The sequence below is a fragment of the Martinezella paranaensis genome (assembly GCF_014200235.1).
GTDB lineage: Bacteria > Pseudomonadota > Alphaproteobacteria > Rhizobiales > Rhizobiaceae > Rhizobium > Rhizobium paranaense.
On the sequence record NZ_JACHBI010000004.1, the window covers coordinates 57,672 to 114,581 of the forward strand.

Sequence of the window (56,910 nt, forward strand, 5' to 3'; positions counted from 1 at the left end):
GTGACCAGCCGCATCCGGATGAGGCAAAGCCGAAGGCGCGGTTGCCGATGATCCCGCTGCCCTGGCTGCTTGGCATGATGGCGCTGTTCTGCATGATCCCGGAAGGGGCGGTGCTCGACTGGAGCGCGCTCTATCTCGGCCAGGAAAAGGGCGCATCGGTAACGCTGTCGGGCTTCGGCTTCGCCGCCTTCTCGCTCACCATGGCAACGATGCGTTTTGCCGGTGATTTCGTTCGCGACCGGCTGGGCGCCGTCAAGACGCTGCGTGTCTGCACGGTCTTTGCGATTGTCGGCATGTTGCTCGCGGCGCTGGCGCCGAATGCAGAGCTGGCCATTGTCGGTTTCGCGCTATGCGGCATCGGCATTTCCAACATGGTGCCGATCGCCTTTTCGGCTGCGGGCAATATTCCGGGGCTGCAGCCGGGCATCGGCATCTCCGTCGTCACCACCATGGGCTATTCCGGCATGCTGGTCGCCCCGTCTGCGATCGGCTTTGCTGCCGAACACGTCGGCTTCTCGCCGGTTTTGATGGCGTTGCCGGTCCTGCTGCTTGTCGTGCTGGCGCTGTCGTCCTTGGCGCGTTATGCCGATGGCATCGGCGGCGGCTCGCATTAATTTGGTCGCTTTCGCCTGCTATCGACCATGCTTTCGCCTGAGCAAAAGTGATGCCCGAAGCGGTTGACAACGACCGCTCCGTGATCCACCTGAAAGGCACCCATTTCCCGAGGCTAACGAGAGTTCTCCATGTCGTCCGCCAGTGATTTCGATCCGAAGCCGCGCCGTTCCTCCGTTGCCGTCGATGTCGGCGGCGTCATTGTCGGCGGCGGCGCGCCCGTGGTCGTGCAGTCCATGACCAACACCGATACCGCCGATGTCGATTCGACGGTGGCGCAGGTCGCGGCGCTCTATAGGTCCGGTTCGGAGCTGGTGCGGATTACCGTCGATCGCGACGAAAGTGCCGCCGCCGTGCCGAAGATCCGCGAGCGGCTGTTGCGCCTCGGCATGGACGTGCCGCTGATCGGCGATTTCCATTATATCGGTCATAAGCTGCTCGCCGACCACCCGGCTTGCGCCGAGGCGCTGGCGAAATACCGCATCAATCCCGGCAATGTCGGCTTCAAGGACAAGAAGGACAAGCAGTTCGCCGAAATCATCGAGATGGCGATCCGCTATGACAAACCGGTGCGCATCGGCGTCAACTGGGGCTCGCTCGACCAGGATCTCTTGACCGCGCTGATGGATAAGAATGCTGCCGAAGGTTCGCCTCTGTCGGCCCGCGAGGTGACGCGCGAGACGATCGTGCAGTCGGCGCTGATATCAGCCGATCTCGCCGAGGAAATCGGCCTGCCGCGCAATCGCATCATTCTCTCGGCTAAGGTCAGCCAAGTGCAGGACCTGATCGCCGTCTATTCCATGCTCGCCGCCCGCTCCGATCACGCGCTGCATCTCGGCCTGACCGAGGCCGGCATGGGCAGCAAGGGCATCGTCGCCTCGTCGGCGGCCATGGGTTATGTTCTGCAGCATGGCATCGGCGACACCATCCGCGTTTCGCTGACGCCGGAGCCGAATGGCGATCGTACCCGCGAAGTGCAGGTGGCGCAGGAGCTGCTGCAGGTCATGGGCTTCCGTCAGTTTATTCCTGTCGTCGCCGCTTGTCCCGGCTGCGGCCGCACGACTTCGACTGTGTTCCAGGAACTGGCCCAGAACATCCAGAACGACATCCGCAAGAACATGCCGGTCTGGCGCGAGAAATATCCGGGCGTCGAGGCACTGAACGTTGCCGTCATGGGCTGCATCGTCAACGGCCCCGGCGAAAGCAAGCATGCCGATATCGGCATCTCGCTGCCCGGCACCGGCGAAACGCCGGCGGCCCCCGTCTTCATCGATGGCCAGAAGGCGATGACGTTGCGCGGCCCCAATATCGCTTCGGACTTCGAAGCGTTGGTGACCGATTACATCGAGAAGCGTTTCGGCCAGAAGAGCGCAGCGGCGGAGTGATCCGCCGCTGGATCTGCCCTCAGATACTTGGCCTCAGATATTGCTGGTCAAAAGTTTGATTCCGGCGAAGCAATAGAAGCCAGCCATGGCGCCTTCGATCCACCGGCGTGCATTCCTGTAGATTTTCAAGGCATGCGGCGTGGAGAACAGCGCCGCGTAGCCCATGAACACGACAAAACCGGTCGTGCAGCAGACTGCGATGATCAGCACGGCGACGGAGGCCGGTGCGCCCTGCGGCATGCCCAGCGCGATGATGGCGAGCCAGGCGAAGATCGCTTTCGGATTGGTGACGTGAATGCCGTAGCCGCGCAGGATCAGCGACTTAAAGCTGGGGCTTCTTGTTTCTTCCTTGACGGCCGGCAAGTCGCCGCTTGCCCGCACCGCGCGAAATGCCTTGTAGGCGAGATAGAGCAAATAGAGCCCGCCAAAAATCTTCAGGATCTCGAGTGCCATCGCATAGGTCTGCAACAGCGTGGCAAGCCCGGCGGCGGCAGCGGTCGCCCAGGTCAGCGAACCACCGAAAATGCCAAGCGAAATTGTCATGCCCGCCTTACGGCCATGCGTCATCGACGTTGCGATGATGGCCATGATCGCCGGTCCGGGACTGACGACGGCAATGAGATAGGCAATATAGGCCGGCAGGATCTGCGGCAGATAGGCAAGTGCCTCATGCATGGGATGGCTCCGCAGGATTTCAGACGACGCGGCCTATTCCGCGTGCCTGAAACTGCAATTGGCGCCAGACTTGCCATGGAATCGTCGGAACGTCACTCTTGTCCCGAAGATTTCTTGTCATGGTGACATTTTGCGCCATGTCGCCATGGTGCGATCTTCTCGCATTCGCCTCCGGCGAAATAGAGTTGGCCGGCTCTCTAGCCCATTAAAGCTTGCTGCTGCTCGCAGATGTTCTGATTCATTCGAAACAGATTGCCCGGATCGTATTTTCTCTTGATCCGCAGAAGTCGCTCGAAGACATCAGGCCCAAAGGCGTCCCTTACAAGATTTTGGGCCTCCCCGAGGCCCGGGAAGTTCAGGTAACTCCTCCCGGTGCCATGAACCTGCATGTCGTTCCAAACCGACTTCACCCATGCGATGTTGGCTTCATCGTTCGACGGCGACGACCAAATGGCGTCGAGGCTAAGCATGAAGGGCATGGACCTGTCGCCGAAGGCGGTGGCGTCGGCGGCGACGCGGCCCAACTGTCCACCAAACTTCCAGATGGATGCGAATGTCATCTCCGATGGCCGTCTGTCCAGTCCAGCCGCAATCGCCTCGATCGTCTCCTGCCTTAGATGCGCGAGATAGGTGGACTTCCAGTAGCACCGGTCGCGCCCTTTTGGAAAAAGACCATCATAGAGCGTCTGCAGGGTGCGGTATGGCAGGCGGTCGCTGAAATCCATCAGGGGTTCACCGAACTGACGAAGCGGCATCGTGACCAGCTCGCCGGTCTCCGCCGGACCGTCGTAGACTGTCGCCAAGCTCAATACCCTGCGGCCCCAACAATTCTGCGGATAGGCCGGATCGTCGGGGACCGTGGAGAACTCGGCCAATCCTGTGACTTCGTCGGGCGCCCCCGCCATATAGTCGCGCCACAGGGCGAGTACCTCCACGGCTCTCTCCTCCGGATAGACTGGCGCGCAGAACATGAGCAGCGGCGGGATCTCATGGAGCATGAACTCGAAATTGACGACGACACCGAAATTGCCGCCTCCGCCTCTAAGCGCCCAGAAGAGATCTGGATTTTCCGCTGCGCTGGCGCGAACCAAGCGCCCGTCGGCGGTCACCAATTCCACCGAGATTATGTTGTCGCAACTCAATCCATGCTTTCCCCGCAGCCAGCCGATGCCGCCGACAAGGGCGAGGCCAGCGACGCCGGTCGCGGAAATGAGGCCGCCGGGAGTGGCCCTGCCGAACGGCGTCGTGGCCGCGTCGACGTCGCCCCAGGTCGCGCCTCCTTCCACGAACACGCGATCGAGTTCGGGAGGCACGCGCACGGAGTTCATCTGCGACAAGTCGATCATCATCCCGCGATCGCAGACAGCGTATCCCGCGACGTTGTGGCCGCCGCCTCGCACGGCGATCAGGAGATCGTGTTCCCGGGCATAGTTTACGGCGAGAACGACGTCGGCGGCGTTGCGACACCGCGCGATCACCGCCGGCCGCCTGTCGATCATGCCGTTCCAGACGATCCTGGCCTGCTCATATCCGGCGTCATCAGGCTCCAGCAGTTCTCCGCGAAAGCCATTGCGTAGCTGGTCAGTCGACATGTCGAACCTCCGCCTTCTGCCCGAAATGTCTCAAAGCTAGTTCAACGTCGGATGAGGTGCTAAAGCTATAAATGCCATGACCTGGTGATTTCCGCCATTTGATGGGGGTGATTTCGATGTCCGCAGGCGATCGACCACTGAACGTCGCGATACTCGCCGTCCCCGCGGCGACGGCCTCGACCCTCTACGGCATGCTCGATCTGTTCTCGTCGCCCGGTCGCGACTGGCCGTTCATAACCAGGGGCGAGATCTGCGAGGCACGGATGCGGCCTTATGTCGTCGCTAGAAGCGTCGAGAATTTTCGGGCGATAAACGAGGTGCGGATCCATCCAGACTTCGCCCTACATGACTGCCCGTCGCCAGACATCGTCTGCATTCCCGACTTCTTCGTGAACCCAGGCGAAAGCGTCTCCGGCCAATATGATCCCGAAGCGCAATGGCTGGCCGAAAACTACCAACGTGGATCATTCCTTGCGAGCGCGTGCTCCGGGGCAGTCCTGTTCGGCGAAGCGGGATTGCTCTCGGATTGCGAGGCGACCATACATTGGGGCTATGTCTCGACGTTGGCGGACAATTATCCTCGTGTGCACGTGAACATCAACCGTTCCCTCGTTCTCACGGGCGAAGGTGAGCGGATCGTCATGGCCGGAGGAGGTTCGAGCTGGCAGGATCTCGCACTCTATGTCATCGCGAGATTCGTGGGGCTGAAGGAGGCGATCGAGGTCGCCAAGGTCTATATGCTGCAGTGGCATGACCTTGGCCAGCAGCCATTCGCATCTCTTACCTGTCGCCGCTGCTCGGACGATCCTATGATCGGCAGTTGTCAGGAATGGCTGGCGCTCCACTACCGGACACGTGCGCCGATCGCATCGATCATCGCACGATCCGGATTGCCCGAACGATCCTTCCTTCGTCGTTTCACGAAGGCGACCGGGATGAAGCCGATCGATTATCTCCATGCGGTTCGGATTGAGGAAGCCAAGCAACTGCTTGAGACGAGTGAGATGAGTGTGGAAGCCATAGCCGACGAGGTCGGCTACGAGGACGTTAGCTTTCTGAACCGCCTGTTCCGACGCAAGACCGGCCTGACGCCCGCCCAGTACAGGCTTCGTTTCGGCCATTTGTCAAAGCTGGCCGCTAGCTGACACGACAACTTCGCTCGTCCACCCGTGCTCTCGGCACGAAAATTTCAGCTCCTGCGGCTCGCCACGAAGCGTGCCGTCTCGATCAGCAACGTCGCCTTCTCTCCATAAGGGGATAGCAGCTCCGCAGCTTCCGTCACCAGGCGGGCAAGCGTGGTTTCGGCCCAGGCCTGGCCGTGCAGCGCCACCAATGTTCCTTTGCCGCGGCCGGCATCCTTGCCGGTGGCCTTGCCCATGGTGGCGGCATCGGCGGTGAGGTCGAGGAGATCGTCGGCGAGTTGGAAGGCGAGGCCGATCTTTTCGCCGAAGGTTCGCAGCCGCTGACGGTTTTCAGCCGAGGCGCCGGCAATGATGGCGCCGGCTTCGCAGGCAAAGCGGATCAGCGCACCAGTCTTCATCGCTTGCAGCATGGTGATGCCGCGCTCATCGGGAGCCTCTTTTTCGGCAGCGAGATCAAGGGTCTGGCCGCCGGCCATGCCGCCAATGCCGGCGGCGCGCGACAGCGCCAGCACGAGTTCGATCTTTCGGTTCGATGGCAGGTCGGTTTCCGGTGCGGCGATGATATCGAAAGCGTAGGTCAGCAGGCTGTCGCCGGCGAGGATCGCTGTCGCATAGTCGAAGGCGATATGCACGGTCGGCTGGCCGCGGCGCAGGTCGTCGTCATCCATGGCCGGCAGGTCGTCATGCACCAGCGAATAACAGTGCACACATTCGAGCGCCGCGCCGATGCGGAGTGCTGCGTCGTCGTTACCACCGAGAAGTGCGGCAGTCTCCATCACGAGAAACGGTCTCAGCCGCTTGCCACCATTCAGCACACCATGGCGCATCGCTTCGAGCAGGCGGGTGGGGCGAGTGATTTCGCCGCTCAGGCAAGCATCGGCAAGTAGCTGGCTCAGGATAGCCTCGACCTTGCCGGCATTGTCCCTGAGGCGATGTTCGAAGGAGGAGTTGGTGCTGTCCATGGCCGCTGTTTGGCATGAGTGCGTGTTGCTGGCAACGAGAATTGTCAACAGCCAAGGTGGGAATCTCGTCGCACTCTGGTCATCGCTCTGTGTAGACGGTATGACAATTGGAACATTCCTGGCGTGTTCCTCGGACGTGCAAGGATGTTCGGGGGGTGGAGTGACTGAGGGCCTTCAGCAATTGGACATATCGACTGACAGCGATGAGGAAGCCGAGATGCGGCAAAGCCCAGGCCGGCTTGCGCGGTTCAAGGCCCGTCCGCTCTGGCAGCGCATTGTTCTCGTCGTCGTCGGTTTGATGCTGCTGCCCTATCTGCTCATCCTCCTTTATGTTCTGCCGTTCATTCACCCCATTTCGACCCTGATGCTGCGCGATGCCGTCACCTTTCAGGGATACGATCGCCGATGGGTTTCCTTCGATGAGATAGCGCCGGTGCTGGTGCAGTCGGTCATGGTCTCCGAGGACGGGCAGTTCTGTTTTCATGGCGGGGTCGACTGGGGCGAGATGCGCATGCTGGTGCAGGATACGCTGCGGGGCCAGGCCACGCGGGGCGGCAGCACCATCCCGATGCAGACCTCGAAGAATCTTTTCCTCTGGAACAGCCGCTCCTTCGTGCGCAAGGCGTTGGAACTGCCGCTGGCCGTTTCCTCATCCTTCGTCTGGTCGAAGCGACGAATGATGGAAATCTATCTGAATATCGCCGAATGGGGGCCGGGCATTTATGGCATAGAGGCGGCGGCTCGCTATCACTTCAAAGTGCCGGCCTCCAAGTTGAACGCTCGTCAGGCCGCCCTTCTCGCCGTTTCCCTGCCCAATCCGATCGACCGGGTGGCGAGCAAGCCGGGGCGCGGACTGCGCCAGCTCGCCTCGCTGATCCAGCGGCGGGCGAAGAATTCCGGCGAGTACATCAAATGCCTTTATAACTGATATCAGAACTTGTCGTTCGATCGGCTAACCGTCATCTGGCATTCTTGCTTCTGACGTAAGGGCGGGTGATCTGCCAACCAAATCGGACCTGCCCCATGAGCTCGATGTCTTTTCGCCCGAACTGCTGCAATATTCCAAGAGCCGTCATCCCGAACCGTCCATTCATCTCGGCACGCGCTTTGATCTCTCGGGCAATTTCCAATATGAGCCGGGCAATACGATCGTCTGCCATGTGGTGGAGGGCTCCGAAACGCAGCGCGCCCTCGTTGCTGCTCGCGAGCAATTTCTGGCCATGCCGGAAGCTTCGCAATTCACCTTCACGCCGATTTCCAGCCTGCATATGACGCTGTTTCAGGGTATTATCGAATACCGCCGCAACCAGCCCTATTGGCCGGCGGATATTGCCCAGGATACGCCGGTCGACGAGATGACCGAGATCATGGGCGAGCGCCTGAAGGCCTTTTCCATGCGCGATCCCTTCAAGGTGGCGGTGACGCATGCGCGGCCGAGCGGCCTTTTGATGGATGGTGCGACCGAGACGGATCGGAAGGTGATACGGGAGTGGCGCAACGCTCTTGCGGATCTTCTCGGCTATCGCCACCCCGATCATGACGTCTATCCGTTCCACATCACCTTCGCCTATGTCATCGAGCGGCTGGATGATGAGGCGCTGCCAGGCTGGCAGGCAATGCTGGACAAGGTTGCCGCCGAAGTCCGCGCCGAAGTGCCGGTTCTCGAACTGCGCCCGCCGGCCTTCTGCGCCTTCGACGACATGAAGCATTTCGAGGAACTTCTGGTGTTCGAGTTCCAAAAATAAGAAGGACAAACCATGGACAAGCTGACCCTCTATATCGGAAACAAGAACTATTCCTCCTGGTCGTTTCGGCCGTGGATCGCCTTGGAGGGTTGCGGCATCGCTTTCGAAGAGGTGCTGATCCCCTTCGATTTTCCGGCCGGCAACCCGCGCATCCGCGAGGTTTCGCCGACGGGCAGGGTGCCGTTGCTGGTTCATGACGGCTTGAAGGTCTGGGAATCACTCGCCATTATCGAATATGCGGCCGAGCTTTTCCCTGACGCCGGCCTCTGGCCCAGAGAGCGGCAGGCGCGTGCGATGGCGCGTTCGATCTCCATGGAAATGCTGGCGGGCTTCCGGGCGCTGCGCAATGCCTGCCCGATGAACATCCGTCGTCCCATCAGCCGGCTCGATCTGCCGGAAGGCGTCATGGAGGATGTGGCGCGGATCGAGACGATCTGGCGCGAGATGCGCGCCCGTTCCGGCGGCCCCTTCCTGTTCGGCGCTTTCTCCGGCGCAGACGCCATGTTCGCGCCGATCGTCAATCGGTTGGAGGTTTATGATCTCGTCAGTGCTGCCGATACGCTGGACTACATGGCTGCGATGAAAGCCCTGCCCGCCTGGCAGAAATGGGAAAAGGCGGCGCGTGAGGAGCCGTGGATCGTGCCGGAGGACGAAGCCTGATCGGTGATTCGGCTTCCATCCGGCTGAATCCGACGGTGCGGGCAAAAAATGCGGGAAGGGACTGGTCAAAGCCCCTTTAGCCATGTATAAGCCCGCCCAATTTCCGAAATTGATCCATGTCTGTTTCGGCCGCCTGGCTGGCCGCTGATATGTTTCGTCCGCAAAGTGGAGTAACGAGAATGGCTGTACCGAAGAGAAAAACGAGCCCGTCCAAGCGCGGTATGCGCCGCTCGGCTGATGCGCTGAAGGCTCCGACCTATGTCGAAGACAAGAACTCCGGCGAACTGCGTCGCCCGCATCATATCGACCTGAAGACCGGCATGTATCGCGGCCGTCAGGTTCTGACGCCGAAGGAAAGCGCATAATTTAAGCGCTCCCGTAAGGGCTGAGATTCAAAGGCTGGCGTTTCGCCGGCCTTTTTCTGTTTGCGCATTTCGTCCAGCAGGTTGCGTCCGAAAACCGCTTCGCACTTTTGGGCCTTTGCGCTAAAACTCGCGGCGACTTCAATTTCGAAGAGATTTTCCCGACTATGATTGTTGCCTTCCCGCTGATGATCGTTCCCCTCGTGCTCTACAATCTGGCGATGCTGGGTTTGATGGGCGCCGGCGGCATTGCTTCCCTTAACGATGTCATGCTTGCTCTCGCGATGCTTTCGAGCGCGACATGGACGCTGCAGCTCGGCGATCTCTTTATCGTCATCGCGCTGATCATGCTGTTCTTCGAAATCCTGAAGGCGACGCGCAATGGTTCGGGCTCACTGCTCAATCACATGCTGTCGATGCTGGTGTTCATCGCCTATCTCGTCGAATTCCTGCTGGTCAAGGATGCGGCGACGCAGACTTTCTTCGTCCTTATGACGATTGCCTTCATCGACGTCATCGGCGGATTCACGATTTCGATCCGCTCGGCGGGACGGGATGTTTCGATCGGCTTGTAAGGGCTTTTGACTTCTCCCCGGCGGGGAGAAGGTTATACGGAGCATGATTGAGCAGGCGTTGCGCCACCCTCGCCCCGCTGGGGCGAGGGGAGGAACTCACAAACTATCCAGCTTATTCTGCATCGCGCGGAGCTGCTCTTTCAGCTCGTCGATGTCTTTTGCCTCTGCCTTGCGGCTTTCTTTCGCCGGCGGCTTCATGAAGGGCGAGAACATCTGCATGGCCTGCTGGAACATTTCGGTATTGCGACGGACCTGTTCCTCGACCATCTGGATCGGCAATTGCAGATTCTTGCCAAGCGGCGTTTCGCCGAAGGCGCGGTTGATCTGCTCGCGCATCTGCGTCTGCTGCTCGGTGAAGGCGCGCATGGAATGTTCGAGGAAGCTCGGTACGACCATCTGCATCTGATCGCCGTAATAGGTGATCAGTTGCCTCAGGAATGAAATCGGCAACAGCGTATTTCCGGTCTTCGATTCCTGTTCGAAAATAATCTGCGTCAGCACCGAATGCGTGATTTCTTCGCCGCTTTTTGCATCCTGGACGATAAATTCTTCTCCCTTCTTCACCATCTCCGCCAGGTCATCCAGCGTCACGTATGTGCTGGTGCCAGTATTGTATAGGCGGCGATTGGCATATTTCTTGATTACGATCTGGCCCTCATTCTTTGCCATTATCAGTCTCCTGGACCCGTCTGATTGTATGGAAACTCCTCCACCGCTAAGTGTAGACGCAAAAGAAGCTTGGTGACAATCGCTTTGTGCAATGCGGCAAGCCCTTTCCATTAATTGGATTTTTTGCCGGCAATGACGGCTTCATGAAATCTGCAAGATCGAAATTCTTGGCGTTTGACTCGGGCGCAAAGCTTTGACAGTTTCGACTTATATATGTTCAACCTGTGAGGAGGCTTCCATGAGCAATCCATCTATCGTCGTCGCCAGTGCAGCTCGCACTGCTGTCGGTTCCTTCAACGGCGCCTTTGCGACCATTCCGGCTCATGAGCTCGGCGCAGCTGCGATCAAGGGCGCATTGGAGCGCGCTGGTGTCGAGGGCAGGGAAGTCGACGAGGTGATCCTCGGCCAGGTGCTGCAGGCTGGCGAAGGGCAGAATCCGGCCCGCCAGGCTGCGATGAAAGCCGGCATCCCGCAGGAAGCGACCGCCTGGAGCGTCAACCAGCTCTGCGGTTCGGGTTTGCGCGCCGTTGCGCTCGGCATGCAGCAAATCGCTTCCGGCGATGCCAAGATCATCGTCGCCGGCGGCCAGGAATCCATGTCGATGGCTCCCCATGCCGCGCATCTTCGCGGTGGCACCAAGATGGGCGACATGAAGATGATCGACACGATGATCAAGGATGGTCTGACGGACGCCTTCTACGGCTATCACATGGGCATCACGGCGGAAAACATCGCCCGCCAGTGGCAACTTTCGCGCGACGACCAGGATCAGTTCGCCGTTTCCTCGCAGAACAAGGCCGAGGCTGCCCAGCTTGCCGGCCGCTTCAAGGATGAGATCGTGCCTTTCATCGTGAAGGGCCGCAAGGGCGACGTCAGCGTCGACGCCGACGAGTATATCCGTCTCGGCGCGACGCTGGACGGCATGACCAAGCTGCGCCCGGCCTTCGACAAGGAAGGCACGGTGACGGCCGGCAATGCGTCGGGCCTCAACGACGGCGCGGCCGCTACCGTGCTCATGACCGAGGCGGAAGCCTCGCGCCGCGGCATCCAGCCGCTGGCCCGCATCGTCTCCTGGGCAACCGCCGGCGTCGACCCGCAGATCATGGGCAGCGGCCCGATCCCGGCCTCGCGCAAGGCCTTGGAAAAGGCGGGCTGGTCCGTCGGCGATCTTGATCTCGTCGAGGCCAATGAGGCATTTGCCGCGCAGGCCTGCGCCGTCAACAAGGATCTCGGCTGGGATACGTCGATTGTCAACGTCAATGGCGGCGCCATCGCCATCGGCCATCCGATCGGTGCCTCCGGCGCCCGCATCCTCAACACGCTGCTGTTCGAAATGAAGCGTCGCGGCGCCAAGAAGGGCCTCGCAACGCTCTGCATCGGCGGCGGCATGGGCGTCGCCATGTGTTTCGAGGCGCTCTAAGAGCATCCGCTGTCAGGTGGAATTTCCTGCAAACGGATAGGGATGCTCTTGATTCAAAAGACCGGAGCGGCATAGCGCTCTGGTCGCTTCGCTCGAATATCAAACGCGCGAGGGTTGTGAATAAGATCATTCTAAAATAAATGGCAAGCGACGGATGAACGATTCGAGATTGCTCATCCCGTTTTGGCGACAACAGAGGGGAGTGGACTATGAGCAGAGTAGCGTTGGTGACAGGCGGTACGCGCGGTATTGGAGCGGCCATTTCGATTGCGTTGCGCAATGCGGGCTACCGGGTTGCGGCAACCTATGCCGGCAATGACGAGAAGGCGCAGGCTTTCCGGGACGAGACCGGCATTTCCGTTCACAAGTGGGATGTGTCTGACTACGAAGCCTGCGGTGCGGGCATCGCCAAGGTCCAGGACGAGCTTGGTCCGATCGACATCCTCGTCAACAATGCCGGGATCACCCGCGACGCCATGTTCCACAAGATGACGCCGCAGCAGTGGCATGATGTCATCAATACGAACCTCACCGGCCTGTTCAACATGACCCATCATGTTTGGCAGGGCATGCGCGATCGCAGCTTCGGCCGTGTGATCAACATCTCCTCGATCAACGGTCAGAAAGGCCAGATGGGTCAGGCGAATTATTCCGCCGCCAAGGCTGGCGATCTCGGCTTTACCAAGGCGCTTGCACAGGAAGGTGCTGCCAAGAACATTACGGTCAACGCCATTTGCCCCGGCTATATCGGCACGGAGATGGTGCTTGCGGTGCCGGAAAAGGTGCTGAACGAGCGCATTATCCCGCAGATCCCGGTTGGTCGTCTCGGCGAGCCCCAGGAAATCGCCCGCATCGCGGTCTTCCTTGCCAGCGACGACGCCGGCTTCATTACGGGATCGACCATCAGCGCCAATGGCGGGCAGTTCTTCGTTTGAGCTGATGGAATGACGTGGCGGATGATTGCCGGGAATGCCCGGCAGTCATTGCCGGCTTGAATTCCTGGGCTGCTGCGGCCGGGGTTTGAATTCCAAAACGACGGCCTCGAGGGCCACGCGGCGCATTTCCTTCTCCCGCATTCGTACGGCATGACCCAGTACATAAAATGTGGTGCCGAGAAGTGTGAGCGCCGCGGCGCTCGCGATGAATTCGGCCATGGTGCCGTTCCTTTCAAAAAACGTTGACGCGATCCCCCGAAACCGGCGTGGATGTGAGTGTTCGTCTTAAGAAAATCGGCCCGAAATTTTCGAAAGATAAAGTTCATGCCCGATCGTCAACGAAGCGTTGATGATCGGGCTGAAGGAAATCGATCCTTGCGTGTAAGCGCTTAGCGGCAACGAGCCTCATAGCGGTGGCCGTTGCGGTCGCGATAGATGCAATAGCCTGGGCGCTCCTGGGACCGGCCGATCAGGTAGCCGACGGCACCACCGGCGACGGCGCCGATTGCGGCGCCGCCCCAGCTATTGCTGGCGACGCCGCCTATGATCGCGCCGGTTCCGGCGCCGATGGCTGTCCCCTTTTCCGTTGCCGTGCACGAAGCAAGTGCTCCGACAAGGGCGATCGCGACGATAATTTTCTTCATAGCATTGCTCCCTAGTGTGTGAGGTCTTCAACAATATCGGCCGGATTAGATCCGGCCCATCAATAGCAGAATGAGAATGATAACAAAAACCAGTCCGAGACCACCCGATGGACCGTAACCCCAACCTCGGCTGTAACCCCAGTTCGGGAGCGCTCCGATCAACAATAGAATCAAAATCACGAGCAGTACTGTACCAAGCATGGCGTATTCCTCCGCGTCCAGCGCCTAGAGCATCCCGCCAGAGCGACCGCACGCAGGCGGATAGATGCGCTAGATTACAAGTGCCGGTGCGTCCTTATCTACCGTTCCTGGCGAATAGGAGCGCACCAATGCCGCTGTCGATAGAAACTTATTTCACGAGAAATTGTTCCGGCTCAGAAATAACAAGACATGAAGATGAGCCGGCATGTCGAGTCAAAATGTTAACGTAGGCATCGGCGTCATGCGGAGAATACATAACAACGAGTTCCGCATATGGTTAAAAATTGCTTTAAATACAATATGTTGCGGTGAACGAAACGAGAAAGCGGACGTGTCCGTGTTTCGTCAGCGATTCGTTCTGCATTTGGGCTTTGGTTAACGGCGGCAGGGATTGCGTCCCGGAAGGACCTACCTCTTTAGGAGAGGGAATTTAGGCCTCATCGCCCAAAAGTGGTACTATCCCGGTCGAAATGGTTAATACCGCGCAATTTTTTTTCTACCTCCTTTGTTGCGTCATTCCCCATTTGGATGAGCTTCCTCATCCGAACGCTATATCTAGCCGTGAACAAATACAGTACATGAGTTGATCTGCGATTCGTCGCCGATTCGTTCCGGCTTTGATCGATAAGTTAACGGATTCAATCACCACGCGAAATTGTGAGCTTTTTATATTACGTTTCGCTCAAAGGTTAATTGCAATCCACGATTCGACGTGATTCGGCGCTTCAACCCTGCAGAGTCCTGTGTATTTCGTTGGCTAAGACACTAGATATTGTGGAGAACGGATGCGGAACTGATGGGAGTCAGCGATTCGTCGCCGATTCGTTCCGGCTTTGGCCCGAATCTTAATGCCGAAATCATTCGGGTCTTGTTCTGAGAAATTCGCCAAATTTACAAACGGTTAACCATGTTCTTGTGTGAGGGCATCGTTCCGCCGGACTCGTCGCTTGACTCATGATTCATGTGAAAAAGCGGTCCAAATGGCGATTCACGATCTGGTGGGCATTTGCGAATCAAAATCCATATATAGTAGTGAACAGAAGCGGAACTAAACGGAGTCAGCGATTCGTCGCCGATTCGTTCTCAAGCTGTTCCCCACTCGACAGGACTCGTGTGGGATGTAGGGAGAATGTAGCTCTTGGTTGAACCTGCCGAAGATAAAATCGCATATTGCGGCCGTTGTTTTTTGAATCAGGTCTTGCCTTTGTCACATATGGTCGTCATCTCTTCTTTTCTTCCTTGGGGACCTTGCTGATCGGAAGACAGTGGTTTCTCGCCCATGCATGGACCTATGACTCAGACTTCGCAGCCAATGATCCTGAGCGGACGCGGCGTGACCGCGGTGCTCGGACCCACCAACACCGGCAAAACCCATTATGCCATCGAGCGCATGGTGGCGCACGGCAACGGCGTGATCGGCCTGCCGCTGCGGCTGCTGGCGCGCGAGGTCTATACGCGTGTCGTCGAGAAGGTTGGGGCGCAGTATGTCGCGCTGGTCACCGGCGAAGAGAAGATTTCGCCGCCGAATGCGCGTTATTCCGTCTGCACCGTCGAAGCCATGCCGCGCGAGACGCGGGCCTCTTTCGTCGCCATCGATGAAGTGCAGCTCGCTGGTGATCTGGAGCGCGGCCATATCTTTACCGACCGCATCCTGCATTTGCGGGGGCGCGAGGAGACGCTGCTGCTCGGCGCCGGCACGATGCGGCCGATCCTTGAGCAGCTTTTGCCGGGGATCACCGTCGTCGAGCGGCCGCGGCTGTCGCATCTCTTTTATGCCGGGCAGAAGAAGATCACCCGCCTGCCGCAGCGCACGGCGATCGTCGCCTTCTCCGCCGATGAAGTCTATGCCATCGCCGAACTCATTCGTCGCCAGCGCGGCGGAGCGGCTGTCGTTCTCGGCGCGCTCAGCCCGCGGACGCGCAATGCGCAAGTGGCGCTCTATCAGGACGGCGATGTCGAATATCTGGTGGCGACCGACGCGATCGGCATGGGCCTCAATCTCGATGTCGACCACGTCGCCTTTGCCCAGGATCGCAAGTTCGACGGCTATCAGTTCCGCAATCTCAATCCGGCCGAACTCGGCCAGATCGCCGGCCGCGCCGGGCGCCATCTGAAGGACGGCACTTTTGGTGTCACGGGCCAGGTCGATCCCTTCGACGATGAATTGGTTCGGCGCATCGAAGGTCACGAGTTCGATACGGTTAAAGTGCTACAGTGGCGCACCAAGGAATTCGATTTCTCCTCGATCGCATCGCTGCGGGCGAGTCTTGAGAGCGCGCCGCGTGTGCAGGGCTTGACACGCGCGCTGCCATCGGTCGATCAGCAGGCGCTGGAATATTTGTCGCGCGATCTGGAAATTTCCGATCTTGCCAATAATCCGGCGCGAGTGGAAAAATTATGGGAAGCCTGTGCGCTTCCGGACTATCGGCGGATTACGCCCGCCCAGCATGCCGATCTTATCGCCACCCTCTTTTCCGACCTTGTACGCTATGGCACGGTAAAAGAGGACTTCCTGGCCGAGCAGGTGCACCGCGCCGATCGGACAGATGGTGAGATCGACACGCTTTCGGCGCGAATCGCGCAGATAAGGACTTGGACCTATGTGTCGAACCGGCCCGGTTGGCTTGCCGATCCGACACACTGGCAAGAAAAGACGCGGGAAATCGAAGATCGATTGTCCGATGCGTTACATGAAAGGTTGACGAAACGCTTTGTTGATCGCAGGACATCTGTGCTCATGAAGCGCCTGAGAGAGAATGCGATGCTGGAAGCTGAAATCAGTGTGAATGGGGATGTCTTCGTTGAGGGGCATCATGTGGGACAGTTGACCGGATTCCGGTTCACGCCAATCGCGGGAACCGAGGGGCCGGACGCGAAGGCCGTCCAGACCGCCTCGCAAAAGGCGCTGGCGCTGGAGTTCGAGGCGCGGGCCGCCCGTATCCATGCGGCCGGCAACAGCGATCTGGCGATCAGTGCGGACGGTCTCGTCCGTTGGCTTGGCGATCCTGTGGCGCGGCTGTCGGGCAGCGATCACGTCATGCGTCCGCGCGTCATCCTGCTCGCCGACGAGCAATTGACGGGCAATGCGCGCGATCATGTCGCTGCGCGTATTGAGCGCTTCGTGAACCATCATATCAGCACGGTGCTGAAGCCGCTCGACGATCTGTCGCGCGCCGAGGATTTGCAGGGTCTTGCCAAGGGGCTGGCCTTCCAGCTCGTCGAAAATCTTGGCGTGCTCTTCCGCCGCGACGTCACGGAAGAGGTGAAGTCGCTGGACCAGGATGCGCGCGCCTCGATGCGCCGCTATGGCGTCCGCTTCGGCGCCTACCACATTTTCGTCCCCGCCCTGCTGAAGCCGGCTCCGGCCGAACTCATCACCCTGCTTTGGGCGCTGAAGAACGACGGCCTCGACAAGCCGGGTTATGGCGACCTGATCCCGGTTTTGGCGGCGGGCCGCACGTCCGTGGTTACCGATCCGACTTTCGAACGTATGTTCTACAAGCTCGCCGGCTTCCGTTTCCTCGGCAAGCGCGCGGTGCGTATCGATATTCTCGAGCGGCTGGCGGATATCATCCGTCCGCTGTTGCAGTGGAAGCCCGGCCAGGCGTCGCGTCCGGAAGGCGCCTATGATGGTCGTCGCTTCACGACGACGACGGCAATGCTTTCCATTCTCGGCGCGACGCTGGAAGATATGGAAGAGATCCTGAAGGGTCTCGGCTACCGCGCTGACGCTGTGAAGGCCGAAGACGCGACAGCCTTCCTTTCGCAGCAGGATGCCTCCTCGGCGCCTGCGGCGGCGCAGGCTGCCGAAGCTGTCGCCGACAAAGCCGATCATGATGATGCCGACAGCCACAGCGATGAGCCGGCTACGGAAGGTGAAGCTGCCGCGCAGGACGCCGCTGCCGTAGAGCAAGCCCCTGCTGAGCCGGCTGCTGCCGCTGCAGAGTCGACGGAAGCTGCCGAGGCCGCAACCGAGCTGGCGGGTGCCGATATCGTCACCGCCGAGCCGGTAGAGCCGAAGCCGGTTCTGCTTTGGCGTCTTGGCGGACGCAGCGACAACCAGCAGCGTCAGGGCGGACGCGGCCATGGCGATCGTCGCGGCCATCAGGGCGAGGGACGCGGTCAGCAGGGCAATCGCCGCAATGGCGGTGGTGAGCAGCAAGCGAGCGGTGAAGGCAATCGCGAAGGGCGTGAAGCCCGTGGTGACAACAAGGGACCGCGCGGCAATCGCGACGGCGGCCGTCCGCAGCACCAGGGCAATCGTTCCGACCGCAACGACCGCCAGGATCGTGGCGACCGGAAAGAGCGTAACGATCGCAATGACCGGAACGACCGCAACAATCGCGGTGCATCGCAGCCGTTGCGCTTCGAGGCCAAGCCGCCGCGCAAGGAAAAGCCGATCGATCCGGATTCTCCTTTCGCCAAGCTCGCAGCCCTCAAGGAGCAGATGAAGAAATAGGCCATGACGGACGAAAAACAGCCATCTTCCGGTTCGCGTCAGCGCATCGACAAGTGGCTGTTCTTTGCCCGCATGGTAAAATCCCGCTCGCTGGCGCAGGTCTATGTCCAGAACGGCAGCGTGCGGGTGAACGGCGAGCGGGTCGCGCAGCCGAGCTATGGCGTCAAGGCCGGCGACCGGATCGAGCTGTCGTTGGAGCGGCGCGACGTCGTCCTGATCGTGCGTCAGACGGGCGAGCGGAGGGGGCCTTTCGAAGAAGCGAAGCTGCTTTACGAGGACCTGACGCCGCCGCCAGATGAGACAAAACGTCTCACTCCCTTCGAACAGGCGCTCCGCGCGCCCGGTAGCGGACGGCCGACGAAGCGCGACCGACGCGCTATCGACCGCCTGACCTCCGACGATGATTAGAAAACTCTGCCCGGCCTCTATGATTTTGGGATTGTTTATCCCTTGAAATTGGTTGGCAAAGTCGATACCTCACGGTCAACCCGCTGGTAACCAGCCGGTCGGCATGCCTGCGCCTAGCGCGTCCGCTTGCCCGCCGGCTTCCGAGGGAAAAGCGCGACGTTCCAGGTTGCGCATCCGCGGAAACGAGAGACATTCCTGGAGTGCTTCATGACATATGTCGTGACCGACAATTGCGTTCGCTGCAAATACACCGATTGCGTGGAAGTCTGCCCCGTGGACTGCTTCTACGAGGGTGAGAATTTTCTCGTCATCCATCCGGATGAATGCATCGATTGTGGCGTTTGCGAGCCGGAATGTCCCGCCGAGGCTATCAAGCCCGATACCGAGCCGGGTCTCGACAAGTGGCTGAAAATCAATGCGGATTACGCATCGATCTGGCCGAACATCACAGTCAAGCGCGATCCCCTTCCGGAAGCCAAGGAAATGGATGGCGAACAGGGCAAGTTTGAGAAATACTTCTCGGCCAACCCCGGTTCAGGTGACTGATTGAAGGTCGTGACAGGCCGCCGATAAAGGTGTAGTCGATAGCGCATAAAGACGAATCATTGCCGTTGGCCGCTGGAGCGGTCGACGTGGCCGCTTTGGTGTGCGTAAAGCAAATTATTGATTTAGTCAGATTTTTGTGATAGCTTCCTCATACTGATCCACTGCGGCATTTCGCGTGCCCCAAACCATCACGAAAGCAACTAACAAATCCGTACGCGGTTTCCTTGACATATCAACGTTTTGAGGTGTCGGGGTCTGGGATCGCGATGAACGGATTTCTTTTTGCACGCGTCTGGCTGGACCAGGATGAAGTCACCCCGACGGTGCTTCCGTCTCAACCGGGCCTGACTGACCCGGCCCCGGCTCACGCTGGGTGCGTAACAGGGAGTTTTTGAAAAGAATGACGATCCAGCAGAAAAAACCTTCAGCAGCACGCCATGGCTTCAAGACCGGTGAAGCGATCGTATACCCCGCCCACGGCGTTGGTACGATCACCGCGATTGAAGAGCAGGAAGTCGCAGGCATGAAGCTTGAGCTTTTTGTAATCGACTTCGAAAAAGACAAGATGCGTCTGAAGGTGCCTGTGGCAAAGGCCATGAGCATTGGAATGCGTAAGCTTTCCGAGACGGATTTTGTCGATCGGGCGCTTAAGGTTGTTCAGGGCAAGGCCCGCGTCAAGCGCACCATGTGGTCGCGCCGGGCCCAGGAATATGATGCCAAGATCAATTCGGGCGATCTTATCTCGATTGCCGAAGTTGTTCGCGATCTCTATCGCGCTGAGAACCAGCCTGAGCAGTCTTATTCCGAACGTCAGCTCTATGAAGCTGCACTCGATCGCATGGCGCGCGAAATCGCCGCCGTCAACAAGATGTCCGAGACCGAGGCCGTTCGCCTCGTCGAAGTCAACCTGAACAAGGGCCCGAAGCGCGGCAAGGTCGTCGAAGAAGACGATTCCCAGGACGAAGCCGCATAAGGCCAGAGGTCACATACCACGTCAAAAAACCCGGCCCTCGCGCCGGGTTTTTTCTTTGGAACCTTTTTTGGTCTGATGCGTTTATGCCTCGTATTCGCGACTGCTGCGCGCTTTCTCATGATGTGAGTTTCTCGGGCAGCCGTTTCCCTTAACATTCACGAGGACCGGACCCCATGTGTTTTGATTGGAAATTTCCCGGCGATCGGAAGTCATTTCGTTCGCTAGGTCATTTTGGTGAAGCCGAATTAGACCCGTAACCGATCGTCGGATATCCGGAGATCGGCCTCCAATTGAATTCCATTCATAGATTTTCACCCGCGCAGCAATGTCCGGAAACGATGTTTGCTGCCTTTTCCGTTGACCGTGGCACAGAGACGATTTTGGGGCAGGATTAGGGGATATGCATATGAAGAATATGTCTGCAGATCGGCGTATGATTAAGATCGCGATGGCCGCTCCCTATCTCGGCCGTGACGAAGAGCACGATCTCGCCATCCGCTGGAAGGATCACGACGACCGCGGCGCTCGCAACAAGATCGCCACAGCCCACATGCGCCTCGTTATTTCGATGGCGGGCAAATTCCGCAATTTCGGCTTGCCGATGAGCGATCTGGTACAGGAAGGCTATGTAGGTCTCCTGGAAGCGGCGGCAAGGTTCGAACCGGAACGGGAAGTACGATTCTCGACCTATGCTAGCTGGTGGATCCGCGCTTCGATCCAGGATTATATCCTGCGCAACTGGTCGATCGTGCGCGGAGGCACGAGTTCGGCGCAGAAGGCATTGTTTTTCAATCTCCGCCGCCTGCGCGCCAAGCTCGCCAGAGGCAATACCGGCGTCACCGTGCAGTCCATCCACGAGGAAATCGCCATCGCCCTCGGCGTCAGCCTTGCCGATGTGCAGACCATGGATGCGCGCCTTTCCAGCAACGATGCATCCTTGCAGGCGCCGTCTATTTCCGGCGACGCCGAAAGCGCCGAGCGCATGGATTTCCTGATCAGCGACGAGCCTCTGCCGGACGAACAGGTCTCCAATATGATCGACGGCGAACGCCGCCGCATCTGGCTGGCTTCCGCGTTGAAGCACCTCAACGAGCGTGAAATGAAGATCATCCGCGCACGCCGCCTGGTGGAGGATGGTGCGACGCTGGAGGAGCTGGGTGCCGATCTCGGCATTTCCAAGGAACGCGTGCGCCAGATCGAAAGCCGCGCCATGGAGAAACTCCGCAGCGCCCTGGTCGACGCCGATCCGCGCATGGCGAGTTATGCCTGATGAAAACCCTTCTCCCCATGGGGAGAAGGGTCGAGGCGCCAGCCAAAAAAGCAGCTTTCCCGATAACGCCCTTCAAGCCGCTTTGTGCGCGGCTTTTTCGCGTTGGGGCGAAGGTACGCGATTCAATTATTCGGAAATGATCTTGACCCTGTCGCCGGGCGCGACGTTTGCGCCTGATGGCAAGGCGTTGATCAGCTTGAAGAGATCGAGCTTGCGGTCGGTGCCCATCATGCGGGCGGCGAGGGTGGTGATGTTATCGCCCGCCTTGACGGTGACGACGCGCACGCGCAGCGGCTTCAGCGACGAGGCTTCCTCCGGCGTCATGTGCCGGAAGCTGGAGCGAAGCACATCGGCCGTTTGCTGCAGAGCGGCAGTGTTGCCTTTCGGCACGGCCGTCAGGAAGCGGAAGATCTGCGAGCGGTCGCGGATGACGGTGACGTCGAAATCCCAGCGATCGGCCGAGGCGCGCGCGGTGGCCGCCTCCATGCCGTTGACCGTGATGGGCCGGATGGTCGAGGGATCGAGACCGGTGACCCAGCCGCTCGAAATATAATTCGTCAGGTTCTGATTCTGGCTGTCCGCCACGCCATCGAAGCGGACGGCGATGTCGCCGGGGCCAGTCGCCATGACCGCCTCGACCTTGTTATCGATGTGGAAATCGGGCGGCACTTCGAAGCGAATGCCGAGACCGCCGTGCAGGAAGGTCTGGCCGCGCACATAGCCTTCTTCGGGGCTGTCGCCATAAAGCAGGCCGTCGATGCCATTGAGGTAATAGTCGCGGCCGGTATCGCCGACCTTGCCCTCCTCGCCGAATTCGCGGGCATGCGTCTTGGCAAGATCGATGCGCTGCGGCGTGCTCGGATGGCTCGATAGGAAGTCGAGGCTCTGGTCCGCGTCGGAATTGGCCGTCATGAAATGGCTGTAGTCTTCCATCGCATTGAGGAAGCGGGCCGCCGCGTAGGGGTCGTAGCCGGCCTGGCCAAGCGTGCGGATGCCGATCTCGTCCGCTTGCAGCTCCTGCTGGCGGGAGAAGGCGGCAAGGCGCAGCTTGCCGCGCGCGAGCGCCTGCTTACCGGCAAGATCGCTCGACAGAACTTCCGAGACGACGCGGCTAGCGATGACTTCGGCCTCTTCACGCTTCTGGCGCTCGATGCCGTGATTGGCGGTGACGTGCGCCATCTCATGCGACAGCACGGCAGCAACTTCCGAGGCATCGTTGGCAAGGGCCAGCAGACCGCGCGTGACGTAGAGGTAGCCGCCGGGCAGCGCGAAGGCATTGATCGACGGCGAATTCAAAATGGTGATGCGATAGGATTGCTGCGGATTTTCCGACACGCTGGTCAGTGCGCCGGCAATGCGGGCGACCAGGCGCTCGGTCCTGGCATCCTTGTACTCGCCGCCATAGCTAGCCAGGATGCGCGGATGCTCGCGGGCGCCCATCTGCGCGCGCGGATCGTTCTTCTGCACTTCGGAAACGATCTGCGGACTGGACGAGGGGGAAACATTCGGCTGGTAGGATTGATCCAGCACCGACTGACAGCCGTTGAGCACCGTTGCGGCAATGAGGACGGGGGCGAAGCGGCGCATAAGGGCCGCAACTGTCACGCTGATCCTTCGTCCTGCGTACTCGCTCTGCTTCAGTGCCTGTATCCCACTCATCTCGCTGCCATGCCGGCCGAACACCGAACTCGGTTGATCATGGCTAGGCCGATCATCGCCGGGTTTCGTCAAAGGTTGCATCCATCCCGATCAAACCTGAGTTCATCCGGATGGTCTCTGCCCTTTGCTGTAGCCGATTTCGGCAGCAGTTGCATAGCGAGACTCCGTTTAAAATGTGGCAGCGTTGTATTTTGGCAAGCATATGCCACGCTTTCAGCCGCTCGCCACGACGAAATTAAGGCAAAACCGGCAGCAAAATTGCTGCATCGCATTCAATGCTGCAAAAATGTGGTCAGTGCCGGAATGCCTTCCTGTGTCAGGAAACGTTCGATGGGAGCTGAAAGCCGAATGGTTCCGCCATCGATGAAGACGGCATGGTCGGCGAGACGGCGAACTTCGGCTGGGTCGTGCGAGACGATCAGCACCGTATTGCCGGTCTCGCGGTGAAGCGTGGACAAAAGCTCGGCCATGCCGGAGCGCAGGCCCGGATCGAGCGCGGCGAAGGGTTCATCGAGCAGCAGGATCGGCCTATCCCGCACCAGCGCCCGGGCGAAGGCGGCGCGTTGGCGCTCGCCGCCGGAGAGGGTGCCGGGCATGCGTCTGTCAAAGCCGGCAAGCCCGACGCGGGCCAGGGCCTCAGAAATCCTTTGCCGATCGTCTGCCGAGAGTCTTAGCGATGGGCTGATGCCAAGCCCGACATTGGTGAAGAGATCGAGATGGGCAAAGAGGTTGTTATCCTGGAAAACCAGGGAGACCGGCCGTGCTGAAGGATGCAGCTTGGTCACCTCCTGTCCGGCAAGCATGATGCGGCCACGGTCCGGCGTCTCGAAGCCGGCGAGCAGATTGAGGAAGGTGGATTTGCCCGATCCGGACGGGCCGGTGATGGCGATAATCCGCGCCTGTGGCAGTTCGCAATCAAAGCGGAAATCATGCGTGCCGAGCCGCAATTCGACGCCGGTCATCGCGAGGCCTCGTGCCGCCATGCCTTGATTATCGGTCATTCCGCCTGCCTTCGTCCTCATGCTTGCCTTGACCGGCCGTGCCGGCGATGGTCAGGAGAAGACATATCAGCCCCAGAATGAAAGCAAGTCCGTCTGCATCGTTGGTGCGATAGCTGCCGAGCTTGCTGTAGACCAGCCAGGGCAGGGTCATCAGGCTATCGGAGCCGAAAAGAGCGATGGCGCCGAGATCGCCGAGCGACAGTGCCATGGCGAAGGAGAGCGCCGTGAAAAGCGGTTTGCGCAGGCCCGGCCAGTCGACCAGCCGTAACCGCGCGAGGCCATGAAGGCCGAGGCTTGCGGCGAGCCGTTCGGTGCGGCGGCGATGGACGGCATGGGCCGGTTCGATGACGCGGATGACAAAGGGAAGCGCCATAAGGGCGTTGATGACGACGATCAGCAGCGCCGCGAAGCGGGCGGGATCGTCAACCAGCCTGAGCGCCAGGAACCATCCGGTCGCCAGGACGATCGGCGGCACCAGCAAGACGAGGGAGGATGTGCCGCTCAAGGCAACGGCCAAGCCGCGCAGGCTCGGCGCTTTCCGGCGTTCGGCCGATATGGCTGCGCGGGCGCGGATAATGGTGAAGGAGGCGAGGACCGCCAGAATGCCGGCAGCAAAAGCGATTGCGAGGCTGGTCAAGGTCGCCTGCAGGAAGATCGTCTGGCCGACAAGCCTGAGAAGATCTGCCTTCAGGCCGGTGACGACTACTGAACCGAGCGGCAGGCCGATGAACAGGGTGGTGAGCAGGAGCAGCAGGCTATCGACCAGTTTGGCGATGGGCAATGTTCCGTCGATGCGCCGTACGGCGCGGCCGGACGTCAGCCCGTGATCGTCGGGTGCCGGAAGCAGGGCCATTGCGCCGAGAATGGCGGCGGTCACCACGATCTGCAGCAGGGACAGAGCTACGGCGCGACCGGGGTCGAAATCGAAGCGAAGCGCCTGATAGATCGCCACTTCGAGCGTGGTCGCGGCTGGGCCGCCACCAAGGATCAGCACCAGCGTGAAACTGGTGGCACAGAGCATGAAGATCAGACCGGCGATACCGGGAATGAGGCCGCGCAGTATTGGCCATTCGATGAAACGAAAGACGGAGGCCGGACGCATGCCGAGCCCGCCGGCCATCAGCCAATATTCCGCCGGCACGCGCTCCAGCCCGGCAAGCATCAGGCGGGCGGCCAGCGGCAGATTAAAGAAGACGTGCGCGAGCAGGATGCCCATCAGCCCGTAGATGCTCACCGGCTGCGCCAGGCCGAGCCCCGTCAGCGCCTGGTTTAGAAGGCCCTGGCGGCCCCATATGCCGAGCAGCCCGAGCGCACCGATCAGCACCGGTAGGCCCATGGGGACAGCCATCAGGCGGATCAGCCAGAGTCGGCCGAGAAAACGCGGTTGCCGCGCCAACGCGCGAGCCACGGGAATTGCGAGAACAACGGAAAGAAGGGTGGATAGCGTCGCCTGCAGCAGGGTGAAGCGCAGCACGCGCAGAAGGTAGGGATCGGCGAGCGGATTGCCGCCGCCGGCGGTTTCGATGCCGGCGGTAAGCAGGGTGGCGATGGCAAGGCTGATGAAAAACACGATGCCGGCAAGACTGAACGCCCCGCCGGCAATGGCATGTCTTTTCTCGGGTGCCGTCAGCAACATCTCACCGTTAATTGGTGCTGGTGGCGGCCAGCCATTCGTCGACCCAGGCCTTGCGGTTCTTCTCGACCACGTCAGGGCTCATCAGGAAGGTCTTCGATGGGACGACCAGCTTGCTGAATGCATCCGGCAGCGGCTCGGATGTGGCCGCGGCCGGCATCATCCAGTTATTGGTCGGAATGGTGTCCTGGAAGCCAGGCGAGATCATGAACTTCAGGAAGTCGCGGGCAAGCTCCTTGTTCGGCGACGACTTGATTAGGCCGGCGACTTCGATCTGGATGTAATGACCCTCGGAGAAGGCGGCCGCCTGATAGCGGTCGGTCTTGTCCGTGATCATGTGATAGGCCGGCGATGTCGTATAGGAGAGCACCATCGGCGCTTCGCCCTTGGTGAACAGGTCGTAGGCTTCCGACCAGCCGGGCGTCACGGTCAGGATGCGGCCCTTGAGCTTCGTCCAGGCATCGGCTGCCTTGTCGCCATAGACCGACTTCACCCAGAGTAACAGGCCGAGGCCCGGCGTCGAGGTGCGGGGATCTTCGATGACGATCTTCTGCGACGGATCGCCTTCGACCAGATCCTTCAGGCTCTTCGGCGGGTTCTTGATCGCCTGCGTATCGTAGACGACGGCGAAATGGCCGTAATCATAGGGCACGAAGACGTCGTCCTTGAAATCGCCGGGAACCTTGAGGCCCGATGTGTCTATGCCGCTGGCATCGAACAGGCCGGTGTCCTTGGCTTCGTCGACGAGGTTGGTGTCGAGGCCGAGAACGACGTCGGCTTTGGTGCCGGTGCCTTCCAGCTTCAGCCGGGAAAGCAGTGCCACGCCGTCGGTGACGCTGACGTAATTGACTGTGCAACCGCAGGTCTTCTCGAAGGCGGCCTTGACCTTGGCGCCCGGACCCCAGTCGGCGGTGAAGCTTTCATAGGTGTAGATGGTGAGCGTCTTGTCTGCGGCTTCGGCGCCTTGGGCGGCAAAAAGCGTTGCGCCGGCGGCGAGAGCCAAGCCGGTAAACAGTGATAGCAGCGATCGGTTGGGCATGACAGCGCCTCCTCGTTGGTTTGTCTTGAACGGGAAAAGGGCGCTATGATTTTGTCACGCGTCTAATCCCTCCGCCGGTGTTAGCCGGATCAGGTTCCGCGGGTTGGCCGGTGAAAGCCTCTCAGCCAGATGTCTTCGAAGACATAAGGCACCCCGTTAGAGCGTTGGCAGGTTTAGTCCTGTGACGAAGGGATGACAAGGGGATAAAAAGAGGATGATTCCCTTGTCGATTGCAGGACCGCGTTTTTACTCGGCAGCGTGGGCGGCTGCCTGGCTGTCGAGCTTCTTGGCGGCACTGGGCAATTGCACGTTCTTCAATATGATCGCCGTCAGCAGGCCGAGGAAGCATATGGCGGCGGCCGTCATGAACAGCGGACTGAAGGCGCTTGCATAGGCATTGGCAACGCTTTCGCGCGTGGCCTCCGGCAGGGCCGCCATCATCTTCGGCGTCAGTTCCTCGATGTTGGCGACGCCCGGAATGGAGAGGCCGATATTGCTGAGCTTGGCGGCGATGATGGCGCCGTAGATGGAAATGGCGATCGAGGCGCCACCCATGCGCGAGAGCGTCACGGCGCCGGTGGCGGCACCGACGTCACCCCTTGCGGCGGCATTCTGCACGCCGATGACCGGGACCTGCTGTGCCAGGCCGATGCCGATGCCGTGCAGCAGCATCAGGGCGCCGATGAAGACGATCGGCGTGCCGGCATGGACCTGCGCCAGCGTGGCGAAGGCGATGGTGCTGCAGGCGGCGCTGGCGATGGCGAAGGGCTTGTAGCGGCCCCTGGCCGAGATCAGCCGGCCGGCCGAAAGCGAACCGCATACGATGCCTCCGGTCAACAGGATGAACAGAAGACCGGCCATGGAGGGTGACAAGCCGGTTGTCGTCTGCAGGAAGAGCGCGAAGTAGTTGACCATGCCGATCGCGACTGCACCGCTGGTGACCGAGATGATCAGCAGCAGGCCGAAGGTCGGGTTGCGGAACAGCGTCATGGGTACGATCGGCTCCGGCGCGCGGCGTTCGACGAAGACCCAGGCCAATGCGCAAAACGCGCCGAAGGCGATGATCCCAAGGCATTGCGGCGAAAGCAGCGATCCGAAAAGCTCGGTGCCGTCGGCGGCAAGCACGATGCTGGTGGTGGTTAGCGCAAGGAGGAGTGCGCCGGCGTAATCAATCTTCGGTTTGCGGGCCGGTTTGCGATACGGCAGCATGAGGGCGAGGCCGGTCAGAACGATAAAGCCGATCGGCACGTTGACGAGGAAGATCGAGCGCCAGCCGAAGAGGTCGCTCATCGTGCCGCCGAGAACCGGGCCGATGGCGCCGGAGGCCATCAGCACCAGGCTGGAATAGCTTTGATAACGGGCGCGTTCGCGCGGCTCGAAGAGATCGGCGTTGACGGCGAAGATCGACACCAGAATGCCGCCGCCGCCAAGGCCCTGCAGCACGCGGGCGGCGATCAGCGTGTTCATCGATACCGCAAGGCCGCAAACGGCCGAGCCGACGGTGAAGATCGCGATTGCGGTCATCATCACATATTTGCGGCCGAAGAGGTCGCCGAGCTTGCCGTAGACGGGCATCGAGGCGGAAAGGGCGAGCAGATAGGCCGAGCCGATCCAGCCGAAGCGTTCCAAATGCCCGAATTCGCCGACAATGGTCGGCAGCGCCGTCGAGACGATCTGGTTGTCGAGGGTTGCCATGAACATGGCGGTCATCAGGAAAAGGAAGAGAATCAGCCGGCGGCGATGATCCGCCACGAGTGGCGCGTGCGTGACTTGCATATCCATGGGACGAGAAATCCGAGCTTGCCGAAACGCTATGCATTCGATCGAACGCATGGGAACGCCCCGGTTCCTGAATGCGGAACGTGGCGTTTTCGGGCAGGTCTTCGAAAGCGGACGTTCCGGAGCAACATATGTGCTATCAGCATATAATTGTCAATGGCAAGTGAATGCTGTCTGCATATTTTAATTCCTGTCCGTCTCTGATATGTTGGAATGATGACAACAGCAACGAACACACGAGAAGTTGAAGCCTCGCCGCTGCCCGAAGACGAAAACCTGCTGCGCATCGGGCAGGTAATGACGCGCATGCGCCTGATGACCGGCCGCCGCATGATCGGCCGGCTTGCCATCCAGAACGTCGCGCCGGGTCTGGAGCTTTCGCATCTCGACGTCATCGATGCCGTGAGGCGCGCGGAAGAGGCCGGCGAAGTCACGGTCGGAACGATCGCCGACATCCTGCGCATCGATCCATCGCGGGCAAGCCGCATCGTCGCCGAGATGGTCACCCGCGGGGTGCTGCGCCGCAAGGCCTCGCAGGCCGATGCGCGGCGCATTGTCGTCGTACTGACCGCGCTTGGGCAAAGGTTGCTTGCCGAGATCCAGGCGCAGAAGTTTTCGGTCATCGAGAGCATTATCGCCGACTGGTCGACGGAGGATGTCGAGGCTTTCTCGCTGCTGTTCGATCGGTTCGTCGGCGGTTATGAGCGGGTTTTCCAGGCGCGCATCAAGGAAACGGACGGCTGAGCGGCCGACGCTGCCGTTCTTGCCAACAGCGCTCTTCCCTAGTGACGCGTCTTTGCGCTATGGGCTTGGCACATGAGCCAATCCACCACCTTCACCATCCTTCTCGGCGGCGAGCTTCGTCTGACGGACCGGCTGCGCGCCGCGGTCGCCGGTAGCCGGTTCATCGCGGCGGATGGCGGCATGCGCCATGCCGTGGCGCTCAATGCGACGCCCGAGCTCTGGGTCGGCGATTTTGACTCGACGCCGGCGGACCTGCGGGGCGCGTTCCCAAATGTGCCCAAGCAGCCCTATCCGGCGGCAAAGGCGGCGACCGACGGCGAGATCGCTATATCGGAAGCGATCGACCGTGGAGCGACGCGGCTGATCCTTGCTGGCGCGATGGGCGGGGAACGTTCGGACCATGCGATCCAGCATATGCTCTATGGCGTTCAGCTTGCCGAAAAAGGTTTCGACGTGCTGCTGACCTCAGGCGACGAAGAGGCCCTGCCGCTGCTGCCGGGTGAACTGGAACTGGCGCTGCCGGCCGGCTCGCTGTTTTCCGTCCTTGGCTTCAGCGATCTGACGGGTCTCTTCATTCACAACGCTCGCTATCCCCTGCGCGATTTCCATCTGCCTTTCGGCGCATCGCGTACTATTTCCAATGTGGCGGAAGGCCCTGTGCGCCTTTCGCTCGGCAGCGGCAGGGCGATCGTGCTTGCCCGCCCTTATGATCTCAGCGGAGTCTGATCTTGGCCCCTCCTATCCTGAAACTCGATGATATCTTCCTGAGCTTCGGCGGCGCGCCGCTCTTGGCCGGCGCCGGGCTGCAGGTGGAGCCGGGCGATAAGATCTGCCTTGTCGGCCGCAACGGTTCTGGCAAGTCGACCCTTCTCAAGATCGCTGCCGGCCTCGTCGAGGCCCAGTCCGGCGACGTGTTCCGCCATCCGTCGTCAACGGTGCGCTATCTCGAGCAGGCGCCGGATTTCGCCGATTACAAGACGGTGGCAGCCTATGCCGAAGCCGGGCTTGGCCCGGGCGACGATCCCTATCGCGTCATCTATCTGCTCTCCCATCTCGGCCTGACCGGCGAGGAGGACCCGAGGACTCTTTCAGGCGGCGAGGCGCGCCGCGCGGCTCTCGCCCGCGTTCTCGCGCCGGAACCGGATATCCTGCTGCTCGACGAACCGACCAACCATCTCGACCTGCCGACCATCGAATGGCTGGAAGGCGAGCTGCAGAAGAGCCGCAGCGCACTGGTGCTGATCTCGCACGACCGGCGCTTCCTGGAAAAAGTATCGACCGCGACCGTCTGGCTCGACCGCGGCACGTCGCGGCGGCTCGATCGTGGCTTCGCCTTCTTCGAAGCCTGGCGCGACCAGGTGCTGGAAGCCGAGGAGCTGGAACAGCACAAGCTCGGCAAGGCGATCGAGCGCGAGGAACATTGGCTGCGGTATGGCGTGACCGCGCGGCGCAAGCGCAACATGCGCCGCCTCGGTGAATTGCAGGACATGCGCGCGCGTCATCGCGGCCACAAGGGCGCTCTAGGCACCGTACAGGCGGCAGCCTCCGATGCGCAGGAGAGCGGCAAGCTGGTGATCGAGGCGGACAAGATCACAAAGGTCTATGACGAACGCGTCATCGTCGCGCCGTTTTCGATCCGCGTGCATCGCGGCGATTGCATCGGTCTCGTCGGCCCGAACGGCGCTGGCAAGACGACACTGCTGAAGATGCTGACCGGGCAATTGGCAGCGGATAGCGGCACGGTCAAACTCGGCACCAATCTGGAGATCGCTACCCTCGATCAGAAGCGCGAGGACCTCAATCCGGAGGACACGCTCGCCAACTATCTGACGGATGGCCGCGGCGAAAACCTGCTGGTCAATGGCGAGCAGCGGCATGTCACCGGCTATATGAAGGAATTTCTCTTCCAGCCGGAACAGGCGCGCACGCCGATCAAAAATCTTTCCGGTGGCGAGCGCGCCCGGCTGATCCTGGCGCGCATCCTGTCGCGGCCGACCAATCTCCTGATCCTCGACGAACCGACCAACGATCTCGACATCGAGACGCTGGACCTGCTGCAGGAGATCGTCGCCGGCTTCAACGGCACCGTTATCCTCGTCAGCCACGACCGTGATTTCCTCGATCGTACCGTGACTTCGACCATCGCGCCGGCCAATCCCGAAGAGCCGGACGGCCGCTGGATCGAATATGCCGGCGGCTATTCCGACATGCTCGCCCAGCGCAAGGGCGCGATCGACGAGCGCAAGCGGGCCGAAAAGGCAGCCGAGAAGCCGAAGGCAGCGGAGACGTCAGCAGCCACCGCCGAGGCTTCGAAGGGTAAGGGCAAGCTCTCCTACAAGCAGAAATTCGCCCTAGAAAACCTCCCGAAGGAGATGGCGAAGGCCGAAGCTGATATCGCCGCCCGCGAACAGAAAATGGCCGATCCCAACCTCTTCGCCAAGGACCCGGCAAGCTTCAACCGTCTTGCGGCCGAGATGGAAAAGCTGCGCGACAGCCTGACGAAAATGGAAGAGGAATGGCTGGAGCTGGAGATGCTGCGGGAGGAGCTGGAGGGCTGAGACGCGGCTCAAACCGTGTCATCAACCTTTCATAGCCATCGGTATATTAAAGAAAACAGATGGTTGCAGCCGATGCTATTCCCTGTTGTCGAATTCGATAAACTGTTTATACATTGTGTTGAAAGTACCAGACCAGAGCATCCTGCTTTCAGGTAAACATCCCCTCCAAGCGAACAGATGCTCCAGGTTCAAACGTCCAGAGCGCCCCTTCTGCGTTTAAACCAACGCACGGCGTTCCAGAGCTGGAGGACGCCGCGGATCGTCAGTCATCCGCGACGCATTGGGAAGTCCGAAGAGACCTGACGAAATTCCGCCGCTGGCGGTGACGGGTCCTTCGCGGAAGGCTGCAGGCAGACATCACGAACGCTTGACCCGGCAGTTTTGCCGTAGGTGATCTATTGTCCAGGGGGTCCTTCATGCCGATGACGCTGGCGCGTGTCGCTTTATTGAGCTGTGCAATTGCTGTTTTCCCGGGATCTCAGGTGCTGGCGCAGAGCGCGCCGCCCGCGGCACCCGTGACGGTCGCCAAGCCCGTCGTCCGCGATGTCATCGACAGTGATGAATTCATCGGGCGCTTCCAGGCGGTGGACGAAGTCTCCGTGCGCTCGCGCATCGGCGGCTATCTGCAGGAAGTCCATTTTCAGGACGGCACTATCGTCAAGCAAGGCGACCTGCTCTTCGTCATCGACCAGCGGCCTTATGTCAACGCGCTGAATGAAGCCACGGCTTCCCTGGAGGTCGCGAAATCGACGCTGACGAATGCCGATGCGCAATTTGCGCGCACGCAGGCACTGGCGGGCACCGGCAGTTTGTCCGCATCCAATCTTGACGATCGCCGTCGCGATCTGATCTCGGCGCAGGCAAATGTCCGCGGCGCGCAGGCGGCGGTCGATCGCGCCTCGCTCGACATGGAATATACCAGGATTACCGCACCGCTCAGCGGCCGCATCGACCGGCGTCTGATTTCGGTCGGCAACCTCGTTCAGGCCGACCAGACCGTTTTGACCACCATTGTTTCGCTCGATCCGATCGATTTCTATTTCGACGTCGACGAGCGCCGGCTGCTTTCCTATGCCGATGAAGCGCGCAAGAACGGCAGTGCCCTGCAGCAGGGCGGCGGCGGCCTCGATGTCACCGTGATGATCGCCGATTCGCGCCAGAAGCCGTTCAAGGGCAAGCTCGATTTCGCGGAAAACCGCGTCGACAACCAAACCGGTACGATCCGCGTGCGCGCCCGCTTCCCCAATCCGGATCTCATCTTGCAGCCCGGCCTGTTCGGCCGCATTCAGGTCGCGGGTTCCAACAGCTACAAGGCGGTCCTTGTTCCTGATGAGGCCATCGGCGCCGATCAAGATCAGCGCGTCGTCTATGTCGTCGGCGCCGATGGCAGCGTTACCCCGAAATCCGTGCGGCTTGGGCCGAAGCTTTACGGCTACCGCGTCATCCGCAGCGGCATGACCGGTGACGAAACCATCGTCGTCAACGGGCTGATGCGTATCCGGCCCGGCGTCAAGGTTGCGCCGCAATTGATCCAGCTTCCGCAGGAAGCAGCGAACGAAGAGGCGCCGGCTCAGGCATCGGTCCAGGGGTCGGACCAATGAGATTCTCCCATTTCTTCGTCGACCGGCCGATTTTCGCGTCGGTCCTTTCCATCGTGCTGCTAATCGTCGGCGGCATCGCCTATTTCCAGCTTCCGGTCGCGCAATATCCGGAGGTCGCGCCACCGACGATCGTGGTGCGCACTTCCTATCCGGGCGCTGACTCGCAGACCATCGCCGATACGGTGGCGACGCCGATCGAGCAGGAGGTCAACGGCGTCGAGGACATGCTCTACATGTCCTCCTATTCCAGCGCCGATGGTTCGATGTCGCTGACCATCACCTTCAAGCTCGGCACCGATCTCGATAAGGCGCAGGTTCTGGTCCAGAATCGCGTCTCTATCGCCGAACCGCGCTTGCCGGATGAAGTCCGCCGCATCGGCATCACAACGGTCAAAAGCTCGCCCGATCTGATGATGGTCGTGCATCTGCTCTCGCCGAGCAATCGCTACGATCAGCTCTATATTTCCAACTATGCTCGCACACGCATCCGCGACCTTCTCGTCAGGCTCGACGGCGTCGGCGACGTGCAGCTCTTTGGTGAGCGCCAATATTCCCTGCGCATTTGGCTCGACCCGGAAAAACTTGCCGCCTACGGCATGACCGCCGGCGATATCGTCCAGGCATTGAGGGATCAGAACGTGCAGGTATCGGGCGGCTCGATCGGTGGACCGCCGATTTCGGGCACCAACGCCTTCCAATATACGGTGACGACCCAAGGGCGTTTTTCCGATCCGCGGCAATTCCGCTATGTCATCGTCAAGGCGACGGATAGCGGCCGGCTCGTGCAGTTGCAGGATGTGGCGCGTATCGAACTCGGCGCGCAGGACTATGTTACCAACAGCTATTTGAACGGCGCCCCTGCCGTTGCGCTCGGCATTTTTGCCCGGCCGGGCACCAATGCGCTCGCCGCTGCTGCAGATATTCAGAAGACGATGAAGGATCTGGCGCAGGATTTCCCGCAGGGCCTCGAATATCGCATCGTCTACAATCCGACCGAGTTCATCTCGGAATCGATCAACGAGGTCTATAAGACGATCTTCGAGGCGGCGATCCTCGTCGCCATCGTCGTGCTGGTCTTTCTGCAATCCTGGCGAACGGCGATCATTCCGATCGTCGCCATCCCGGTATCGCTGATCGGCACCTTTGCCTTTCTGCTTGCCTTCGGCTTCTCGCTGAACATGCTGACGCTGTTCGGCCTGGTGCTTGCCATCGGCATCGTCGTCGACGATGCGATCGTCGTCGTCGAAAATGTCGAGCGCAATCTCGCGCTCGGGATGACGCCGAAAGAGGCGTCGCACGTCACCATGAACGAGGTCGGCACGGCGGTGCTGGCGATTTCGCTGGTCCTTATCGCCGTGTTCCTGCCGACGGCTTTCATTCCCGGCATATCGGGGCAGTTCTACCGGCAGTTCGCGGTGACGATTTCCGTTGCGACGGCGATTTCCTGCCTGAATTCGCTGACGCTGTCGCCGGCGCTTGCGTCGATCGTGCTGCGCCCGCACGACCATAAGAAATCGACGAACATCTTCTCCCGCTTCGGCCGCGCTCTTGGCAACGGTTTCAACCGCGGTTTCGACCGGATGAGCAGCGGCTATTCCTGGGTCATCAGTCATCTCGTCACGACCTGGGTGGCGCTCGCCTGCGCTCTCATCGTGTTTGCCGGGCTGCTTGGTGCGACGTGGTACATGGGCAAGATCGTGCCGCAAGGCTTCGTGCCGACCATGGACCAGGGCTATGCCATCGTCGTCGTGCAGCTTCCGGACGGCGCGTCGCTCGCGCGCACCAATTCGGTCATTCAGAAGGCGACGGAGATCATCAGGAAGACACCGGGCGTCGAAAATGCCGTTGCTTTCGCCGGCTTCAACGGTGCGACCTTCACGAATGCCTCGAATTCCGGCGTCATCTTCACGCCCTTCAAGCCATTCGAGGAAAGGTTGAAGAGCGGAGAATCGGCCAGCAAGATCATCGGCCAGCTCTATGGCAGCCTGCAAGGAATCCAGGAGGCCTTCATCATTGCCATTCCGCCGCCTTCGATTCGCGGCGTCGGCAATTCCGGCGGCTTCAAGATGCAGATCATGGACCGGGAAAATGCCGACATGCGCCGGATTCTCCCGCTTGCCTATCAGCTCATGGGTGCGGCCGCGCAGAACAAGGGTGTCAGCGGCGTCTTCACCACCTTCTCCGCCAACAGTCCGCAATATTTCCTGGCGGTCGATCGCGACAAGGCGCGGGCGTTGAACGTGCCGATCCCGAATATCTTCGAGACCTTGTCGATCAATCTCGGCACGTCCTATGTCAATGACTTCAACGCTTTCGGTCGCGTCTACCAGGTGCGCGCGCAGGCGGATCAGGAATACCGCATGGACCGCGACGATATCCTTGCTCTGAAGGTTCGTTCGGCAACCGGTGCGCTCGTGCCGCTCGGCACGCTTGTCGACATTCAGGATACGACCGGGCCGACGCTCGTTCAGCGGTACAACATGTATGTCTCGGTTCCCCTGCAGGGTAACCCGGGGCCGGGTGTTTCGACCGGCAGCGCGCTCGATACGATGGAGGGACTGGCAAAGAACCTCCTGCCGCCCGGCACCACCTTCGAATGGACGGAGCTCGCCTATCAGGAAAGGAATACCGGCAACACGGCGGTTTATATTTTCGCGCTGTCGGTCATCTTCGTCTTCCTGGCGCTTTCGGCGCAGTATGAAAGCTGGATCCTGCCGCTTGCCATCATCCTGATCGTGCCGCTGGCGGTGCTCGCTGCTCTCATCGGCGTGCATCTGAGGGGCATGGACAACAATATCCTGACGCAGATCGGCCTCATCGTGCTGATCGGCCTTGCGGCGAAGAACGCGATCCTGATCGTGGAATTTGCCCGCCAGGCGCAATTGGAGGGCAAGACTGCCGTTGAAGCAGCAATCGAGGCCAGCCATCTGCGCCTGCGGCCGATCCTGATGACCGCCTTTGCCTTCATCTTTGGCGTCGTGCCGCTGATGATCGCAACCGGCCCCGGTGCCGAGATGCGCCAGTCGCTGGGGACTGCGGTCTTCTCGGGCATGCTCGGCGTGACGCTGTTCGGCCTGTTCCTGACGCCCGTCTTCTACGTCGTGCTGCGCAGGCGTCGCCGGCAGGCGGAGGAGGCTGCGGCGGAAGCGTCTTCGGCCCACGATGCAGCGGCGCAGTAATGCCGATCAGAGATGCGGATTGCGCGGCCGGTATTTTTTGACCAGCCGCTGATTGATCTCCTTGGCGCGCGGCATGTTGGCGCTGAGATAGACCGGCGGGTCGCCGTCCTTGCAAAGCTCGGCGGCGACTTCGGCGAAGATGGCGTTCAGCACGGTCGCGCCGATCGCGGTCGACGCGGGCCCGACCTTCAAATCGCTCCCCGGCAGATCGATGATGGCGTCGCCCGGCGGCAGGCCGTTGTCGAGGACGATGTCGGCAATATCGGCCAAGCGCAGGCGGCCATTGGCAATGGCTGCGGAGTAGGCGAGTGAGGTGATGGCGATAACGGTCGCGCCGATCTCACGGCCGTAATCGGCGGCCTCGATCGGGGCGGCATTGACGCCGGAATTGGAGGCGATGATCAGGACATCGCCGGGCTGCATGCCGTAGCGCTCGAAAATCGGCCGTATCAGACCCTCGGTGCGCTCGTAGACCGAGCTGATGACTGCGCCTTCATGTAGCATGGCGGAGCCGACCAGCACCGGGATGGTGAAGGCCAGACCGCCGGCGCGGTAATGCACCTCTTCCGCCAGCATATGCGAATGACCGGTGCCGAAGACATAGACGCGCCGATCGGCGCGCGCCGCCGCTGAGATGACGTCGACTGCCTTTTCCATCGGCTCGGCAAGCGTTTCGCGCAAGGTTTCCAGCCGGCCAATGAGGGCGGAGAAATAGCTGTCCGTGACTGCGGTCATCTGTGCCTCTCTCGTTTGCTCTATCTCTTTGTTTCCACGCAATTCCGAATGGAAAGCGGCTCACGCACTTTTCCTGGAATTGCTCTAGGCCGATCGCTGGCCGGAAATCCACGTTGCGGTGACTTCGATGCCGTTGTTGATATGGACGAGATCGGCCCTCGTGCCGGGCGTCAGATATCCACGGTCGGTGAGCCGCAGGAACTGTGCCGGATAGGACGTCGCCATGCGCAGGGCTTCCGCCAGCGGCAATTCAAGGATGTCGACGCCGTAGCGGATCGTCGAGGCCATATCGACGTCGGAGCCGGCAAGCGTGCCGTCGTCCAGCGTCAGCTTCGAGCAATAGCCGCCCTTGGTGCGATAGACCGTGCGGCCGTTCAGGGTAAAGCTCGGAAGGTCGGTGCCGACGAGCGACATGGCGTCGGTGACGAAGAACAGCCGGCCTTCGCCACGCTTGGCGCGCAGCGCGATGCGCAGGGCTCGCGGATCGACATGGTGGCCATCGGCGATGATGCCGCACCAGGGCGCGGGATGGTCGATCGCAGCTCCCACGAGGCCCGGGGCGCGATGGCCCAACTGGCTCATGGCATTGAACAGATGCGTGACGCCACGGGCGCCTGCGTCGAAGCGGGCATCGGCCGCGTCCGCCGTGCTGTCGCTGTGGCCGATGCTGACGATGACGCCGCCTTCGTTCAGCGCCTGCACTTGGCGTTCTGTAACCTGCTCGGCCGCCATAGTGATCAACAGGGTGCCGATCGCTTCGCGGGCGCGGATGAAGGTCTTGACGTCGCCGTCTTCGACCGGGCGCATCAGTTCCGCGAGATGCGCACCCTTGCGGGCCGGCGCCAGATGCGGACCTTCGAGATGCAGGCCGGCGACGCCGCGATTGGCCTTGACGGCCTCGATGGCGGCTTCGATCGCCGCCGTCGTAGCTGCTGCGACATCGGTGATGAGCGTCGGCAGCACCGATGTCGTGCCGTAGGGACGGTGCCCCTCGGCGATCATGTACATGGATTCGGGCGAGGGCTCGTCGTTCAGCATGCGGCCGCCGCCGCCGTTCACCTGCGCATCGATGAAACCGGGGGCCAACACGCCGCCATTGAAGCGGATCGTTTCGGCATTGTCGGGCACGTCGTTCGCGCCTGTAATGGCGTGTACGCGGCCATTGCCGATCACAAGCGCACTGTCCTCATGAAACCGGTCGCCATCGAAGATGCGGGCGCCGGTAAAGACCTTGTAGTCCATCACATGGTCTCCGTTACCTTAAGAAGATTAGCCGGCTTATCCGGATCGAAACCCTTGCGCCGGGTCACTGACTCGATGAGGCGATAATAGCAGAGCAGCGACACCAGCGGGTCGAGCAGGCCGTTGCCGGTGCTCGGCATGCGCAGATTGATGCCGGGGAGGGGCGCGGTGGAGAAGGATACGGCGGTGGCGCCGAGCTTCTGCAGGCGCTCCAGCGCCTGGGCGTTGTTGGCGAAGGCCGCATCATCGGGTGAAAAGGCGACGATCGGGAAGCCCGGCTGCACCAGTCGCATCGGTCCGTGCATCAGCTCGGCAAGCGAAAAGGCTTCGGCATGCAGGCCGGAGGTTTCCTTGGCCTTCAGCGCTGCCTCCAGCGCAATAGCGAAGGCAGGACCGCGTCCGCCGGTATAAAGCGATGTGGCGTTGAACAGCACGTCCTCGGCGGCCTGGCCGTCGATCCCCGATGTCGCGGCTAGCGCTTCCGGCAATTTGGTGAGGCCGGCGGCAAGCGCCTGGTCTTTCGAGATTGCGGCAGTGACGCCGGCAAGTGCTGCGGCGGAGGCGATGAAGGATTTCGTGGCGGCGACGCTTTTTTCCGGGCCGGCATTGAGGCCGAGCACGATATCGGCCTCCTTGGCGAGCGGGCTGTCGGTGACGTTGACGACGGCGATTGTGGTGGCGTCGCCCTGTTTGGCGGCGGCCTGCAGCGCAATGATGTCGGGGCTGCCGCCGGATTGCGATACGGTGAAGTGGATGCCGCCCTTCAGGTGCAGAGGGGCGCCATAGACCGAGGCGATCGATGGGCCGACCGAGGCGACGGGCACGCCGTGGGAGATTTCGAAGAGATATTTGAAGAAAGTGGCTGCGTGATCGGAAGAACCGCGCGCCGCCGTGGTGATCAGGGAGGGGCGGGTGGAGGCGAAGAGCTTTGCGATTTCCGCAAAGACGGGCTTTTCTTTTTCAAGCAGGGCCGCGACGACGTCCGGCGACTGGCCGGCTTCCGTCAGCATCAGGGATTGGGTCTCGCTCATAAGTCATCTCCAATTCTCAATTCGGCAACGAAATCATAGGCATCGCCGCGATAATGCGAGCGGGTGTATTCAACGACGCGCTGGTCTTCCAGGCGTGAAATACGTTCGATCAAAAGCGCGGGCGCGCCGGCTTTGACGTTGAGGATCGACGCGGAGGTCGGATCGAGCGTCACTGCTGTCAGTCGCTGCAGAGCCCGGACCGGCTTGAAGCCGTTCCCAGCCAGCGCATCATAGAGCGAACCCTCTGAAACCGCATCCTCGCCGAGAAATTTGATCGGCACGACGGCGCGCTCGATGGCGAGCGGCTGGCCGTCCGCCAGGCGCAGGCGGTCGAGCCGCAGCACCGGCTCGTCCAGGCCGAGACCGAGCAGGAAGGATTCTTCGGGGGCAGGGGCGCTGACGGTGCGCGATAGGATCTTTGCCGCCGGCTCGCGGCCACGCGAGCGCATATCGGCCGAGAAGGAAGAGAGGCGCCAGAGCGGTTGTTCGATACGCTCGACGCGCTGCGACACGAAAGTGCCGCTGCCATGGCGCGACTCGATCGCGCCGGAGGCAAGCAGATCGCGATAGGCGGTGCGGACCGTGACGCGGCCGACCTGCAGCGCCTCGGCCAGATCACGCTCTCCCGGCAAAGCCGTTCCGGATTTCAGCAGGCCTTCCTGGATAAGGCCGGTCAGCGCCTGTGCCAGGCGTTTGTACAACGGGCCGGTCATGGCCTCGTCGCGCAGACCACGGCTGTTCAATTCAGCGATCAAACTGGTTCTATCCATGAGTTCTTTATAGAACCTATTTAGAACCAATCTGCAAGGTGAATCTGATCTATCGGCCAAAAATGAATCGACCGGGCGTGATGTGCGCCCGGTCGAAAAGGATGTCGTCAGCTCAATTCTTGGTGAAGATGTAGTCCGTTTCCTGCCGCAGCACTTCACCGGGGCGAAGGACGGCGTTCGGGAAGTTCTGGTGGTTGATGGCATCCGGCCAGACCTGAGTTTCCAGGCAGAAACCTGCGAAGGGACCGATCTTCTGGCCATCGTGACCGGGAACGGGCACATCCAGCTTGAAACCGGCATAGAACTGCACGCCGGGCTCGGTCGTGCGCACTTCCAGCGACACGCCGGAATTGACGCTGCGCGCCAGCACCACAGAGCGCTTGGCGGTGCGTTCGGATGACAGGCAGAAATTATGGTCGTAGAGCGCCTGTTCGGCGCCATCGAAGCGCTTCATCGGCGCCATTTCGCGGAAATCGAAGACGGTGCCGGCAACGGGACGCACTTCGCCCGTCGGTATCTGCTTCTCGTCCGTCGGCGTGTAATGGTCGGCGGCGATCATGATGTCGTGGCCGAGCGCGTCGTCGCGTCCATCGAGGTTGAAATAGGCATGCTGGCAGACATTGGCGAGCGTCGGCTTGTCGGTCGTCGATTCATAGGTGACCGAGAATTCGCCATTGCCATGTACCCAATAGGTCGCCTGGATCGTGCAATTGCCAGGATAGCCGGCCCGGCCGTCGGGATCGACGATCTTCAACACGACGCGGTCGGCGGCGTGCTCGACGATCGTCCAGTTGCGCTTGGCGGTGTTGTCCCTGCCGCCGTGCAGATGGGTAACGCCTTTTTCGTTGAGATCGAGCTGATAGTCCTTGCCGTCCAGCGTGAAACGGCCGGCGCCGATGCGGTTGGCGCAGCGGCCGGGTGTGGCGCCGAAATAGGAGGAATGGGCCGGATAATCGGCGAAATTGTCGAAGCCGAGCAGCAGCGCCGGGCCGTGGCCGTCCAGCCGCAGGTCCTGAATGACGGCACCCCAGGTCATGATATGGGCCGTCAGACCGCCGCCTGATATCTTGACGCGATAGACCGTTTCTCCATCGGCCGTCGTTCCGAAAACTTCCCGCTCCAAACTATCTTTCGTCATATCAACTCATCCATTTCTATCGAAAATTCGAGGCCAGACCCTGCCCCCATTTGCGCCGCTCCGCAACCGGTCCGATCGCGAAATTTAGGGGCGGGCAGAGGGGGATCAAGGCTGCATACGGCGTTCGCCGATAGCTTCGGACTGGCAAATTGCGCCGCAAATGTGCAGCGCGTACGACAGGCGGCCGATTTTCCCATCATCTGTGTGTGCTTTGCCTATACCGAGCAAGAGTGCTCGTTGCCTGATCCGTGAAGATGTGCGTTCGAGCTACGCCTTGTCGTAAAGAAGTTTAGCTGCCCGCCTGCTGAAAAACGCTTTGATCGATTGTTTCGACCCGTCCGCTTTTTCGGTTGTTATGATCACCATCAGCCTATCGCCGCGAATGGTAAGAAGGATATCGAACGCCTTTTGGCTATATTTTTCTATCTGGGCGTCCCATTGGCCTGTGCCTGCCGCGTAGCTCACATTTCCGTTTCTGCTCGTCTCCGCCGTGGCGCTCCAGCCGTTGTTTGCGCTGATCATCATGAATTTGCCCTGCCTTACTATTCCCACAAGGCATTTTTCGCATGGACCGGCGTCGGAATGGATCTGCTCCCACTGACCGGAGAAGTTACCTTCTTCCGATCTTGCCTGATGCGAGACCAACAAAACGGTTGAGATGAAGAGAAGCAATTTAACAGCGTAGCGCACGCACATCTCCACCAATTTCCCCGTGATCCGGGATAGTATTCACCAATGCCGCATGTTTCTTTCTACAAGGGGTTGTGGTGATTTGGTGGCATTTCGGCTTGCAAAGGCTGCGGCTGCCCCGAGGAGACGTAGCTCAGCGCGACAATTCCCTCGTCGCCTTCTCCAAGCCGCCGAGCGTCAGAGGATACATCCGCTCCGTAAGCAGGCGGCGGATGATGGAGATCGAGGTCGTGTAGCCCCAGTAATTTTCCGGCACGGGATTGAGCCAGACGCATTTGCGGAAATGGCCGGTGATGCGGCTGAGCCAAATATCGCCAGCCTCCTTGTTCCAATGTTCCACCGAGCCGCCGGGATGGGTGATCTCATAGGGGCTCATCGAGGCATCGCCGACGAAGACGACGCGATAATCCGGGCCGAAGGTACGGATCAGATCGGTCGTCGCGGTGGCATCGGCGCGCCGGCGGCGATTGTCCTTCCACACGCCTTCGTAGAGACAGTTGTGGAAGTAGAAATATTCCATGTGCCGGAATTCGGCGCGGGCCGCGGAGAATAGTTCCTCGACCACGCGGATATGATCGTCCATCGAGCCGCCGACATCGAAGAACATCAGCAGTTTGATGGCATTGCGCCGTTCGGGCCGGGTCTGGACGTCGAGATAGCCGTGCTCGGCGGTGGAGCGGATCGTGCCGGAAAGGTCGAGCTCTTCGGCCGCCCCTTCGCGCACCCAGCGACGCAGCCGTTTCAGCGCCACCTTGATGTTGCGGGTGCCGAGCTCGACGCTGTCGTCGAGGTTTTGAAATTCTCGACGGTCCCAGACTTTCGCCGCCTTGCGGTGACGGGACGCATCCTGGCCAATGCGCACGCCTTCCGGGTTATAGCCATAGGCGCCGAATGGCGCCGTGCCCGCCGTGCCGATCCATTTCGAGCCGCCCTGATGTCGGCCCTGTTGTTCGGCAAGACGCTCACGCAGCGTCTCCATCAGCTTTTCGAAACCGCCGAGCGCCTCGACCAGCTTCTTTTCCTCGTCCGCCAGATGTCTTTCGGCCAGCTTGCGCAGCCATTCATCGGGGATAGCGACCGCCTCAGCCGGCGCCGTATCGCCGCCGACGGCCTCGACACCGCGGAAATAATCGGCAAAGACCTGATCGAAACGGTCGATGAAGCGCTCGTCCTTGATCAGCGTCGCGCGGGCCAGATAATAGAAGGCCTCGACGTCGTAATCGGCGATCCCCTCTTCCATTCCCTCCAGAAGCGACAGGAATTCCCGGAGTGTCACCGGAACCTTTGCTTCCTTCAGCTTCAGGAGGAAGGGAATGAACAAGCTCAGAACCTCTCTTGGCCGATCTCCTCGAGATCATAAGGCGTCGTCTGGTAGATCTCGTTGATCCAGTTGCCGAAGAACAGATGCGCATGGCTGCGCCAACGGTTCTGCGGTGCGATCTCCGGGTCGTTATGCGGGAAATAATTATGCGGCATCTTGATCGGCACGCCCGCATTCACGTCCCGAAAATATTCGTCCGCCAGCGAAGTGGAATCATACTCCACATGATTGAACATGTAGAGCCGATTACAGGCCTGCTCGTGGACCAGGCAGACGCCCATCTCGCTCGATTCCATCAAGATCTGCAATCCCAGCACCTTTTCGATGTCGGCGCGACGCACTTCCGTCCAACGCGAGACCGGAATGGCGAAATCATCGGAGAAGCCGTTGAGATAGACCGAGGAGGGCTTCAGGTTCTGGTGGCGATAGACCCCGAAGGCTTTTTCCTTCAGCGTATATTTTGGCACCTTATGGAAATGATAGGCAGCCGCCATTGCGCCCCAGCAGACGTTCATTGTGGAATGGACATTGGTCGCCGTCCAGTCGAAGATCTGCTGCATCTCGTCCCAGTAGGTGACTTCCTCATAATCCAGCAGCTCGATCGGCGCGCCGGTGATGATGAAGCCATCATATTTGCGGTGCTTCACCTCCTCCCAGGTTTGGTAGAAGGCGAGCAGATGCTCTTCGGATGTATTCTTGGCCTTGTGGCCGCCAACGCGGATCAGCGAGAATTCCACCTGGAGCGGCGAGGCGCCGACAAGGCGCGCCATCTGAACTTCGGTCTTGATCTTGTTCGGCATGAGATTGAGAAGCCCGATCTGAAGGGGGCGAATATCCTGCCGGATTGCCACCGTTTCGGTCATCACCCGCACACCCTCGCTCTGGAGGGCTTCAAACGCGGGCAGCGTATCGGGAATCTTGATGGGCATCGTTGTCACTCGACCAAAAACAAAAAAACCGGCCGCGATAAGAATCGCTACCGGTCCGCACGCGGCCCTTTAGCGACTTTTTTAACGTGGCTGCAAGCCGGCCGGCCAAATCACCACGGGAGAAATTCAATAGACCTGCTACCCCGGCGGGTCAATGGGGCAAGCGTTGAAGGAAGCTGGCGGCCGCGCCCTATTTCGGATGTAGCCTACAGATGTTCAAGGAGTGCCTGCATGCCATAGCCCAGACGTTGCTTGGCGTCCTCGATCGGCAGCCAGAAGAAACGGAAGCCAATCGGATCGCCGCCGCCGAACGGCGTCATTTCGTAGTGAAGCCAGGTGGCAGGCGCCGTCTCGGAGATATGGCAGCGGAAATAGTGCCGGCGGTGATGGTGCTCGCGACCTTCCTTCTCGAAACGGTAGTCATGGACGTCGAGCGGATGGAGTTCGTCCGGCGCAAAACCGGTCTCCTCTTCGAATTCGCGCGCCGCCGCCGTTGCAATATCTTCGCCGGGTTCGACGGTGCCGCCGGGAACCTGGAGCTGGATGGCGGGAAAATCCGGCTCATCGAATACCAGCAGATGCCGGTCGCGCAACGCGTAGATCAAGACCTTCACTGCATCCGGCTGCATCATTTCCCTTGCCCGCGCGCCATGAAGGCCAGCCGTTCGAAGAGATGGACGTCCTGCTCGTTCTTTAGCAGCGCGCCATGCAGCTTCGGCAGCGCGCTCTTCGCATCGGCACGCAGGGTGGCGGGATCGACGTCGTCGGCGACCAGCAGGCGGATCCAATCGAGCGCTTCGGAGGTCGAGGGTTTCTTCTTCAGCCCCGGCACATCGCGGATCTCGAAAAATTGGGTGAGTGCCGCCCGCACCAGCGCCTGCTTGATGCCGGGATAGTGCACCTCGACGATATGCGTCAGCGTTTCAGCATCGGGGAAGCGGATATAGTGGAAGAAGCAGCGGCGCAGGAAGGCGTCTGGCAGCTCCTTTTCATTGTTCGAAGTAATGATGACGATCGGTCTGACAGCGGCGTGGATCGTTTCGCCGGTTTCGTAGACATGGAACTCCATGCGGTCGAGTTCCTGCAGCAGATCGTTCGGGAATTCGATGTCGGCCTTGTCGATCTCGTCGATCAGCAGCACGCATTTCTTCGGTGCCGTAAAGGCCTGCCAGAGCTTGCCTTGGCGGATGTAGTTCCTGACGTCATTGACGTGGGCGTCGCCCAATTGGCTGTCGCGCAGGCGCGAGACGGCATCATACTCGTAGAGGCCTTGCTGCGCCTTCGTGGTGGATTTGATGTTCCATTCGATGAGGTCGAGACCCAGGGCCGCGGCGACCTGACGAGCCAGTTCCGTCTTGCCGGTTCCCGGCTCGCCTTTCACCAAAAGCGGTCGTTCCAGCCGTATGGCGGCATTGACGGCGACCATCAGATCCTTGTCGGCAATATAGTCCGCGGTGCCGTGAAATTGCATTGGAAGGCTTTCATCAATCTTTCGGGCGCAAGCTATCCCTTGGCCTTATTCGGTTCAAGGCGTGAAACGGTGTATATACTGAACGTGATCACGCTGATGTAACGCATGGATGGACATGTGAGCAGGTCATGATTAACTGGGGATTAAGTGCGTTGCAGGGACCTGTTGATGGCAGTTGAAGCACAAGCCAAGCCGAATATCGAGAGTGCTGACCGGGTCGGTTACGACTTTAGCGTTCTCTATCGGCTGCGCATGATGTTTTCCGCTTTTTGGAATTCGGCGGTACGCATCAAGATTATTTCCCTTACGATCGCATTGTTCGTGATTATCCTGGTTACGGCGTACGTCCAGGTTCTTCTCAACAATTGGAATGCGCCATTTTACGATTCGCTGGCGCGGCGCGACACCCATGCGTTCTTCCATCAGCTCGGCGTCTTCGGCATTATCGCAGGCCTGCTTTTGGTCCTCAACGTCGTGCAGGCATGGCTCAATCAAATGACCGCGCTCTATATGCGCGAGGGCTTGGCGCGCGATCTCGTCGACCAATGGCTGCAGGCCAAGCGTGCGCTTCGTCTCGCCTCCTCCGGCTTGATCGGCGTCAATCCGGATCAGCGGCTGCATGAGGATGCGCGCAATCTGGCTGAAAGCACGACAGGCCTCGCGATCGGCCTGGTGCAGGCGACGATCCTGCTGCTGAGCTTCATCGGCGTGCTCTGGGAATTGTCCAGCGGCATGGTCTTCAATTTCAAAGGCATGAGCTTCTCCATTCCCGGTTACATGGTCTGGGCGGCGATCATCTATGCGGGGTCTGCCTCGTTCCTCAGCCAGTTCGTCGGCCGCCGGCTGGTGCGGCTGAACGCCGACCGCTATTCCAAGGAAGCCGAGCTGCGCTTTGCGCTGATGCATGCCAATGAGCATATGCCGGCGATCACCATTGCCGGCGGCGAGGAGAATGAGCGCCGGCGGATCAATCTCGATATCTCCGCTGTGCTTGCCGTCATCCGCCAGCTCGCCATCGCCAATACCAATCTCACCTGGGTTTCGGCCGGTTATGGCTGGCTGGTGCTGATCATTCCGATCCTGGTGGCTGCGCCCGCCTATTTCTCCGGCGGACTGACCATCGGTCAGTTGATGGTGGCGGTCGGTGCCTTCAACCAGGTCAATTCCGCCTTGCGTTGGTATGTCGCCAATTTCGGCCCGATCGCAGAGTGGCGGGCCACACTGATGCGTGTCACCGATTTCCGTCAGGCGTTGACGGAGATGGATGACGGCACGGTCATGCCGCACACCATTGCTTTCGATCATGCTGCGCCCGGTGAAATGGTCTGGACGGATATGGAGATTTCCACCAAGACCAGCGAGGATGTCATCGAGAACGGTTTCCGTATCCGCGAAGGCACGGTGACGATTGCCGCCGGCGAGCACATCATGGTCAACGGCGATCATGGCGTGAACCGCAGGCTGCTGTTCCAGTCGCTGGCGCATCAGTGGAACTGCGGCGCCGGCAAGATCAGCCTGCCGCCGATGGAAGACATGTTGTTCATGCCGCATACGCCCTATGTCCCGGGCGGTACGCTCCGCGAAGCGATCTGCTTCCCCGAGGATCGGGATGCCTATGAGGATGCCGCCGTCGAGGCCGCGATGGACAGGGTCGGCCTTAGCCGCCTGAAGAGCCGGCTCGATACGCAGGCGCGTTGGGATCGGCTGCTGGACAATGACGAGCAAAAGGCGCTCTCCTTCGCGCATCTGCTGCTGGCGCAACCGAAATGGATCATCCTCGACGAAGTCATGGAAGGGCTGGAGCCGGATATCCAGGCCAAGTTCTCGGCGCTGCTGACGGAATTCACCGACGCCACCGTCATCTATATCGGCCGTTCCGAAGCCTATCTCCAGGCAATGTCGCCGCGCGTGCTGCACCTGCAGGCACTGGTGCCGCACGAGGAGGTCGTCGCCGAAGTCGTGCCGCCGGCCGTAGCGATACCGGATATAAGCCCCAAGAGGGCGAATTCGCCGTCGCGGTAGTTTGGGGCGATAGTCAGGCACGGCTACGGACGACGCAATTTTCTGCCTGGCCCCTCCCCCCGCTCTTGTAACTTATCATCTACCGCCTGTGAGCGTGTCGTTGAGCGCCGCAGTCCGCCAAAAAGCGAGATGATGCTTCAACAAAATTAGGCTTTTTTCGAAAGTGAGCGGATAATGACTGTATATTGAGGGAGGGGGCGGAGCATGATGTTCACGAGTGCGCGATTAGTCTGGTCAAGGCCATTCATTATCTTGGCGGCGTTTCTGTTGATTGTGGCCAGCGGCAGCGCCGGCCTAGCCGCCGATCAAACTGCCGTCTCTGAGGCGACGCAGCAGAAGATCAATCAGCTTACAAAGCTCCTCGACGACGCCGACATTCGGTCGTTGCTCGCTTCGCGCGCCAAGCCGGCCCCAGCAGACGAAGGGATGCCGGGCGCCTCCGCCAACGAATTCACGCAGCGGCTCAACGCCATAAGGGATCATGTGACGTCGGTCGTGGCCGCAGTGCCACTCGTGCCGGGCGAGTTCGAGAAGGCCAGAGAGACGACGATGGCGGGCATTAACGATCGCCGACCAATCACCGTCCTGACTTTCTTCCTGCTTCTTGTGGCGATTGGTCGAACTGTTGAATGGGTATTTGGCCGTTTTGCACGCCGCATGCAAACGAACCGGGAGGTAGATGCCTCGCAGTCTCCACCGAGTGGTTTCCAAATTCTGGGCCGGTATCTCTTTGCGGAGATTGCGCCCCTCGTGATCTTCGGCATCGCAAGCCTGGGCCTTTTCTTGAGTTTCAGTTGGCCGCAACTATTGACAGAACTTATAGTGCCAACTCTGCTTGGATTGATTGCCGGACGCTTCATGATCCGTCTTACCAGGATCTTGCTGACGCCCTACCCCAACGAAAGTGGCGATGGCGCGACGCGCTTGATTCCGATCGGGGAAAGTGCCGCCCATTTCTGGTTCAGCCGCCTAACCCTGTTCATTTCAATCTTCGTTTTTGGCTGGGCAGCGAATGGTATCATGCTTGATCTCGGCTTCCTGCCTGCAGCGAGGGAAGTGGTCGTCTATTGCCTCGGCCTTCTCCTGCTTGCATCGGCGATTGAGATGGCATGGCACCGTCCGCGCGAGACCGAGCATCACAGCCGCCATGGCGTGTTGGACTGGCTACTCGTTTTCTGGCTATGCCTGATCTGGGTCCTCTGGGTGGGTGGCGCGAGCGTCCTGATGTGGCTTTGCGCTTATCTCATTCTTGTCCCCGCCGGTCTAAAGATCGTGACCGCCGTTACCCACGGCGCGTTTCTGCGCTCCGCTAGCGATGCGGGTGCCGCGAAGCCGGTTCTCGAGGTCATCGTCGAACGCACTGCAAGGGCCGTCTTCATCGCACTTGCGGCTCTGTGGCTGACGAGCGTGATGCGCCTTAACTCAATGATGATGCAGGACGAGACCGCGAGCCGTATCTTCCGCGGCGTGCTAAGCGGTGTCGTAATTCTTCTTGTGGCCGACATTCTTTGGCAAGTTGTGAAGGCTCTGATCGAGAGTAGGCTAGCAAAGGCGCATGCTGCCGATAACGATGCTGCAGAAGCAGCCCGGAATGGCCGCCTTCTGACGCTGCTGCCGATTCTCAAGAACTTCCTCGCCGTCTTGATTGCCGTCATCGCGATCCTGACGGTGCTGTCGGGACTCGGGGTCGCGATTGGCCCGCTGATAGCCGGCGCAGGCATCTTCGGCGTAGCCATCGGTTTCGGCTCGCAGACACTTGTCAAGGACGTCCTCAGCGGCGTGTTTTACATGATGGACGACGCCTTCCGTGTCGGCGAATACATCCAGAGCGGCAGCTACAAGGGCACCGTTGAATCCTTCAGCATCCGATCGGTGCGATTGCGGCACCATCGCGGTCCGGTCTTTACCGTGCCCTTTGGCGTCCTCGGCGCGGTCCAAAACATGTCGCGGGATTGGGCGATCGACAAGTTTAAGATCGACGTGGCCTTCGACACTGATCTCGTCAAGGTGAAGAAGCTGGTGAAGGGAGTCGGAGCGACGTTGCTCGAAGATCCGGAATTCGGGCCGCTGATCCTCGAGACCGTAAAGTTCAAGGGCGTCGAGCAGTTCGGAGACTACGGAATGACCGTCAGCTTTGCTATGACCACCAAGCCCGGTCATCAGTCCGGGATCCGACGGCGCGCCTACGCGATGATCCGCGAGGTATTCGCCGAAAACGGCATTGAATTCGCCTCTCCGACGGTTCAGGTCGCCAATGAAGGAAAGGTTGGCGCTGACGGCGCGCCTACAGTGTCCAGCACCTCGACCGCCACAGCCGCTGCACTTGCAGTGAACAATGCGATTGCGTTGAGAAAGGCCGCCCCGACCGCAGAAGAGGGCGGCTGAAGCTGGGCTGAGGGGCCACGCACGTAATCGCGGCGGTAGAACGTTCACCTGACCATCACCATGCCAAGGCCCAAAAACAAAAACGCCCCATCCGCAAGGATAGGGCGTTTCCGTTGAACGATAGGCCGATCACTCAGTCCTTGGCGCGCTCGACGTAGGAATTGTCTTCCGTGGCGATGACGACGCGGGTGCCGGCGTTGATATGCGGCGGCACCATGGTGCGCACGCCGTTCGACAGCATGGCGGGCTTGTAGGAGGACGATGCCGTCTGGCCCTTCACGACCGGTTCGGTCTCGGTGATTTCCAGCGTGACGTGGCGCGGCAGCTCAAGTGCCAGCGGAATGCCTTCGTGGATCGACAGGATGCAGGTCATGCCTTCCTGCAGATAGGCCTTCTGGTCACCCATGGTTTCGACGTCGACGACGACCTGGTCGTAGTTGGCCGGGTTCATGAAGTGGAAGCCTTCGCCATCTTCATAGAGGTACTGGAAGTTCACGTCTTCGACGAAGGCGCGCTCGACCTGCTCAGTGGTGCGCCAGCGCTCGGACACCTTTACGCCGTCGACGATGCGGCGCATGTCGACCTGGGTGACCGGCGTGCCCTTGCCCGGATGAAAGTTCTGAGCGGTGAGAACGACGTAGAGTTTGCCGTCGACGTCGAGAACGTTGCCCTTGCGGACTGAAGAGGCGATGACCTTGACCATAAGACTTCCTTGTAACTCGGCCTGTCACGTCGTAGAGGACTGTCGAAATGCACCTCGCGACGCAGCTATTGTTTGCTTGGGGGCGCAACTACCCTAAATCAACAGAAATAGCCACCCCCATCCCTGGCGACCCGAGAAGAAAGCGTGCAATGGAGCCAACGAGCAGCAAAGCGTCCCCCTGGTGGACCCGCACCGTCCACGCGGATCGGCGGCCGTTCCTCATTGGCCGCAATGCCATCCAGGCGGCTCTGCGTGAATTCTTCATCCGCAACGATTTCATCGAAGTCGACACGCCGACGCTGCAGGTGTCGCCGGGCAACGAGGCGCATCTTCATGCCTTCGCCACCGAGGCGCTGACGACGGATGGCCAGAAGGCGCCCTTCTATCTCCACACTTCGCCGGAGTTCGCCTGCAAGAAGTTGCTCGCCGCCGGCGAGGAGCGCATTGCCTGCTTCGCCCATGTCTATCGCAACCGCGAGCGCGGGCCGCTGCACCATCCGGAATTCACCATGCTGGAATGGTATCGGGCGGGCGAGACCTACGAGACGCTGATGACCGATTGTGCTGCGCTGCTGGCGCTGGCGGCGGAGACGGTGGGGGCAAAGAAACTCAGCTATCGCGGCGCCGAAACCGATCCGTTCCTTGCGCCGGAGCGCATCAGCGTCGCTGCCGCCTTTGAACGTTATGCCAAGATCGATCTGCTGGGCTCGATCGGCCTCGACGGATCGACGGATCGCGAACATTTGGCGGCCGAGATGCAGCGCGTGGGTATGCGTGTGGCAAAAGACGATCACTGGCCCGATCTTTTCAGCCGCGTGCTGGTCGAGAAGGTCGAGCCCTATCTTGGCTTCGGCCGGGCGACGATCCTCGACGAATATCCGGTCTCGGAAGCGGCCCTTGCCCGGCCCTCGGCGCGCGATCATCGCGTGGCTGAGCGCTTCGAGCTCTATGCTTGCGGCGTCGAGCTCGCCAATGCTTTCGGCGAACTCACCAATGCCGACGAGCAGCGGCGGCGGTTTGAGATAGAGATGGCCGAGAAGGCTCGCATCTACGGCGAGACCTATCCGCTGGATGAGGAGTTTCTCGAAGCCCTTGCCGTCATGCCGGAGGCGAGCGGCATAGCGCTCGGCTTCGATCGACTGGTGATGCTGGCGACGGGTGCATCGCGGATCGAACAGGTGCTCTGGGCGCCCGTTTCGGAGTTTGGTTCATGAACGTGATGCGTCCGATCAGAAGCGTCGACGACCTTGAACAGGCCGGTTTGATCGATGCCGGTGAGGCTCTGTCGCTGGAGGCGGTTGCCGCGCGTTATGCCATTGCCCTGACGCCTACGATGGCAAAGCTGATCGACCGCAGCGACCCAGCCGATCCGATTGCGCGGCAATTCGTGCCTGACATGGTCGAACTTGTCGTTACGCCGGAAGAGCGGGCCGATCCGATCGGTGATCATGCCTATAGTCCGGTCGAGGGGATCGTCCATCGCTATCCCGACCGTGTGCTGTTGAAGGCCGTGCATGTCTGCCCTGTCTATTGCCGTTTCTGTTTCCGTCGCGAGATGGTCGGGCCGCAGGGTCTCGGCACGCTGGATGCGGCGGCACTCGATGCCGCCTTCGCCTATATCCGCGATCACCGCGAGATCTGGGAGGTTATCCTGACCGGCGGCGATCCGTTGGTGCTGTCGCCGCGCCGGCTGGAGGAGATGCTCAGTGCGCTCGCCGATATCGACCATGTGAAGATTGTCCGGTTCCACACTCGCGTGCCCGTCGTCGATCCCCTGAAGATCGACGAGGCGCTGATCGCGGCGCTGAAGGCGAGCGGCAAGACGGTCTATGTGGCGCTGCATGCCAACCATCCTCGCGAGCTGACCGCCGAGGCGCGTGCCGCCTGCGCGCGGCTTGTCGATGCCGGCGTTGTCCTGGTCAGCCAATCCGTTTTGCTGAAGGGCGTCAACGACGATCCGGATGTGCTGGCGGCGTTGATGAAGGCTTTCGTCGAGACGCGGATCAAGCCTTATTACCTGCATCATCCCGATCTTGCCCCCGGCACCAGCCATTTCCGCCTGACGATAGCGGAGGGGCAGAAGATCGTCGCCGCGCTGCGCGGCCGCATTTCCGGCCTCTGCCAGCCCACCTATATCCTCGATATCCCAGGTGGGCACGGCAAGGCAGACATCGGCAGAAACGCCGTCCGCGAGATCGGCGAAGGCTGCTATTCCATCTCGGATTATCGTGGCGGCGAGCATATCTATCCGCCGGAAGGATAGTCTGCTCACTGGCCGTTTCCGCTACTTCAGGATGTCTGTAGCGCCGCTTTTGTAAATGAACTTTGCTGGGAAAAATTTGGTGCATTAACCTTGCGGTCAAGTACCATTTTTCCGCACCTCATTCCGTACAGATTTTAGAATTGTAAGATATTGTCCCGTAAACGACATGTTATATGGCTTAAATATCGTAAATTTCTTTTAGAAAAATCTAAAAAATAAGATTTTCTTGATAAGTATATCCTGGTTATATTTACCACGTCGCTTAGCGGAATGTTCTATTTTCCCTGTTACTTCTCGGCGCAGGATAGGACGGCGTTGCTGCCGTCGCGTTTACGATCGCTTGGAGGGACTAAAGGATGAATGAGACGATTCGCGATTTGCTGGCCAAGTTTGGTGCGCTCCCCGTTGCGATGGATCAGATTGCCGACGACGCCGATCTCTACGCGGCCGGGCTGTCTTCCTTTGCGTCGGTGCAGCTCATGCTTGGCATCGAAGAAGCCTTCGACATCGAGTTTCCCGACAATCTGCTGAACCGCAAATCCTTTGCCAGCATCGTCGCCATCGAAAAGACGGTCGGCATGATCCTGGACAGCCGAAAGGTTGCCTGATGAGTGTCGCGGTCGCTTTGGTTGAAGCCGGAGCCGCAGATACGGCGGCGGTGCGTGCCGCACGCGTTGCGGCGATCGCCGGTAAACATGCTGATGCAGTCGACATAGAGGGCCGGTTCCCGCGCGAGGCTGTGGACGCGATGCGCGCCGAAAGGCTGCTGTCGATCCAGATCCCCGCCGATCTTGGCGGCGAGGGTGCATCGACCACCGAAATAGCCGAACTCTGCTCGATTCTCGGCCAGGCCTGCGCGGCCAGCGCCATGGTCTTCGCCATGCATCAGATCAAGCTGTCGAGCCTGGTCGAGCATGGTGCTGAGAGCGACTGGCACCGCGAGTTCATGCACCGCATCGCCAAGGAACAGCTTCTGCTGGCATCGGCGACGACCGAAGGCGGCATCGGCGGCAATCTCCGCAACAGTATCTGCGCCATCAAGGTGGAAGGCGACCAGTGCTTCCTCGAGAAGGACGCAACCGTCATTTCCTATGGCGCCCATGCAGACGCTATTCTCATCACCTCGCGCAGCCATGCCGAGGCGGCTTCCTCCGATCAGGTCATGACGGTATTCCTTAGGGATCAATACACGCTGGAGCGCACCATCGAGTGGAACACGCTCGGCATGCGCGGCACCTGCTCCGACGGCTTCCTGTTCAAAGGCGAAGCACCGGCCGAGCAGATCCTGCCGAAGCCGTTTGCCGAGATTGCCGCGCAGTCGATGTTGGCAAGCTCGCATCTGCTCTGGAGCGGCGTCTGGTATGGCATCGCAGCCGACGCGGTGGCCCGCGCCCAGGCTTTCGTGCGCGCCGCGGCCCGCAAGTCGCCTGGCCAGCAGCCGCCCGGCGCGTTGCGGCTGGCGGAAGTTTCCAGCCTGCTGCAGATGGTGAAGTCGAATGTCGTCGCCGGCCTGAAAGTCTATGAAGAGGCCAAGGCCGATGCCGACCGGCTCTCTTCGATGGCGTTTGCCGTCGCCATGAACAACGTCAAGATCGCGTCGTCGGAGATGATCCTGCCGATCATCAACCATGCGATGCTGATCTGCGGCATCATGGGCTACAAGAACGGCACGCCCTACAGCCTCGGCCGCCATTTGCGCGATGCGCACTCCGCTCAACTGATGATCTCGAACGACCGCATTCTCGGCAATACGTCGACCATGTTGCTCGTCCACAAACAAGATACCAGCCTACTGGGATAATCGTCATGGATATGCAGACCTCGTTTCTCGACCGCCTTTTTGAATCCGGTCTTCTGATCGACACCGGCGTTGATGGCCTCTATGGCCGCAGCGGCCAGTTCGAAGACGTCATTTCCGCTTTCGAGAGGCTGATCGACAAGTTCGGCGGCGCCGATGGTGCCGAGGCCATCCGCTTTCCGCCCGGCATGAACCGCGCCTTCTTCGAAAAGAGCGGCTACATGAAGAGCTTCCCGCAGCTTGCCGGCACGGTGCACAGCTTCTGCGGCAACGAGCTCGATCACATGAGCCTCCTGAAGTGCATGGAGGTGGGAGAAGATTGGACGAAGGATCAGGAAGCGACCGACATCGTACTGACGCCGGCGGCCTGCTATCCGCTCTACCCGACGGTCGCCAAGCGTGGCGCGTTGCCTGAGAGCGGCGCGCTCTTCGACCTGCAGTCCTATTGCTTCCGCCATGAGCCTTCCAAGGATCCGGCCCGTCAGCAACTGTTCCGCATGCGCGAATATGTCTGCATGGGCACCGATAAGCATGTGACGGATTTCCGCCAGAACTGGATGGATCGCGGCGTCGAGATGATGAGGGCCGTCGGCCTTGAAGTGACCATCGATGTCGCCAACGACCCGTTCTTCGGCCGCGCCGGCAAGATGCTCGCCAACAACCAGCGCGACCAGAACCTGAAGTTCGAGCTGCTGATCCAGATCACCTCCTCGGCCAATCCGACCGCTTGCATGAGCTTCAATTATCACCAGGACGCCTTCGGCGCGAAATGGGGTTTGAACTTCGAGGACGGCAGCGTTGCACACACGGCCTGCGTCGGCTTCGGTCTGGAACGCATTGCGCTGGCGCTGTTCCATCACCACGGTCTCGACACCAAGGAATGGCCCGAAAGCGTGCGCAAGGCGCTGTGGGGCTGATCGGTTCCATGGCTTCCGTCTTCGCGGGACTCGATCCCACCAGCTACAGGTCCCATGCGCTGCACGACAGCGAGCGCGTGTGGCCGGAAACCAATTGCTATATCGATCTCTGGATCGAGGTGCTCTCAAGCCTGAAACTGTCGCCGGAAGCCATGCTCGGCTTCACGGTGGGCCAAGATTTCGAGGGTGATCAGTTTACCTTCTTCAAAGTGCCGCTCGAAGATCTGGAAGCGTTGTACGGCATCCGCTGCACGGAACTCGCAATCTACGACAAGATCCAGCACCACGTCGCCGAGCAGATCGGCCGTCGCCGGCTCTGCCTGGTCGAGATGGATTCCTTCTACATGCCGGACACTCAGGGTGTCGGCTATCGCCGCGAGCACGGCAAGACGACCGTCGCCATCAACAGGCTGGACATGGCGGGCCGCGAGCTCGACTATTTCCACAATGGCGGCTTCTTCCGGCTGTCGGGCGAAGATTTCGACGGGCTGTTTCAATTGCATCTGACGGATGAAGATCTGCCCTTCCTGCCCTATACGGAATTCGCGAAGTTTCCCGAGAATGTGCCGGGCGAGGCCGCCATCCGGCAGACGTCCAGGCAACTTCTGGCCTTCCATTTCCGCCGCCGTCCCGCGGCCAATCCCATCCGTGCCTTCGCAGCGGTTTTCCCGGCGCAGGTGGAAGTGGTAGCCGAACGGCCCTTCGGCTTTTTCCACAAATATGCCTTCAATACGCTGCGCCAGCTCGGCGCCAATTTCGAGCTGGCGGGCAGTCATCTCGACTGGCTGTCGGGGGCGTTTTCGGAAGCTGCTGGCGAGGCCCGGCGAATTTCGGAAGTGGCGAAATCCGTGCAGTTTCAGCTCGCCCGCGCCGTAACACGCAAGAAATTCGAGCCGTTGCAGACGGCCCTTGATCCGGCCGCGGATGCATGGGATTCGATGATGGGGCTGCTTGAACAAAAGCTGTAGGCGAACGTGATCTCCTCCCAAAGCCTGCTCTTTGGGAATCCTGTTCTGAGCTGAGGAATGCAATGCACGGGCGTTTGGCTGATATTGGCGGCGAGACGC

General features: G+C 60.3%; 52 protein-coding genes and 2 riboswitches (2 of these 54 running past the window's edge). Of the genes, 29 read left to right on the plus strand and 23 right to left on the minus strand.

Features of this window, described 5'->3' with window-relative positions:
• Positions 1-614: the 3' portion of an MFS transporter gene (locus tag GGD50_RS11560; RefSeq protein ID WP_107109832.1), read on the plus strand. Its footprint begins 586 nt before the window's first position; only the last 614 of its 1,200 coding nucleotides appear in the window; its start codon lies off the left edge, out of view; its stop codon occupies positions 612-614.
• Between the two features lie 129 nt (positions 615-743).
• Entirely contained in the window at positions 744-1,997 is a 1,254-nt protein-coding gene (gene ispG, locus GGD50_RS11565) for a flavodoxin-dependent (E)-4-hydroxy-3-methylbut-2-enyl-diphosphate synthase (protein WP_107109831.1), read from the plus strand.
• A 33-nt stretch (positions 1,998-2,030) separates the two neighbouring features.
• Here ispG and GGD50_RS11570 read toward each other — a convergent pair whose 3' ends face one another.
• Complete coding sequence (locus GGD50_RS11570) at positions 2,031-2,672, minus strand: LysE family translocator (protein WP_107109830.1); 642 nt, start codon at positions 2,670-2,672, stop codon at positions 2,031-2,033.
• A gap of 197 nt (positions 2,673-2,869) precedes the next feature.
• Positions 2,870-4,264, minus strand: a complete 1,395-nt coding sequence (locus tag GGD50_RS11575; protein ID WP_107109829.1) for an FAD-binding oxidoreductase — start codon at positions 4,262-4,264, stop codon at positions 2,870-2,872.
• A gap of 116 nt (positions 4,265-4,380) precedes the next feature.
• Here GGD50_RS11575 and GGD50_RS11580 point away from each other — a divergent pair, with 116 nt between their 5' ends.
• Complete coding sequence (locus GGD50_RS11580) at positions 4,381-5,409, plus strand: GlxA family transcriptional regulator (protein ID WP_107109953.1); 1,029 nt, start codon at positions 4,381-4,383, stop codon at positions 5,407-5,409.
• Between the two features lie 44 nt (positions 5,410-5,453).
• Here the strand turns inward: GGD50_RS11580 and GGD50_RS11585 are convergent, their stop codons facing one another.
• Positions 5,454-6,368: a polyprenyl synthetase family protein gene (locus GGD50_RS11585; RefSeq protein WP_107109828.1), complete on the minus strand. Its 915-nt coding sequence runs from the start codon at positions 6,366-6,368 to the stop codon at positions 5,454-5,456.
• 217 nt (positions 6,369-6,585) lie between these two features.
• Between GGD50_RS11585 and mtgA the strand changes: the two genes are divergently transcribed.
• The 5 genes from mtgA (at position 6,586) to GGD50_RS11610 (ending at position 9,710) form a co-directional block, all read left to right on the plus strand.
• Complete coding sequence (gene mtgA / locus GGD50_RS11590) at positions 6,586-7,296, plus strand: monofunctional biosynthetic peptidoglycan transglycosylase (RefSeq protein WP_107109827.1); 711 nt, start codon at positions 6,586-6,588, stop codon at positions 7,294-7,296.
• An 88-nt stretch (positions 7,297-7,384) separates the two neighbouring features.
• On the plus strand, positions 7,385-8,113 hold the full coding sequence (locus GGD50_RS11595; protein WP_107109826.1) for a DUF1868 domain-containing protein: 729 nt from the start codon (positions 7,385-7,387) through the stop codon (positions 8,111-8,113).
• A 12-nt stretch (positions 8,114-8,125) separates the two neighbouring features.
• Positions 8,126-8,773, plus strand: a complete 648-nt coding sequence (locus GGD50_RS11600) for a glutathione S-transferase family protein (protein ID WP_107109825.1) — start codon at positions 8,126-8,128, stop codon at positions 8,771-8,773.
• Positions 8,774-8,952: 179 nt separating this feature from the next.
• Positions 8,953-9,138, plus strand: a complete 186-nt coding sequence (rpmF, locus tag GGD50_RS11605) for a 50S ribosomal protein L32 (protein ID WP_003543812.1) — start codon at positions 8,953-8,955, stop codon at positions 9,136-9,138.
• A 164-nt stretch (positions 9,139-9,302) separates the two neighbouring features.
• Positions 9,303-9,710, plus strand: a complete 408-nt coding sequence (locus tag GGD50_RS11610; protein WP_107109824.1) for a hypothetical protein — start codon at positions 9,303-9,305, stop codon at positions 9,708-9,710.
• Positions 9,711-9,806: 96 nt separating this feature from the next.
• Here GGD50_RS11610 and phaR read toward each other — a convergent pair whose 3' ends face one another.
• Positions 9,807-10,379 carry a polyhydroxyalkanoate synthesis repressor PhaR gene (gene phaR, locus GGD50_RS11615; protein WP_107109823.1) on the minus strand — a complete coding sequence of 191 codons (573 nt, stop codon included), beginning with the start codon at positions 10,377-10,379 and terminating at the stop codon, positions 9,807-9,809.
• A gap of 238 nt (positions 10,380-10,617) precedes the next feature.
• Here phaR and GGD50_RS11620 point away from each other — a divergent pair, with 238 nt between their 5' ends.
• Both GGD50_RS11620 and phbB read left to right on the plus strand, forming a co-directional pair.
• Complete coding sequence (locus GGD50_RS11620) at positions 10,618-11,799, plus strand: acetyl-CoA C-acetyltransferase (protein WP_107109822.1); 1,182 nt, start codon at positions 10,618-10,620, stop codon at positions 11,797-11,799.
• 209 nt (positions 11,800-12,008) lie between these two features.
• Positions 12,009-12,734 (plus strand): beta-ketoacyl-ACP reductase, encoded by a 726-nt coding sequence (phbB, locus tag GGD50_RS11625; RefSeq protein WP_107109821.1) that lies wholly within the window; start codon positions 12,009-12,011, stop codon positions 12,732-12,734.
• A gap of 45 nt (positions 12,735-12,779) precedes the next feature.
• Here the strand turns inward: phbB and GGD50_RS11630 are convergent, their stop codons facing one another.
• From GGD50_RS11630 to GGD50_RS11640, 3 genes are all read right to left on the minus strand, one after another.
• A complete protein-coding gene (locus GGD50_RS11630) occupies positions 12,780-12,953 on the minus strand; it encodes a hypothetical protein (protein WP_181316111.1) in 174 nt (57 codons plus the stop codon).
• A 170-nt stretch (positions 12,954-13,123) separates the two neighbouring features.
• Positions 13,124-13,378 (minus strand): YMGG-like glycine zipper-containing protein, encoded by a 255-nt coding sequence (locus GGD50_RS11635; RefSeq protein WP_107109820.1) that lies wholly within the window; start codon positions 13,376-13,378, stop codon positions 13,124-13,126.
• Between the two features lie 45 nt (positions 13,379-13,423).
• Positions 13,424-13,579, minus strand: coding sequence for a DUF3309 domain-containing protein (locus GGD50_RS11640; RefSeq protein ID WP_107109819.1), 156 nt, complete (start codon positions 13,577-13,579; stop codon positions 13,424-13,426).
• Positions 13,580-14,870: 1,291 nt separating this feature from the next.
• Between GGD50_RS11640 and GGD50_RS11645 the strand changes: the two genes are divergently transcribed.
• The 5 genes from GGD50_RS11645 (at position 14,871) to GGD50_RS11665 (ending at position 21,235) form a co-directional block, all read left to right on the plus strand.
• The gene (locus GGD50_RS11645; RefSeq protein ID WP_107109818.1) at positions 14,871-18,038 is read left to right on the plus strand and encodes a helicase-related protein; all 3,168 of its coding nucleotides are present in this window, start codon (positions 14,871-14,873) and stop codon (positions 18,036-18,038) included.
• Positions 18,039-18,041: 3 nt separating this feature from the next.
• Positions 18,042-18,446 (plus strand): RNA-binding S4 domain-containing protein, encoded by a 405-nt coding sequence (locus tag GGD50_RS11650; RefSeq protein WP_107109817.1) that lies wholly within the window; start codon positions 18,042-18,044, stop codon positions 18,444-18,446.
• Positions 18,447-18,653: 207 nt separating this feature from the next.
• Entirely contained in the window at positions 18,654-18,992 is a 339-nt protein-coding gene (gene fdxA, locus GGD50_RS11655; RefSeq protein WP_107109816.1) for a ferredoxin FdxA, read from the plus strand.
• Positions 18,993-19,392: 400 nt separating this feature from the next.
• Positions 19,393-19,965, plus strand: coding sequence for a CarD family transcriptional regulator (locus tag GGD50_RS11660; RefSeq protein ID WP_107109815.1), 573 nt, complete (start codon positions 19,393-19,395; stop codon positions 19,963-19,965).
• Between the two features lie 406 nt (positions 19,966-20,371).
• Positions 20,372-21,235 carry an RNA polymerase factor sigma-32 gene (locus GGD50_RS11665; RefSeq protein WP_107109952.1) on the plus strand — a complete coding sequence of 288 codons (864 nt, stop codon included), beginning with the start codon at positions 20,372-20,374 and terminating at the stop codon, positions 21,233-21,235.
• Between the two features lie 126 nt (positions 21,236-21,361).
• Here GGD50_RS11665 and GGD50_RS11670 read toward each other — a convergent pair whose 3' ends face one another.
• From GGD50_RS11670 to GGD50_RS11690, 5 genes are all read right to left on the minus strand, one after another.
• Entirely contained in the window at positions 21,362-22,822 is a 1,461-nt protein-coding gene (locus GGD50_RS11670; protein WP_107109814.1) for a M48 family metalloprotease, read from the minus strand.
• 344 nt (positions 22,823-23,166) lie between these two features.
• Positions 23,167-23,895 (minus strand): thiamine ABC transporter ATP-binding protein, encoded by a 729-nt coding sequence (locus tag GGD50_RS11675; protein WP_107109813.1) that lies wholly within the window; start codon positions 23,893-23,895, stop codon positions 23,167-23,169.
• Positions 23,885-25,531 (minus strand): thiamine/thiamine pyrophosphate ABC transporter permease ThiP, encoded by a 1,647-nt coding sequence (gene thiP / locus GGD50_RS11680; RefSeq protein WP_107109812.1) that lies wholly within the window; start codon positions 25,529-25,531, stop codon positions 23,885-23,887. The genes GGD50_RS11675 and thiP overlap by 11 nt, the downstream gene beginning before the upstream one ends.
• 7 nt (positions 25,532-25,538) lie before the next feature.
• Positions 25,539-26,567, minus strand: coding sequence for a thiamine ABC transporter substrate binding subunit (gene thiB, locus GGD50_RS11685; RefSeq protein ID WP_107109811.1), 1,029 nt, complete (start codon positions 26,565-26,567; stop codon positions 25,539-25,541).
• A 49-nt stretch (positions 26,568-26,616) separates the two neighbouring features.
• Positions 26,617-26,733, minus strand: a riboswitch (TPP riboswitch).
• 80 nt (positions 26,734-26,813) lie between these two features.
• Positions 26,814-28,349 carry an MDR family MFS transporter gene (locus GGD50_RS11690; protein WP_107109810.1) on the minus strand — a complete coding sequence of 512 codons (1,536 nt, stop codon included), beginning with the start codon at positions 28,347-28,349 and terminating at the stop codon, positions 26,814-26,816.
• A 213-nt stretch (positions 28,350-28,562) separates the two neighbouring features.
• Between GGD50_RS11690 and GGD50_RS11695 the strand changes: the two genes are divergently transcribed.
• The 5 genes from GGD50_RS11695 (at position 28,563) to GGD50_RS11715 (ending at position 36,428) form a co-directional block, all read left to right on the plus strand.
• Positions 28,563-29,090 carry a MarR family winged helix-turn-helix transcriptional regulator gene (locus GGD50_RS11695; protein ID WP_107109951.1) on the plus strand — a complete coding sequence of 176 codons (528 nt, stop codon included), beginning with the start codon at positions 28,563-28,565 and terminating at the stop codon, positions 29,088-29,090.
• A gap of 72 nt (positions 29,091-29,162) precedes the next feature.
• Positions 29,163-29,816, plus strand: coding sequence for a thiamine diphosphokinase (locus GGD50_RS11700; protein WP_107109809.1), 654 nt, complete (start codon positions 29,163-29,165; stop codon positions 29,814-29,816).
• Between the two features lie 2 nt (positions 29,817-29,818).
• Positions 29,819-31,648: an ABC-F family ATP-binding cassette domain-containing protein gene (locus GGD50_RS11705; protein ID WP_107109808.1), complete on the plus strand. Its 1,830-nt coding sequence runs from the start codon at positions 29,819-29,821 to the stop codon at positions 31,646-31,648.
• A 416-nt stretch (positions 31,649-32,064) separates the two neighbouring features.
• Positions 32,065-33,249, plus strand: a complete 1,185-nt coding sequence (locus GGD50_RS11710) for an efflux RND transporter periplasmic adaptor subunit (protein ID WP_107109807.1) — start codon at positions 32,065-32,067, stop codon at positions 33,247-33,249.
• Complete coding sequence (locus tag GGD50_RS11715) at positions 33,246-36,428, plus strand: efflux RND transporter permease subunit (protein ID WP_107109806.1); 3,183 nt, start codon at positions 33,246-33,248, stop codon at positions 36,426-36,428. The genes GGD50_RS11710 and GGD50_RS11715 overlap by 4 nt, the downstream gene beginning before the upstream one ends.
• Before the next feature lie 6 nt (positions 36,429-36,434).
• Here the strand turns inward: GGD50_RS11715 and GGD50_RS11720 are convergent, their stop codons facing one another.
• The 10 genes from GGD50_RS11720 to GGD50_RS11765 form a co-directional block, all read right to left on the minus strand.
• Positions 36,435-37,163 carry an SIS domain-containing protein gene (locus GGD50_RS11720; RefSeq protein ID WP_107109805.1) on the minus strand — a complete coding sequence of 243 codons (729 nt, stop codon included), beginning with the start codon at positions 37,161-37,163 and terminating at the stop codon, positions 36,435-36,437.
• Between the two features lie 84 nt (positions 37,164-37,247).
• The gene (gene nagA / locus GGD50_RS11725; protein ID WP_107109804.1) at positions 37,248-38,405 is read right to left on the minus strand and encodes an N-acetylglucosamine-6-phosphate deacetylase; all 1,158 of its coding nucleotides are present in this window, start codon (positions 38,403-38,405) and stop codon (positions 37,248-37,250) included.
• On the minus strand, positions 38,405-39,436 hold the full coding sequence (locus GGD50_RS11730) for an SIS domain-containing protein (protein ID WP_107109803.1): 1,032 nt from the start codon (positions 39,434-39,436) through the stop codon (positions 38,405-38,407). Before GGD50_RS11730 ends, nagA begins: the two co-directional genes overlap by 1 nt.
• A complete protein-coding gene (locus GGD50_RS11735; RefSeq protein WP_107109802.1) occupies positions 39,433-40,206 on the minus strand; it encodes a GntR family transcriptional regulator in 774 nt (257 codons plus the stop codon). Before GGD50_RS11735 ends, GGD50_RS11730 begins: the two co-directional genes overlap by 4 nt.
• A gap of 112 nt (positions 40,207-40,318) precedes the next feature.
• Positions 40,319-41,344: an aldose epimerase family protein gene (locus GGD50_RS11740; protein WP_107109801.1), complete on the minus strand. Its 1,026-nt coding sequence runs from the start codon at positions 41,342-41,344 to the stop codon at positions 40,319-40,321.
• 267 nt (positions 41,345-41,611) lie between these two features.
• On the minus strand, positions 41,612-42,034 hold the full coding sequence (locus GGD50_RS11745; protein ID WP_146144007.1) for a hypothetical protein: 423 nt from the start codon (positions 42,032-42,034) through the stop codon (positions 41,612-41,614).
• 133 nt (positions 42,035-42,167) lie between these two features.
• The gene (locus tag GGD50_RS11750) at positions 42,168-43,355 is read right to left on the minus strand and encodes a vWA domain-containing protein (RefSeq protein ID WP_107109799.1); all 1,188 of its coding nucleotides are present in this window, start codon (positions 43,353-43,355) and stop codon (positions 42,168-42,170) included.
• 2 nt (positions 43,356-43,357) lie between these two features.
• Positions 43,358-44,284 (minus strand): homoserine O-acetyltransferase MetA, encoded by a 927-nt coding sequence (gene metA / locus GGD50_RS11755; RefSeq protein ID WP_107109798.1) that lies wholly within the window; start codon positions 44,282-44,284, stop codon positions 43,358-43,360.
• Positions 44,285-44,333: 49 nt separating this feature from the next.
• A riboswitch (SAM riboswitch) is annotated at positions 44,334-44,411 on the minus strand.
• Positions 44,412-44,490: 79 nt separating this feature from the next.
• Entirely contained in the window at positions 44,491-44,913 is a 423-nt protein-coding gene (locus GGD50_RS11760) for an NUDIX hydrolase (protein ID WP_107109797.1), read from the minus strand.
• The gene (locus GGD50_RS11765; protein ID WP_107109796.1) at positions 44,913-45,755 is read right to left on the minus strand and encodes an AAA family ATPase; all 843 of its coding nucleotides are present in this window, start codon (positions 45,753-45,755) and stop codon (positions 44,913-44,915) included. Before GGD50_RS11765 ends, GGD50_RS11760 begins: the two co-directional genes overlap by 1 nt.
• A gap of 168 nt (positions 45,756-45,923) precedes the next feature.
• Here GGD50_RS11765 and GGD50_RS11770 point away from each other — a divergent pair, with 168 nt between their 5' ends.
• Both GGD50_RS11770 and GGD50_RS11775 read left to right on the plus strand, forming a co-directional pair.
• Entirely contained in the window at positions 45,924-47,777 is a 1,854-nt protein-coding gene (locus GGD50_RS11770; protein WP_107109795.1) for an ABC transporter ATP-binding protein/permease, read from the plus strand.
• Between the two features lie 207 nt (positions 47,778-47,984).
• The gene (locus GGD50_RS11775; RefSeq protein WP_107109950.1) at positions 47,985-50,162 is read left to right on the plus strand and encodes a mechanosensitive ion channel family protein; all 2,178 of its coding nucleotides are present in this window, start codon (positions 47,985-47,987) and stop codon (positions 50,160-50,162) included.
• A 133-nt stretch (positions 50,163-50,295) separates the two neighbouring features.
• Here the strand turns inward: GGD50_RS11775 and efp are convergent, their stop codons facing one another.
• Positions 50,296-50,865 carry an elongation factor P gene (gene efp, locus GGD50_RS11780; RefSeq protein ID WP_028751515.1) on the minus strand — a complete coding sequence of 190 codons (570 nt, stop codon included), beginning with the start codon at positions 50,863-50,865 and terminating at the stop codon, positions 50,296-50,298.
• Positions 50,866-51,014: 149 nt separating this feature from the next.
• On the opposite strand from efp, the gene epmA reads away from it, so the two are divergent.
• From epmA to GGD50_RS11815, 7 genes are all read left to right on the plus strand, one after another.
• Positions 51,015-52,079, plus strand: coding sequence for an EF-P lysine aminoacylase EpmA (gene epmA / locus GGD50_RS11785; RefSeq protein ID WP_107109794.1), 1,065 nt, complete (start codon positions 51,015-51,017; stop codon positions 52,077-52,079).
• Positions 52,076-53,128, plus strand: coding sequence for a lysine-2,3-aminomutase-like protein (locus GGD50_RS11790; RefSeq protein WP_107109793.1), 1,053 nt, complete (start codon positions 52,076-52,078; stop codon positions 53,126-53,128). Before epmA ends, GGD50_RS11790 begins: the two co-directional genes overlap by 4 nt.
• A gap of 356 nt (positions 53,129-53,484) precedes the next feature.
• Positions 53,485-53,736, plus strand: a complete 252-nt coding sequence (locus tag GGD50_RS11795) for an acyl carrier protein (protein WP_107109792.1) — start codon at positions 53,485-53,487, stop codon at positions 53,734-53,736.
• Complete coding sequence (locus GGD50_RS11800; RefSeq protein WP_107109791.1) at positions 53,736-54,929, plus strand: acyl-CoA dehydrogenase family protein; 1,194 nt, start codon at positions 53,736-53,738, stop codon at positions 54,927-54,929. Before GGD50_RS11795 ends, GGD50_RS11800 begins: the two co-directional genes overlap by 1 nt.
• A gap of 5 nt (positions 54,930-54,934) precedes the next feature.
• Positions 54,935-55,843 carry an amino acid--[acyl-carrier-protein] ligase gene (locus GGD50_RS11805; RefSeq protein WP_107109790.1) on the plus strand — a complete coding sequence of 303 codons (909 nt, stop codon included), beginning with the start codon at positions 54,935-54,937 and terminating at the stop codon, positions 55,841-55,843.
• Between the two features lie 8 nt (positions 55,844-55,851).
• A complete protein-coding gene (locus tag GGD50_RS11810) occupies positions 55,852-56,811 on the plus strand; it encodes a DUF1839 family protein (RefSeq protein ID WP_107109949.1) in 960 nt (319 codons plus the stop codon).
• Between the two features lie 62 nt (positions 56,812-56,873).
• A protein-coding gene (locus tag GGD50_RS11815) for a glycoside hydrolase family 2 protein (RefSeq protein WP_107109789.1) crosses the window boundary here: on the plus strand, positions 56,874-56,910 show its 5' end (the start). Its footprint extends 2,435 nt past the window's final position; the window shows 37 of its 2,472 coding nt (coding positions 1-37); it begins with the start codon at positions 56,874-56,876; the stop codon falls past the right edge of the window.

Excerpts from the sequence above, each read along its gene's own strand:
- ispG (WP_107109831.1), top strand. The coding sequence starts at position 744 with ATGTCGTCCGCCAGTGATTTCGATCCGAAGCCGCGCCGTTCCTCCGTT.
- GGD50_RS11570 (WP_107109830.1), bottom strand. The coding sequence starts at position 2,672 with ATGCATGAGGCACTTGCCTATCTGCCGCAGATCCTGCCGGCCTATATT.
- GGD50_RS11575 (WP_107109829.1), bottom strand. The coding sequence starts at position 4,264 with ATGTCGACTGACCAGCTACGCAATGGCTTTCGCGGAGAACTGCTGGAG.
- GGD50_RS11580 (WP_107109953.1), top strand. The coding sequence starts at position 4,381 with ATGTCCGCAGGCGATCGACCACTGAACGTCGCGATACTCGCCGTCCCC.
- GGD50_RS11585 (WP_107109828.1), bottom strand. The coding sequence starts at position 6,368 with ATGGACAGCACCAACTCCTCCTTCGAACATCGCCTCAGGGACAATGCC.
- mtgA (WP_107109827.1), top strand. The coding sequence starts at position 6,586 with ATGCGGCAAAGCCCAGGCCGGCTTGCGCGGTTCAAGGCCCGTCCGCTC.
- GGD50_RS11600 (WP_107109825.1), top strand. The coding sequence starts at position 8,126 with ATGGACAAGCTGACCCTCTATATCGGAAACAAGAACTATTCCTCCTGG.
- rpmF (WP_003543812.1), top strand. The coding sequence starts at position 8,953 with ATGGCTGTACCGAAGAGAAAAACGAGCCCGTCCAAGCGCGGTATGCGC.
- GGD50_RS11610 (WP_107109824.1), top strand. The coding sequence starts at position 9,303 with ATGATTGTTGCCTTCCCGCTGATGATCGTTCCCCTCGTGCTCTACAAT.
- phaR (WP_107109823.1), bottom strand. The coding sequence starts at position 10,379 with ATGGCAAAGAATGAGGGCCAGATCGTAATCAAGAAATATGCCAATCGC.
- GGD50_RS11620 (WP_107109822.1), top strand. The coding sequence starts at position 10,618 with ATGAGCAATCCATCTATCGTCGTCGCCAGTGCAGCTCGCACTGCTGTC.
- phbB (WP_107109821.1), top strand. The coding sequence starts at position 12,009 with ATGAGCAGAGTAGCGTTGGTGACAGGCGGTACGCGCGGTATTGGAGCG.
- GGD50_RS11630 (WP_181316111.1), bottom strand. The coding sequence starts at position 12,953 with ATGGCCGAATTCATCGCGAGCGCCGCGGCGCTCACACTTCTCGGCACC.
- GGD50_RS11635 (WP_107109820.1), bottom strand. The coding sequence starts at position 13,378 with ATGAAGAAAATTATCGTCGCGATCGCCCTTGTCGGAGCACTTGCTTCG.
- GGD50_RS11640 (WP_107109819.1), bottom strand. The coding sequence starts at position 13,579 with ATGCTTGGTACAGTACTGCTCGTGATTTTGATTCTATTGTTGATCGGA.
- GGD50_RS11645 (WP_107109818.1), top strand. The coding sequence starts at position 14,871 with ATGACTCAGACTTCGCAGCCAATGATCCTGAGCGGACGCGGCGTGACC.
- GGD50_RS11650 (WP_107109817.1), top strand. The coding sequence starts at position 18,042 with ATGACGGACGAAAAACAGCCATCTTCCGGTTCGCGTCAGCGCATCGAC.
- fdxA (WP_107109816.1), top strand. The coding sequence starts at position 18,654 with ATGACATATGTCGTGACCGACAATTGCGTTCGCTGCAAATACACCGAT.
- GGD50_RS11660 (WP_107109815.1), top strand. The coding sequence starts at position 19,393 with ATGACGATCCAGCAGAAAAAACCTTCAGCAGCACGCCATGGCTTCAAG.
- GGD50_RS11665 (WP_107109952.1), top strand. The coding sequence starts at position 20,372 with ATGAAGAATATGTCTGCAGATCGGCGTATGATTAAGATCGCGATGGCC.
- GGD50_RS11670 (WP_107109814.1), bottom strand. The coding sequence starts at position 22,822 with ATGCGCCGCTTCGCCCCCGTCCTCATTGCCGCAACGGTGCTCAACGGC.
- GGD50_RS11675 (WP_107109813.1), bottom strand. The coding sequence starts at position 23,895 with ATGACCGATAATCAAGGCATGGCGGCACGAGGCCTCGCGATGACCGGC.
- thiP (WP_107109812.1), bottom strand. The coding sequence starts at position 25,531 with ATGTTGCTGACGGCACCCGAGAAAAGACATGCCATTGCCGGCGGGGCG.
- thiB (WP_107109811.1), bottom strand. The coding sequence starts at position 26,567 with ATGCCCAACCGATCGCTGCTATCACTGTTTACCGGCTTGGCTCTCGCC.
- GGD50_RS11690 (WP_107109810.1), bottom strand. The coding sequence starts at position 28,349 with ATGGATATGCAAGTCACGCACGCGCCACTCGTGGCGGATCATCGCCGC.
- GGD50_RS11695 (WP_107109951.1), top strand. The coding sequence starts at position 28,563 with ATGACAACAGCAACGAACACACGAGAAGTTGAAGCCTCGCCGCTGCCC.
- GGD50_RS11700 (WP_107109809.1), top strand. The coding sequence starts at position 29,163 with ATGAGCCAATCCACCACCTTCACCATCCTTCTCGGCGGCGAGCTTCGT.
- GGD50_RS11710 (WP_107109807.1), top strand. The coding sequence starts at position 32,065 with ATGCCGATGACGCTGGCGCGTGTCGCTTTATTGAGCTGTGCAATTGCT.
- GGD50_RS11715 (WP_107109806.1), top strand. The coding sequence starts at position 33,246 with ATGAGATTCTCCCATTTCTTCGTCGACCGGCCGATTTTCGCGTCGGTC.
- GGD50_RS11720 (WP_107109805.1), bottom strand. The coding sequence starts at position 37,163 with ATGACCGCAGTCACGGACAGCTATTTCTCCGCCCTCATTGGCCGGCTG.
- nagA (WP_107109804.1), bottom strand. The coding sequence starts at position 38,405 with ATGGACTACAAGGTCTTTACCGGCGCCCGCATCTTCGATGGCGACCGG.
- GGD50_RS11730 (WP_107109803.1), bottom strand. The coding sequence starts at position 39,436 with ATGAGCGAGACCCAATCCCTGATGCTGACGGAAGCCGGCCAGTCGCCG.
- GGD50_RS11735 (WP_107109802.1), bottom strand. The coding sequence starts at position 40,206 with ATGGATAGAACCAGTTTGATCGCTGAATTGAACAGCCGTGGTCTGCGC.
- GGD50_RS11740 (WP_107109801.1), bottom strand. The coding sequence starts at position 41,344 with ATGACGAAAGATAGTTTGGAGCGGGAAGTTTTCGGAACGACGGCCGAT.
- metA (WP_107109798.1), bottom strand. The coding sequence starts at position 44,284 with ATGCCCATCAAGATTCCCGATACGCTGCCCGCGTTTGAAGCCCTCCAG.
- GGD50_RS11760 (WP_107109797.1), bottom strand. The coding sequence starts at position 44,913 with ATGCAGCCGGATGCAGTGAAGGTCTTGATCTACGCGTTGCGCGACCGG.
- GGD50_RS11765 (WP_107109796.1), bottom strand. The coding sequence starts at position 45,755 with ATGCAATTTCACGGCACCGCGGACTATATTGCCGACAAGGATCTGATG.
- GGD50_RS11770 (WP_107109795.1), top strand. The coding sequence starts at position 45,924 with ATGGCAGTTGAAGCACAAGCCAAGCCGAATATCGAGAGTGCTGACCGG.
- GGD50_RS11775 (WP_107109950.1), top strand. The coding sequence starts at position 47,985 with ATGTTCACGAGTGCGCGATTAGTCTGGTCAAGGCCATTCATTATCTTG.
- efp (WP_028751515.1), bottom strand. The coding sequence starts at position 50,865 with ATGGTCAAGGTCATCGCCTCTTCAGTCCGCAAGGGCAACGTTCTCGAC.
- epmA (WP_107109794.1), top strand. The coding sequence starts at position 51,015 with ATGGAGCCAACGAGCAGCAAAGCGTCCCCCTGGTGGACCCGCACCGTC.
- GGD50_RS11790 (WP_107109793.1), top strand. The coding sequence starts at position 52,076 with ATGAACGTGATGCGTCCGATCAGAAGCGTCGACGACCTTGAACAGGCC.
- GGD50_RS11795 (WP_107109792.1), top strand. The coding sequence starts at position 53,485 with ATGAATGAGACGATTCGCGATTTGCTGGCCAAGTTTGGTGCGCTCCCC.
- GGD50_RS11800 (WP_107109791.1), top strand. The coding sequence starts at position 53,736 with ATGAGTGTCGCGGTCGCTTTGGTTGAAGCCGGAGCCGCAGATACGGCG.
- GGD50_RS11805 (WP_107109790.1), top strand. The coding sequence starts at position 54,935 with ATGGATATGCAGACCTCGTTTCTCGACCGCCTTTTTGAATCCGGTCTT.
- GGD50_RS11810 (WP_107109949.1), top strand. The coding sequence starts at position 55,852 with ATGGCTTCCGTCTTCGCGGGACTCGATCCCACCAGCTACAGGTCCCAT.